Raw genomic sequence first — 56193 nt, 5'->3', positions numbered from 1 at the left:
TGGTGATGATGCGCGGGTGCCGACTGAGCAAGTTACGATATCAGATGGAGAGCCGTTTTGGTATCTTCTTGATCTACCGCTCCATTTGGACTATCTTGCGCGTAACCTTAGCGTCACCCCGTCGGGTGAGATTGAGAGCGTGACCGTGAGTGATGCCCCGCGAAAAAAGGTAAATCTCGATAAAGATCTAGTCGCCATCTTGTGCTGCCCCGACACCAAGCAGGCTGTGGTGCTCGCCGACGAGGGGTTGATTGAAAAGATCAATGGGGCCATCGATCGCGGCCAGCTCAAGAATTATGCACAGAAACCCGTCACTGAGAAACTGGACGCCGGGTTAATTCGCGCGGACAAGAAAATTCTCTATCCGGTGCGGGAAGACATCCCTGTCATGCTCATTGATGAGGGGATCCCGCTCGACCAGGTCAGCTAGCGTCCTCCCGACGTATTCTTTCTCCGTTCCATTCCACCATTGGACCACGTGCACGGGCTGTTATCCCGCGGGCCTGCTCGAAGCTCCGTTCACCGCACAACGACGTTTACGCTGTGGCTGTCTGGCCTAGGGGCTGAGTAGTCCGCTTTCGGGCGTGGCATTTTCAGTTTTGGAACCGGTCGAGGTTCCGCATTGCGCACAAAGATACTCGTAGAGATTCCCGGTGGGGAGCACGAGCAGGAGACGTTGGCGGGTGGGCGTCGCTTGTCGGCAATGCCCGCAATAGAGCAGAGAGGCGTTGAAGGAGTCATACTGATCTGCTTGGCGGGCGGGCTGGGCTGCGGGGGTAGATCGTGGGTGCATGGCTCGAGGCGGCCATCCTGGTGGAGTGGGTTTGTTCGATCGGCCTTGCATCGCTCGTATTCTACTGAGAGAGGGGGGGAAGGTGCAATGTGCGGCGGTGGGCACGCGTTACGTTATGAGCGGCTGGTAGGTTGGTCTTCGCGGGCCTCAGGCTCGTCGGCATTCCTTCCACGAAAAACCCACCACAGGGAGCGAACGACTTGCACCACGACATAGAGGGCAAACCCCGAAATCAGGCCGTATAGCCAGGCCTTGCTCCATGGCCACATGTCCGGAGCATGTAACACGACGGCAAGGGCAATATGGCCTCCCAAGCCGAGGCAGATGGCGAAGATGATCCATTCACGGGCCATAGTCGCCCTCGGAGGAGGCCATAACGAAGAATGAGCCTGGAGACAATCGACAGGCGGTTACACGGAGGTTTTGGCGGATTCGATCTCAGTTGCCGTGATCAGGCTCGACAAATAGTCCGCCACGAAGGTCAGGGCTTCTTCGCGTCCGTCAGCCCGTCGGCCTTTTTCGCGACGTTGTACGGAGAGCTCATGATCCAGGTCTGACTTCACTTCCGTCAACACGCGTTGCAGCGTGGTCGGAGTGATATTGGCGTCCATGTCCTCAAGCTCCTGACAGCGATCCAGGACCCAGTTCAGGCCTTCGATCCGACCGGCGTAATGCTCCTGCTCAGCGGTATCGATCCGGGACATGGTGGTCGCAAACGTCTGGGCTTCGTAGACCAGATTATAAAAACTCGTAACAGCGCGTTGTAACGTGGGATTCATAATGCTCCTTGGCTCATTAAGAGGTTCTCGTGATTATACCTGAGATTAGGGGGGCGACAAGGTATTTTTTTTGTAAGGCAGCGACTTACGTAAACAGGAGGGAATGGAACTCGTTCATGAATCCGTAATACAGCGGAGCAAAGTCCTTCAAACTGTCCGGACTGTTCTCTTTCAGTCGTTTAAAGAAAAAGACCTGGGCACGGGGATCAAGTTGCTCGAGCAGTCGGCTGAGCTGGGCCATCGAGTAACTGCCAGCCGGGACGCTCAGTACGTAGTGCACCAACCGCTCCACGAATTGCTGCTCCACATATTCACTGACCAGCAACCCTTCGGGAATTTTGCCGGACGCGAGATAGTCGTCAAACGGAATGGCTAGTGCTGCAAAGGGAGCCGAGTGCTGCGGGCGGGAGGTCACGCTAGGGTTACCTCGCTGATCATATTGGCGAAATACGACATTACACTCACTGTACTCAAGCCTCTTCAGTCCGTCAAGTGGACAGAAGAAGCAGGCAGCCCTGAGTCGAAAGGCTAAATTTCCAGCGCAGGCCAGGGCGTCTGTTCATGTGGTATCGACGCCCAACGTGGTCCCGCGTAGGTGCCTGATGTCGAATCGACAACGATATTTGTGGCCTCCGGCTTGACAGTCTTTGCATCCGGTAGGTAGAATCCCGCTTCTTCTGACGGGTCGAAGCGGGAATAGCTCAGTGGTAGAGCATCGCCTTGCCAAGGCGAGGGTCGCGGGTTCAAATCCCGTTTCCCGCTCCAACTTTCCTCACCTTCTCAGCGGCATGCTTCCTTACAATATGTTCCTCACCCTATGTTTGCCTCGACGATCGAGAGCCTCAGGGCATCCTGATCCGCCTACCGTTTTCTCGCGCAGTGAAGCACCATGGGATGGGGCTACGGAAGCCTAGCGGTGACCCTCCGTCAGCCCTTTCTGCTGTGCGAAGCGCTGGGTGTCATATGGCCACAGGCGGGGTTAGCGTGATGGTTGTGGCGTGGGCTTTGCGGGGCGACTGAGTGTGCGGAGGCGGCGTAAGTCGTTTTCTGCGGTCGTGATTTCCTCTGCTGACAGTGCTGCCTCCCCGAATCGCACCCGCGCATACAGTCGTGTGACGGAATCGACCATGGGCCAGGCTTCGCTCCATCGTTCACGAATGTGATGAAGAAATTCCCGCGGCGTGGTGCTGGCCGGTTTCACGATCCCCTGCTCCGCGCAACAGTGCACCATGTCGGTGTAGAGCGTGATGACGGTCTGCTGCTGACGAGAGAAACTGTTTTGTGGCGCTGTTTCTTTCCAGTACTGTCGTGCCAGCATGATGCCGATTGACATCGCGCCGAGCGCCAGCACGAGCGTGACGGCATGATGCGGAATGCCGTCCGGGGTCAGAGCGGTCACCACCTGACCAGCAAGGGCTGCACCCTGTGCCGCCAGGGCACTCATTGTTTCGGAGAGCCCCACGCGCACGGCCTCCCCGCTCTCCCGAATACCCTGCACCACCGTGAACTGATCGTGTGCGCTGAAGTGGACGAAGAGCCGATCCCACTGGAGCCGTAGTGAATCCATCGCGCTGCTGGCTGAGTGCCACCAGGTGGGGCCGACTGCGTTCGGGGCGGGCGGCGTGGGATCGATCGTGATCCACCCTGATTGCGGAAAATAGACTTCCACCCAGGCGTGGGCATCTCGTTGTCGCACCGTATAGTAGCCGCCGAATTCGTTCCACTCGGTGGCAAGGAATCCCGTGACCAGTCGTGCTGGAATGCCGACGGTGCGGAGCAGAACCACCATGGCTGTGGCGTAGTGCTCGCAATAGCCGGTTTTTCGGGTCAGCAGAAAATCATCAAGGGGATGGGCTGATTGCAGCGAGGGCACATCCAGGCTGTATCGATAGTTGGTCAGTAAATGAGTATGGACGAGCGAAACGGCCTGCGCGACGGTAGTCGCGGGTTGAGTGATCTGTCGCGCGAGGTCCGTGATCTGGGCATTGATCGCAGGCGTATGAAGGTACTCCTGGAGGATGAAATCCGGATAGACCAGCGCGGCGGCCATCTTTTCCGTCGCGCTTAAGGTGGTGGGCGCGGAGTAGGCGGTGTATTGAATGCGAGTGTGGAGGGGGAACGGCAGGTGGAAGGAACCGGTCAGGTCCGATTGGACTGAGAGAAAATTGCCTTTGACAGTTGTCAGAAGCGGCGCGCCGAAGAGCACCGCCGTGTCGAGTGGCTCGAGGAGAATGTCTTGTCGGACCTGCCGGGTGGTGGCCGGTGGTTTTGTCCCTGGTGTGCGAAGCGAAAAGGTTCCTTCGGGAAGTTCCGTGAGCATCCGCCGGTGCGGCAGACTGTTGCTCCACGATTTCCCGTCGTAGCGGTTGTACGCCACGCCGCGGAGATACAGTGGCTCCTGTTTGAATTCATGGCCGACACGATCAGGCAGTTCCACTCGCATGACGATGCTCGGATCCTGCTTCACCGGTCCGATGACGCCGAGATCGACCTGTTCCGAGAATCCCGTCGTCCGCAGACTTTCTCCCTGATCGTGCTGAAAGAACCCGACCCCGACTCGTGGGATGGAGAAGAAGAACAACAGGGTGAAACCAAACGCGCCGGCAGCCATGGCGTTGGTGGTCCAAAAGAAGCGCAGCGTCAGTCGCGGGAATGGTGTGACAGGTGGTGTTGGTGGAGAGACGTGATCCGGATGACCCGCCTGTTCTTCCTGTTCGTGCATCAAGTGATAGAGAAGGAGGGTCCAGACACCGATGACCAGATAGATGAAGAAGAACGGGGCGTACCAGATCTGAGTCGTCAACGCGGCGGATGCCAGGAGCGCAATGAGGCTGATGGCATAGAGATGCAAAAAATCACGCCGCAGGTCGAGGTTGGAGAGTTTGTTCACCAAGAGTAGTACGAGGAAGTGAATTCCCGCTGGCAGGACTTCCTGAGAAATCAGCAACAGGTCGATCCAAAATCCGGCGAAGGCGAGCAGGAGAAAAATATTCCAGGTGAGGGCGGAGAGCCGGAAGTGGCGCATGGTGTCGGACATCGCGCCGGGGTGCTGAACCCGCAACAGAGCCACCGCAAACGCGGCACCGGCCAGGACCAGAAGCCACGGTGGGAGGGTTATGGCGAGCGTCAGGCTGGCGAAGCCGGCTGCCGCCAGGAGGATTGAACTAAGCCGGAAGGCCTGGTCCAGCAGCATCGAAGAGATCCTTGTGGGTGTGAGGCGTGAGTATCAGGTCTACGGCTCGGAACGCCTCGCCGTGGACGGCATTGCTCCACGCAGAGAGCAAGATCGTCGGGCCCTCTGCTGAGGCCGCCAACGAGAGGGCCATGCCCTGTTGCTCAGCCGCGCTGGTGGTCACCGGACGTCGTTCGCAGAGTGCCAGCGCGTGAAAGAGGCGAAGGGATTCTTCTTCCCCCTCGGCCCAAAGTTCCTGCTGATCGCCGATGAGCAGGCAGAGGCGCACCCCGTCTTTCAGAAAGTGCTCAACCAGGGAGGCGGCAATGGATAGTGCGCGTTCGAAGGTGCGGTCTTCTTCATCCGGGCAGGCTGTGAGCAGTGCGAGCGTGATGGTGTGTTGGTCTTCGGCTTCGGTTTCCTTGATCATCAGTTTGGCGGTTCTGGCTGTGGTAAGCCAGTGGATGGCGCGGGAATCGTCGCCGGGGCGAAACTCTCTCAGGTTGTAGAGAGACGTCCCTGGTCCGCGCCGTGACAACGCCTGCTCCTGTCCGACCGACTGCAACTCCCGCAGTCGCAACGGCGGCAGTGGAATGAGGGCCGGACAAACGATCAGGGTGGCCTCGCAGGGGTAGAAGGCTTTCTTCTGGAACAGCCCGAACGGAAATGGGGTGATCACGCGAATGCCATCGAGGTGGTATGTCCCCCGCCGCTGGATCAGCAGTTGGTACGAGCGCAGCGTTGAGCTTCCTGGTGCGAGGTGAGTGAGGTGAAGGCCGCGATCGGCATCCTGCCCGCCTACGACGTCGAGGACCCGTAGGGACACGCTTGGAATCTGTGTTTTGTGATTGGCGATCCACACGCTCGCGACGGCTGGTTGGTGTACGAACAAGGCGTCCGGCAGGTGGCGATGGAATTCCAGTCGACGGACGCACTGTTCCGATAAGAGCCCGGAGAGCACAATCAGGCTCAACATCATGGCGAGCAAAAGATAGAACAGATTGTTGCCGGTATTGACAGCCGCGATACCCACGGCCAGGGTCAACAAGAGGAAGCGAGTGCCTTCCGTTGTCACGCGGATGGCGCGATGTTGGGACAGGCGATGGAGGGACAGACGAAGAGACTGGAACGCCATGGTGGTGGCCGGTCGCATCGTATGGGGCATGTCCTGGCCGTGGCTCGTCCGGTCCTGTGTTCGGGTGCTGGGCTGCGTCACACGGGAACCGGAATGCTCTCGAGCAGATCGTGAATCACCCCTTCGGCCTGTTCGACGCTTTTCGCCCGCGCGCCTTGGGCACGGCTCAGCATCACTCGATGGGACAGGACGGCCGGAGCGAGTTCCTTGATGTCCTCGGGCAGGCAATATGTTCGGTCTCGGACCAGTGCAAGCGCCTTGGCCGCCTTGGTCAGTGCGAGTGCGCCTCGCGTGCTCACCCCGAGAGACAGCACTTCGGCGTGCCTGGTGGCGTGGACGATTGCCAGCAGGTAATCCATCAGGCTCTCCTCCATCCTGACTTTTTCGACCTGAGCTTGGAGATCCAGAATGTGTTGTGCGGTGAGGACGGGTTGCAGCTCGCTGGCGGGATGCAGCGATTGAGGCCGCTCTAGCACCTTCCGTTCCTCGTCTGGCGTGGGGTAGCCGATGCGCAGGCGCATGAGGAATCGATCCATTTGAGACTCCGGAAGCGGGAACGTGCCGTGATACTCCGCAGGGTTTTGCGTGGCGATGACCATAAATGGCTGGTGCAGCGGGTAGGTTTGGTTGTCCACGGAAATCTGGGCCTCGCTCATCGCTTCCAGCAGACTGCTCTGCGTTTTCGGCGTCGTGCGGTTGATTTCATCAGCCAGCACGATGTGGGCGAACAGGGGGCCGGGGATGAACTCGAACGATTGTTTCTGGCGATTGAAGACGGAAATCCCGACGATGTCGGAGGGCAAGAGGTCGCTGGTGAACTGAATCCGTTTGAAGGAGCAGTCGAGGGAGCGCGCCAAGCTGTGCGCCAAGGTGGTCTTGCCGACGCCGGGCACGTCCTCAATCAGGAGGTGTCCTCGGGCTAACAGACAGACGACCGCGAGTTCAATCACGCGCGACTTGCCCTTGATCACCTGCGCGATATTGTCCTGTAACAGTTTGATAGAGTGAGAAGAATTCACGATGGAGTGTTGGTGACGAGGGTTATCTTCGGCACATGGTGTGTATGTTCGAAGTCTAACAAAGGGTCTGGAGACCGTCAATTTATCCGGCTGTTCGTGCAGTGAAGCAGAGGACGGCGAGGGCAGGCCTTGTGGGCTGTCCTCAGTCGGTCACGTGACGTCGAGCGGTTCGGGTACGAGGCTGAGAAACCAGGGGGGAGTTTCTTCCGCCATCCCTTGGAACTTTCTGGCGGTGCTGCTGGCGGGAATGCCCTCGAATAAGGCACCACGTTGGATCGTCACCTGTCGGAATCGATACGGTGCGGTCTGACTGGTCGATGTGTGCAGCACAGAGGGGAATTGGCTTCGCAATGGTGTGAGGTCGGCCAGCCGGCAAGGCTGCCCTGGTGGGAGGGCGGACAGGCGATCATAGATCTTTCCGAACACGGTCGGTAGATTCTGTGCCGAAAGAATCACATCCGGCGGTCTCATGGCCGGATCATCGACCAACTGGGAGAGAATTTCCCAAAACACCTGAGAATCAACCGCTCCCAGTACGCACAGGGCCCCTCGAGAGGCCATCAACTCCAGCAAGGCGAGCGGGCCGCGGATATCGAATTTCCACGGGGGGAAGAGCAGGCTCCGTCCTCCATGCAGGACCTCGAGTGCCGACTCTTTCCCATGCCGGACCTGCCGGGAATCTCCTTTGGTGCGGCGCAATTCCTCGGTGAGGCAGGCCGGAGAGAGGCGAGTCGGTTCATACGCAAAGGTCGGCGTGGCCGGGGCCCAACAGGTGACGATGAGATAGCGGGTGGCCAGACGTTGGTCTCGTTCCAGCAGGTCCAGTCCAAACATGTCTTGATCGCCGTAGAAGCGAAAGTCCAGATTCGGCGTGGCCCGTAATCGGCTAAGACGAAGCGGATGGGCATGTAGAGGCCCACCGAGTTGCGAGTTCGGGTTCAACCGGTCGAGGCAGTGCAGGATCAGCGGCCTCTGTTGCGCCGCCAGGGATGTTCCATACATGCTGGCGAGTTCTTCCGCAAAGGAGAGATCGCCCGCGCCCAGATCCAGCACCGATGCGGGAACGTGATCCGTGAGCAGCTCAAAGGGGTTGCGGTGTTGTTGCAGGAACGAGTCGATCGCCGCAGGTGCAATGGAGGGGATCGGCCATTTGGCGGGGGAGTTCACCCGCAATCCAAAGAAGACGCAGAGGGCGCGCAGGCCTTTGGTGGCTGGTAACCCGGTGAGCTCTTTGAGTACATCAGTGGAGAATGTGCGATCCGTCGCGCCCTGGTCGGATGTGAAGGCGGCCATGAGGCTGTGTTTGATGTCGTCCGGAACGGTCGAGGCCGCGATGGCCGCGATCAGTTGGTCTCGCGTCGTGGGCCAGGCTGCCGGATGGACCAGGTGACGCGAGGCGTCCCACGCGGTTGGATCGGCGGACCGAGCAGCAGCAATCTGCTTGCGAAACACGGCCGACTGGTGAGGCTCAATAGCCATGACTAGACGAGATGGTGAAGCGCACATCCGGTGTGTGCAGATGCTATGCTGTGAAATGGCGTTGCGCAGAGTATCGAGCCTGTCGTAAAGGAGTCAAGCGAGTCGCGATGACGGACGTGCGATGCGCATGTGAAGGAGGCGTGATGCAGAGATTCGACATGCGTGCATGCACAAGCTGGTTGAAGAGGGGCGAGAGATTCTTCATTCTCGCGGTGCTGCTGCTAAATGTGTGGGGGTGCCAGGCGAAAGGCCCCGCAGTCGTATCCGTGGGGCAGCCGGGGGATGAATGGGCACCCGGGCAGGTGTTGGATGCCAGATCAGGCCGCGCGGTGTCGATGGAGAAGTGGTTGGAGCAATTGGCCGGGTATGACGTCATCTATCTGGGCGAGGAGCATCATAATCGCGCGCATATCGATGCTGCCTTGGTGGTTCTTCGGTCGCTGGCCGATCGTGGGCGGCGGCCTGTGTTGGCGATGGAGATGTTCGGTTGGGACGGGCAGGCGGAGCTCGATCGCTACCTCACGTCGAAAGAGCCATCTCGGGCAGACTTTCTCGAACGCGTCGGCTGGAAGCAGAACTGGGGCGGCGCCTTCGAGGATTACGAACCGCTCGTGCAGTTTGCCCGAGAGCACCAGCTCTCCTTGGTGGCAATGAACCCGCCGAAGCCCCTGATTCGCCAGGTCGTGAAGCAGGGACTCGATCTGGCGAAAGGACAGCCGGAGTGGCGTCAGTGGGGGATGGAGGGAGAGACCATCGTCGATGATTCGGCGTACCGTTCCCGAATCCTGTCACAGCTCCAGGCTTGTCACGGAGGTGGGGCTCCTGAAGATTATCTGACCATGTATCAGGCCTCCATGGTGCGGGATGAGGGGATGGCCAAGACCATCGCTGCAGTGTTCGACAGGATCAGACTTGCTGCGGATCTCTCCCAGGGCCCGGTTGTGAGTTATACCGGTGGGGGGCACGTGCAGTATCGATTGCCAGTCCCGAACCGTGTGGCGCGACGGGAACCTGCCGGACTCAAGCAGGTGACGGTCTACCTGGCAACGTTTGAGCCTGAGCGAGCCGCCGAGCTGTCCGAGTCGATGCTGGAAGGAATCGCGGATTTTGTCTGGTTGACGCCCCCGGGATCTCAAGGCGCTCCCCGGCGGTGCCGATAAGGAGAGTCAGCGATTAGGCTGTAACGAGGCCTTCCGTTTGCCGTGTCTGTTCTCGTCCCCTCCCTTGCGGGGATGGTCGGGAGGACGTGTCTATCGTACACTCAGGTCTCCTCTCGAGCAGGTAGCTATCGGATGGTAACAGCATGGGACTTGGGCGATCGTTCGGGAGGCTGCAAGGCCGATTCAGTGGGATCAATCATGTCACAGGTGACACTATGAGGGGCAAAATTGCATGTTCGGCTGACCGCCTGGGGTTGCTGGAGGCAGCCATGATCAGTTCCGTCGTGGAGCCGAAAGCTTTTCAGATTGGGAAGCAGTACCAGGCAGAACGTCGGGTGCAACTGACGGATGCGTCAGACACCGAATTGACCTCATCGGTCATGGGGAATTCCGGGTTGTACGAACAAACCATTCGCCTGGCCAATGGCAATCTGGAGGCCAAGTGTTCTTGTACCCTGCCCGAACAGCCGATGTGCCGGCATGGTGTGGCGGCGTTGCTGGAGTATCAACGGTGGTCGAACGCGCGCATCGTGCCCAAGGCCAGACCAAGCACGCTTCGCCCACAAGTCGAACCGGCTGCCGCAACGGCCGCGCCTTCGAGCGATGTGAAATTGGGAGAATTGACACAATTCACGGAGTGGATGCAGCGTGTGGTGCAGGCGATTCAAGGTGGCCAACCGGTTCCCGAACAGCCCAATATCCAGCCCGGGCTCGTTTCAACCTGGACGCACATCATTCAACAGTTGGATGAGCGGCGCCGTGAGAGTGAAGTCACCCAGATTCAACTCGACTCAGACGTTCGCAGTCGGGAAGCGACGGTGGCTCGCCTCACTCAGGATCTGGAGGTGTCGGTGAAGGAGGCCAAATCCCTTCAGGCCATCTGCCATGATCTGCAGCGTGAGGTGGAGCAGCAGAAGGCCGTACTCAACAAGACCGCTGATCTCTCACGGCATATTGAGCAGTTCGAAGGGGAGGTCAAGGCTATTGCCACACTCGTGACTGAGAAGGGCCGCCGTCTAGAGGGGTTGTCTGGCACCTGTCGAGACGTGGCGTCAATGCTGAAAGCGCTCGGCAAGGCGTAAAGGCAATCGAGCGAGAATAGTGTGCCTGCCACCAGTGGAGGATCCTCTCAAATCCTTCCGTTTCATACCCCCTTGCGTCATCCCTCTTCCCTTCAGTACAATGCGGGCCTCTTTGGGCAGTCCTTGATTACAAGGGGGAGATCATGAACAAGCTGATAGTGGGAGTCTTGGGCGGAGTCGGGGTCCTTCAGGCAGCGAATGCATTTGCCAATGTCAGCGAGGGGCCGCCGGATTACAGCGGTATCACGGGTCTGTACTACACCCTGATCGCCCTGATCTTGGGCTTCGGCGTATACGACACCTTTTTCAAGAAGAGCTAACCTACTCCTCCTGATGGTTCGGCGTGAAATGTTGCTCTGCTCATTGTGAGCGGGGATGATGTTTCACGCCTTCTTTTTTGTCCCGGCCTTGGCTGCTGCCGGCTTGTTCAGTACTGGCAGCAGACTTTGCAGCACGTTTTCAACGACTATCCGATACCCTTCCGCGGTGGGATGGATGCCATCGGCCTGATTGAGAGATGGTTGTCCCCCAACTCCTTCCAGCAAGAATGGAATCAAGGGAAGCGAATGGACATGGGCCAAGTCCCTGTACATGGCTTCGAACTTGTTCGTGTACTCTTCTCCATAGTTCGGTGGCAGCTTCATTCCGGCAAGAATCACCAGCACCTCCGTCTCTTTGAGTCGCCTGATGATCGCATCCAGATGCGAACGGGTTTCCTGCAGGCTCAAGCCCCGCAATCCGTCGTTCCCGCCTAATTCGAGAATCACCAGATGTGGATTCCCTGCGAGAACCCAGGAGACGCGGCGGAGCCCCCCGGCAGAGGTGTCACCGCTGACCCCGGCGTTGAGCACCAGGTACGGGTATCCTAACGCATCGAGTCGTCTCTGCAACTGTGCAGGGTAGGACTGGTTGGGCGCGACTCCGAGACCGGCCGTCAGGCTATCGCCGAACGCCACAATTTTGGGGCGTGTGCTGGCTGGTGAAGTCGGCGTTGTGACTGCGGGAGGCTGGGGCTGGACCTCTCTGGTCTCAGGTTGCGGCGCCGACCGGGTAGTCGGTGAGGGCGGCGATGTGGGCGCAGTTGATGGATCACATGCTGACAGACCAATGGTGAGCAGCGTTGCGAGGTACGCTGCGCCGAGGCGCCAGATGGCGGGGAAAAGGTCGGAGCGGGTTGTCATGACTACAGTATAATATGAATTTGCTGCTGCCTGAGACCCATCAACCGATGAGAGACCGTATGATTGCCACGCAACATGTGACGATGCAACTCGAGGCCGGGGGACAACTGGTGACAATACTGGATGACGTCACCCTAGATATTCCCGACAAGCAGACGGTCGCGATCGTGGGACCATCCGGGAGCGGGAAATCTACGCTCTTGGGCCTGATCGCGGGGCTCGACCGGCCGACTTCCGGGACGATTTGCCTCAACGGGGTGGACATTACGGGCCTCGGAGAAAAGGCGATGGCTCGTCTGCGCCTTGCCAGTATCGGATATATTTTTCAGTCATTCCATCTGATTCCCACGTTGACGGCCTTGGAGAATGTGTCGATTCCACTCGAACTCGCCGGAGATCCGCGCAGTCGTGAGCGAGCGTGCGAATTGTTGGAGGCCGTCGGCTTGGGGCACCGGATGTCGCACCATCCTGTGCAGTTGTCGGGAGGGGAGCAGCAGCGTGTGGCCGTGGCCCGCGCCTTTGCCTGTCGCCCGCCGATTCTGCTGGCAGATGAACCGACCGGGAACTTGGATTCCTCCACGGGCCGACATGTCATCGAATTGATCATGGCGTTGCACCGCGACGCGGGCACGACGCTGGTCCTGGTCACCCACGATTCGCAGTTGGCTGCCACGCTGGAGCGGGTCATCACCATTCGGGACGGCCGGATTGCCTCCGACCAATTGACGGGCTGCCAGCCGAGCCAGCCTGATTCTCTCTCATGATGCCTTTTTGGCTCATCATGGGCTGGCGGGAATTGCGGTCCGCCTGGCGCCATTTCCTCTATTTCCTGGCCTGTATTGCGCTGGGTGTCGGTGCGGTGGTCGGCGTCTCCCTCTTTTCGGCCAATGTTGAGCGCGCGGTGCTCAAGGAAGCACGGGGGTTGTTGGGAGGAGATCTCGAGATTCGGGCATCCAGACCGCTGGGGGATATCGGTCTCGCCGTGCTCAAGCAGCTCGCGGAGCGCGGAATTCTCAGTACACGCGTGAGTGAATTGGTCGCGATGGTTGCGCGGATCGATCGGGCCAATGGCGCAGCAGACGTGACGCAGTTGGTTGAATTAAAAGCCGTGGAGTCGGGGTATCCGCTCTATGGGGTGGTGAGGACGGCGCCGGATCGCCCGCTCACAGAGTTGCTGCATCCCTCAGGCAATGTCTGTCGCGAGGCCTGTCACGGTGCGGTGGTACAAGATGGGCTCTTGATTCGTTTGGGGTTGGCGGTTGGTGATGCGATCAAGATCGGGGATGTGTCGTTCGTGATCACGGGGGTGATTTACACCGAACCGGATCGTATGGCCAACATGTTCAGCTTGGGGCCGCGCGTGCTGATTTCTCAGGAAGGACTCGCGGCGGCACATTTGATGAAGCTGGGCAGTCGTGTGCGCGAGCGGCATCTCTTGAAACTGCCTGGGACCATGACTCCATCACCGCTGCTGCACGAATTGCGAGGTCGTCTGACCGCAGAGTCCGCACGGGTGTCTTCCTATCGGGATGCGCAACCGCAGCTCAAGCAGTTTCTCGAGCAATTGGCTCGGTATTTGGGACTGGTCGGCCTGACGGCGTTGTTTGTCGGCGGAATCGGTGTGGCCCTGTCGATCCAGGCATTTCTGCGCGAGAAACTGCAATCTATCGCGATTCTCAAGACCGTGGGTGCAGACACGCACACGATCATCGCCTCCTATTTGGGGCAGGCTGTCGGATTGGGTTTCCTGGGCAGTGTGGGGGGCATCGGTATCGGAGTCATGCTGCAATCGATCTTGCCGCAGGCGGTTTCCACACTACTCGCCACCGATGTGTTGCAGCAGATCGAATTTTCTGCGCTGCTCTCCGTTTCCGCGCTGATTCCGATCGCAAAGGGCCTGGCCTTAGGCGTGCTGACCACGTTGCTGTTCAGTGTGTGGCCGTTGCTGACGATCCGTGACATCAAGCCGGCGGCCATTTTCCGCCGCGATGTGGAAGGAGCGCCTATTGGGGCGGTATTGCGCGGCGCATCCTGGTGGAGACGAGCGGCTCGCATGATCACCGCGGATCCCATGCGGGCTGCAACAGCTGCCGGTATCGCGCTGGGGTTGGCGGGACTGTCGGTGTGGCAGGCCGGGTCGTGGGCCATTGGGGGGCTGTTCATTGCCGGGTTGGTGGTTGCTCTGGTGGTGTTGACTGCCGCGGCTCACCTGTTGTTGCTGGGACTGCGCGTGATGCCTGTGCCGCGGGCGTTGTCCGTCAAACAGGCGCTCGGCAATCTTCAACGTCCCGGAGGGCAGGCGCTCGGCGTGATGGTCGCACTCGGCGTCGGGGTGATGGTGATTCTTGCGATCGGATTGCTGGAACATGCGTTGGTGCGGCAGGTGGGAGAGAACCGGCCATCGGATTCGCCGACCTTCTTTTTTATCGACATTCAGCCGGATCAGGCCGCTGCGTTTGCTGAGCTGGTTCATCGACGAACCGGCGATGTCGCGCCGGACTTGACGCCGTTGGTCCGCTCGCGGTTCCATGCCATCGACGGTCGGGTGGTCACCCTGGATCGTGAATCCGAGCAGGAGGAGGCGCCCAATCAGTCACGTGAGGAAAAGCGCAAGAACTGGTATGTGAATCGGGAGTACGTGCTGACCTTTCTGGATGAATTGCCCAAGGAGAACCGGATCGTACGAGGCGCGTGGTGGCGACCGGGGCAAAAGCTTGTGCGACCGCAAGTGTCCGTCGAGGAGGAAGCGGCGAAGAGCCTTGGAATCGATGTCGGTACGCTGGTCGATCTGAACATCCAGGGCACCATCATTCAGGCAGAGGTGAGCAGCATTCGAAAAGTCGAGTGGGGAAATTTTTCGACCAATTTTTATCTGATCATGTCTCCGGGTTCGCTTGATGGTGCGCCGATGACCTACGTGGCCACGGTTCACGTGGCGCCTCGGGACGAGGCGGCGTTTCAGTCGGCAGTGGTCGCGGCGTTTCCCAACGTAACCGCCATCAACATCGGTGAGGTGTTGGGCAGTTTCGCCCGCGTGCTCGATCGTTTGTCGTTGGCTATTCGTGCGGTGGCGGTCTTTTGTCTGTTGGCCGGCGCGCTGGTGATGGCGGCGGCGTTGGCCGCGACACGGTATCGCCGGCTCTATGAGGCGGTCATTCTCAAAGCGCTCGGCGCGACACGCGGGTTGATCGCGCGATCCTTTGCTGCCGAATATGCGCTCCTGGGTTGCGTGGCGGGGACGATCGGTGTCGTCCTCGCCAGTGCGTTTTCGTGGGCCATCCTGCGGTATATCCTGGAATTACCCTGGGCGTTGGAGCCCGAGTTGCTGGGGATCGGGCTGGGGTGCACCATACTCCTCACCCTCTTGGTCGGGTTTCTCAGCACCTACCGGCTTCTCGGGCAGCCTCCGTTGAGCGTGCTACGGCACGAGTGACGAGCGTCGGCTCTCGCCTTCCGGTCAATGCGTCTTGCTTGCCAACACGGTGCGAATCGCCTCGCGGTCACGTTCACCAAAGCGCACGGCAATGTGTAGTTGTTCGAGGTACTGCTGCAGGCTTTTTCCGCCGAGGTCGATCTTGCGTGTGGCAAAAAATTGCCGTACGTCTCGCTCCAGGTCAGGGGTGGAGAGCCCGACAATGCCTCCACACATGCGTCGAAGGCCGCTTTTGGGAAACAGCCGATCCATCCGTTCCCAATTGCGTTTCACGAACTCCCAGGCCTTTTCACGGATGTAGACATTGTGGAGTAGGCTGCTGACGAGGAAGGGCGCATCCTGGGTTCGGACGTCATCGGTGAGTGTCTTGGCCAGTGTTCGCTCCAGCAAAGCGGGCTGTCGAAATGCCGCGAGCGAGAACAGATAGCGGCGTTCCTCTTGCGGGGTGGTCGCTGCACGGACTCGGCCGGCGAAGTCCTCATAACGAGCCTCGTCCCCTGTGAAGGCCAGGATGGAGACCAAGGCGGGAATGACATTAGGGTCGATGGGTCTGGTCTGAGTCTGTAGCTCGCGAAACGCCTCCGCTGCCTGAGCTTGAATGGCCTCATCGCGCCCCAGTGTGCCCAAGGCTCGAATGATATCCCCGCGTAACTCCTTGACCAATTCGCGTTCATCGGCACGGGGTGTCCAGCCCAGGTCGGCAAACGTCGTGGCGAGTCGCTTCCGGACGAGCGCGGCCAGCCGCGGGCGATCGTCTTCCGCCAGCAGCTGATGCATCGTGGAAAACGAACCCAACATGACGGCCCAGACATGCGGATCTCGCTCCCCATGAAAATGTTCGGTGAGGGCGAGGTAGTCTACGGGGGCCACCATCCCCGCAACGGTCGAGGCCCAGGTGTCGTTCAGGAGATTGAATCGCTCGACCGGATCGAGCGTGTGCAAGCCTCGCATCTGTAAGCGGGCCAACAATTCCGCGCTGTAGCGGACGCGGTAAAATCCGTGCCCGCCTTCATTTGCCAGAATCGACGTCCAATCCTGAGGCAACGGGATATGGCTTTCCCGATCGCCCAGTAACAGACGCCTGGTTTCCGTGCCTTGTCCGGTGTCGATGCGCAATTGGATCGGAATCTGCCAGTGTGGCGCAACCGATGGTGACGAGGACGTCGACGTATCTTCGGCGTAGGTGAAGCGATGTTGCCGCAGCGTGAGGGTCGATGATGATTCCACGCTCAGCGAGAGCACGGGATAGCCTGGTGAGAAAATCCACTCGTTCATAAGCGCCGGAACATCGTGCTTTGAGGCCTGTCCCAGCGAAACCCAGAGATCTGTGGTCTCTGCATTGCCATAGGCATGCGCCGTGAGGTAGTGGCGGACTCCATCCCGGAAGACCGTTGGTCCGAGATGTTGTTCCAGCATGCGCAATACCGATGCGCCCTTCTCATAGGTCAACACGTCGAACATGGCCTCGGCTTCTTTGGGCGCGTGCACGGGAAATTCGATCGGCCTGGTGCTGAGCAGCCCGTCCACCGACAAGGCTGCGGCACGGGCGATGCCGAAGGCTGTCCAGCGTTCCCATTCCGGCTTCCAGGCGTCGACGACCAGCATTTCCATGAAGGTCGCAAAGGCTTCGTTGAGCCAGAGCCCGTTCCACCAGGCCATCGTGACCAGGTCTCCAAACCACATGTGGGCATTCTCGTGTGCCACGACGTCGGCGACACGTCCCTGCTCGGCGTGGGTGGCGGTTCGCTGGTCGAGGAGTAAGGCCGTTTCTCGAAAGGTGATCGCGCCCAGATTCTCCATCGCGCCGGAGGCAAAATCCGGAATGGCGATCAGATCGAGTTTGTCGCCAGGATAGGGACTGTCGTAATACTCGGCGAGGAAATTGAGCGAGTAAACGGCGATCTCATGTCCAAAGGCGGTCAGGTGTTGTTTGCCCGGCACGGACCAGAGCCGGACCGGGGTCTGCCGCGCCATGATGGGAGGCGTTGGCACCAGCTGTCCGACGATGAATGCGACCAGATAGGTGGACATCCTGATCGACTCGGCAAACCGGACCACACGCTTCCCGTGTTCTTGCCGATCCTCGATGACGCGGGTATTCGAGATCGCCGTCAGTGAGGGATCGATCACCAATGTGACGGCGAAGACGGCTTTGAATTGCGGCTCATCCCAGCAGGGAAAAGCCCGTCGCGCATCTGTGGCCTCAAACTGTGTGGCGGCCAGGGAATGGACGACGCCTTGGCCGTCCTTGTAGCTGCTGCGATAGAATCCGCGGAGTTTGTCGTTCAAGGTTCCGCGAAAGGTCAGATGCAATGTCCATGTGCCTGCTGGAATCACGTGTGGAAAGGTGATGCGGCATCGCTGGTGCTCGTCGTCCATCTCGACGGCTCCGGCTCTGGGCGATTGGCTCTCAGCGGACACTATGGCGGAGGAGATTTCCAACTCTGTGGCATTGAGTAGGATGTCTGAGGTCGGCTCGATCACCGTCAGGGTAATGGCCTCATGGCCGGTAAAGGTGTGAGCCGTGAGGTCGGGCTCGATGCGCAAGTCGTAGTGAGTCGGCCGGACGTGGGATGGGAGTCGGTAAGGATCCTGTGTGTTCATGGATGGCGTCACCAAGTTAGTCGTGGACTGTCGTGGGTCGTGAGAGGAAGTCGGCGCGCTCCAAGCCCTGTTGGCGAAGAGTAGCCATGAGGCGCCCTGCCAGGTGCCGATCCAGAAGATGGCGTTGGCTGTGGCACGAGCGACCAGCAGTGCTGTGTGTCGGCGTGTAACCGGAGGATCGGGCGATCCATCGGTCATGGTTTCGCGGCATGGGTGACGTCGACGCCCTGTGCATGGCCGACGATCAGGATGCCGGTCCGTCCGATGAACAGCCCGGTTTCAACGATGCCGGGAATTTGATTCAATTCGATTTCCAGCGTGGCCGGGTCGTCGATCTTCGGCATATGGAGATCGAGGATGACATGGCCGGCCTCGGTTTGAAATACGGTGCCGGTGCGTTCGCGCAGCACGGCTTGTCCTCCGGAGGCTTGTTCGATGTTGCGTGCGGTGCTACCCCATCCGAACGGAACCACTTCAATCGGCAGCGGGAAACTTCCCCCGAGTCCCGGCACGAGCTTCGTGTGGTCGACCATGACGACGAATTGCTTCGCAGCTGCGGCCACGATTTTTTCTTTGAGCAACGCCCCGCCGCCACCTTTGACGAGATTCAATTGAGGGTCGACCTGATCGGCGCCGTCAATGGCGATATCGATCATCCAGGCATTGTCGGATTCGATGAGTGGAATGCCGGCTTGTCGTGCGAGGGCGGCCGTGTCGTGGGAGGTCGGGACGGCCTGAATCTTCAGCCCGGCGCGGACGCGCTCCCCAAGCGCCAGAATCAAATGTTTGGACGTCGTCCCAGTACCCAGTCCGACGACCATGCCGTCGCGCACGAATTCGGTTGCCTTGAGGGCAGCTTGCCGCTTTTCAGAATCGAGATCGTATGATGATGTCATGATGCATGTGATGAGGTCAGTTGAGCCGCCATGGAGGCGGCGCCGAGCAGGGCGGTTTTGTCGTTCATCACGACCTGTACCGGAATCTGGGTCATCATCCGTTTGTAACGGCCTTTGTTGGTAAAGCCGCGCATGAACGAACCATCCTGCAGTTTCTTGAGTAATTTGGGGGCGATGCCTCCGGCGACGTAGACGCCGTCCAACGTCAGGGCCTTCAGTGCCAGGTTGCCCGCCTCGGCGCCGTAAATGGTCGCGAATAAATCCAGCGCCTGCGTGGCGATCTCGGCTTGGCCCTTCAGTCCTGCTTCGGCAATTTCAGCGGCCGGGTTGCCGACCTTGATTTTTTCCGCCAGCCAGGTCGGCTCATTTTTCTTGGTGTCACGGAGATAGTCATAAATGGCGTGGAGGCCTGGGCCTGACACGATTCGTTCGTAGCTGACGTGCAGGTAACTGCCGCGGAGATGCCGCAGCAATTCAATCTCCGTGTCGCTGTTGGGCGCAAAGTCCGTGTGCCCGCCTTCGGAGGGCACGGGACGATAGCGGGTCCCGTCCCAGTACAGAATACATTCACCGAGGCCGGTGCCGGCTGCGATCAGCGCCAGGGCTTGTTTCTTTTTGGGCGGCGTACCGGCATTCAGGGCGACGATTTCATCCGGTGTGAGGAGAAGGATGCCATGGGCGGTTGCTTCGAGATCATTGAGGAGTCGTACCTGGGGAATGGCGAATCGCTCGGCGAGGGAAGCTCCCTCGATGACCCAAGGAAGATTCGTGGTGCGGCACCGGTTGTCGATGACCGGGCCCGCTACGCCGAAGCATGCGGCCGTGACTCGAATCGGTTCGGGGCCGTTCTCAACGGCGCTTGTCTCGGTGTCTGGAGTCGCGCCATCTGACTCTTGTTCCTGCTCTCCCTCGGACATGGGCGAGGCCAGTGGCGTGCTCAGGAATTCTTCGACGATGTCTTCTAAGGTTGTATAGTCCGCACTATGAAAACTATCTTCACGGATCGGCTCGACACGTCCGCTGGTCCATTCATAGAGAGCCAAATTCGTTTTCGTGCCGCCGATATCGCCTGCCAGAATCATGGATCCTCTCGCGATGTCAAATGTTGTGGAGCTATGGTCAATTCCGATGCTGCGGCGCGATCTAGGTACCACAACAGCCGCCCGTGTTCAGGCCGAACCAGTGCGGCTGGATAGGGGCTGGGATCGTCGGCGCTTCTTTCCAAAATGCGCTGGACGACGACGGCCTTATTTCGCCCGGCGATCAGAAACAGTACCACACTCGCATGATTGATCACACCTAGGGTGATGGTGATGCGTGAGCGAGTCCCCTGCGGAGCGTAACCCGGAACCACCCAACGGATCGTGTCGGTCACCGCAGGAGTGTCGGGGAACAGCGAGGCGGTGTGGCCATCATCGCCCATTCCCAGGAGGATCAGGTCCAGAACCGGCCATTGTCCTGTGACAGGAGCGGCTATGCGACGCAGCGTCCTTTCGTAGTCGATCGCGGCAGACTCCGGCGGGTCCTCACCCCGCATGCGATGGATCAAGGAGGAGGGAATGTGCAAGGGGTGAAAGAGCATGGCCTGGGCGAGGCCAAAGTTACTCTCGGCATGTGTGGGCGGCACGCCGCGTTCGTCTCCGAAGAAGAAATGGACCTTGCGCCAGTCTAAGTGTTGCGCAATGTGTGGACGTGTAAGGGCGGCATAGAGAGCCTTCGGCGTTGAGCCGCCGGACAGCGCCACCAGGAATCGGTTACGTTCGGCAATCGCCTGCTGCCCCAGTTGTACGAAGAGGTCTGCCGCGGCCACCACGAGGTCCTGCGCATCTGCGAAGGTATGCAGCTCAGGCCTGGATGACATCTCAGCGACGGGCTCGACGTGCTGAGGCGGTCCGCCTGGTTGGGGCGGGTTTCCGGCGGGCTGTTGCGGCTGGAGCGAGTCGTGTGACCAGGCGACGTATGGTGCGCACGGGATCGGTACCAAGGCTGATCCTGACCGCAGGGCGCTGATGGCTATGCAGCGACTGAAGATCACCGAGTGCCTGGGCGAGAGCGAGAGTGCCGAATGTATAGGGCTGTTCCGGAACCGAAAGATCCGGCTTCATGGCGTCCACGAGCTCAAGAAAGAGTCCGCTGTTGGGGCCACCCTTGTGCAGTTGCCCGGTGGAGTGTAGGTAGCGAGGGCCGTATCCGGCTGTCGTGGCCAGGTGATATCTGGTCATGATCGCCTTACGCAGAGCGCGCAGTGCGGCATCAAGTTTGAGGCTTGGCGTCGTATAGGCGAGAATCGCAACGTACCGATTGGGCGCAGCCTGCGTCAGCAGCTGGGCGAGGGCCTGCGGCGGGGGCGGCGTCGGCAACGCGGGGAGTCGCCCTTGGGTCTCAACCTCCTTGAGCACACGGGCGGTGTTGTCTTTACTTTCTTGAACATTCGGCTGATCAAATGGATGAATGCCGAGCACGTGTCCTGCGACAGCAGTGGCGAATTCCCAGCGGAAGAATTCAGCGCCCAGATCGTATCGATCACTCAAGTGCAGTCGGAAGACTGGGTGCCCGGCGTTTTGGAGTGCGGCGAGGCCTCGATCCAACGAGGCATTCCGGTCGCCCTTGAGGCGAAGACTGATAAACAATCGATCGGCTCCATAGGCAGACGGGGGAGCGAGGGGCTCTCCTGCTACGGGTATGAGTCCTGTCCCTTCTTTGCCGGTGCTTTCCGCTAGCAATTGCTCCACCCACAGGCCGAACGACTGCAGTGTCGGCGAAGTGAGGAGGGTGACTTTGTCGCGACCGGCTTTGACCATGGCGGCCATCATGCCCCCCAGTGCTGCCCCGGGATTGTCCTTTGGTGTGGAGGTGCGCCGACACGCTTCGCGCATCGCGAGCGCTCGGTTCAGGAGTTTTTCAACATTGAGTCCCAGCAGTGCCGCAGGAACGAGGCCGAAATAGGAGAGGACTGAGTAGCGCCCGCCGATGTCCGGTTGATTGGTGAAGGTACGCCAAAATCCGCGCTCCTGCGCGAGTCGTTCCAGGCCGGTTCCGGGATCCGTGATCGCGACAAACTGGGCTCCTCCCCGATGACCCTTGGTGCGGTGTACGAGGTTCCAGAAGTGGGCGAAGAGCGACATCACTTCGATCGTACCGCCTGATTTGCTGGCGACAAGGAACAGCGTTCTCGCCGGCTGGATCGTCGCGGTCACTTGCCGGACCCAACCAGGTACGGTGGAATCCAGCACCCAGAGTCGCGGGGCGCCCTTGGAGGAACCAAAGGTGCAGCGCAAGACCTCAGGGCCGAGGCTGCTCCCGCCCATCCCAAGCAGGACCACGTCGGTGATACGAGCTTCTCGGGATGCTTGCGCAAAGGCTCGCAGATCGGAGACCCCGTCCTGCATGTGATCGAGAACCGTCAACCAACCAAGTCGGTTTTCGATTTCTCTGGAGGTCGGTTTCCACACCCTGTGGTCGCGGGTCCAGATACGTTCGATGACATGGTTGCCGCCCAGCTCGTCAAGTGTTCGGGCGATGGCCTGGTCGGTCGGTAGCGATGATGTGTCGGGGCGGATCGGCATAACACGCTCTCTTCCATGGGGTGGAGGAACGACAATGCGCGTCGGCTGTTCCGTATCTTAGGTTCGGGAAAGTAAAAAGGCAAACGCGTTGATGCCGATGCCGGGGAGGAGAAGGGATGGGTACGTGTGAGAGCGAATGCCGTCGACTTGAGTGGGGGGAGCTGTTGTGGAGGCTAGGTTTCTTCTTCCTGATCGCCCAGGTCGGCCAGTACGAGGGAGACGGAGTTGTGTGATTCCAAGGCCCCAACAATATTCACGGGTGTGCCCACAGCCACCTGAGCGAACAGTACGGCGATCTGGGGGTTGTCCAGGACGATGCTGCCGTACGGCTGATCGGTGATGCCTTGGGCAATGCCGTGAAGCTGAATGAGTCCGGGCATCTGTCGATTCTTGGGAATCAGTCCCGCTTGTTGTGCCTCTTCAAATCGGCGTCGGTCTTCAGCGTTCGGATAATCGAGAATCAACGCACGAAAGTAGGGCGTTTGCCCAGGCCCGCGTTTTCGCTGGATGCGATATTCGCCCTCAGGCGTCGCGCCATCTCCATAATATTGTTTTGCGCGGATGCCTTTCGAGCCTAGGCGGATCGGGTAGGTCAGGACTTTCCGTCCGCTCTTGTAGACCGTGAGCACGCGGTCGGCTTTGCTGATGACGATCGCATGCGCGCGATTTTTGCGCGACCAGTCGATGGTGCGCCGTGCAGATTCCCGCCAGGCGGCGATCAGGTCGTCGTCCGCATAACGACCTAATTCATTGGTCAGCAGGGCCGTTTGTTTGAACAGGTTTTGGCTTGCGCGTTCAGAGGCTTGATTGGCGTAGTCGAATTGTCCTTGCTCAAGATAATGGCGTGCTTGCTTGACGAGCAGTTCGGTTTCGAGGGGATGTTCACCAAGCACCACACGACTGCCGATGTCTCCGACCTTCGTGTTCAGGAGCCGCAGTCGTTGCTCGACTTTGGCCAGCTTTGCTTCTGCTGCGGTGCGTTGTGCCTGGAGGCGGCTATTGACCTCGGCGACGAGATGAGTCCCTTCGGCCTGAAGGGCTTCCAGCTCCGTTTCCAACTCATTGTCTTCCCAAGGCCAGCGAACGATATTCTCCTCCGACTCGATGCGGCCTCTCAGCGCGATCCATTGACGAGAGAACTTCGAGTAGGCTTCGGGTGTGAGGTCTGCGGCTCGCAGTGTGAAGAGATCACGGTCGATGCTTTCGACCGCTTCGACCAACTCTTCGGGAACGGTTTCGACGCATCCGCCCACACTCATCGACAGGGAGCCGATGAGGGCCATGCGTAACACAATTCTGCGGATGTTGCGTGTATGGTTCATGCTCAATGTATTCTAACGTGCGGGGGCCGCCCCTGCGAGTTCTTCGCGTCTTTTGACGCGTGGGTTGCGGATAACGATCCGCCAGGACCTCTTCGGGAGCGCTGGTTCTTCCTTATCAGCTTCTTGAACCACACCTATGTGCGTGCGACGATATGCTCCCCCGCTCATGAAGACGCAATGTGAGTGCCAGAGAGTCATGTCACGACTTGGTCTTGCAATTGTCTTGTGGAACAATTGGTTAGCGCCAAACGACTGATCCGACACTTGGTGAGTGCTGTGGCATCTTTGTCAGGGGAGGGCAAGAGTGCCTCAAGAGTTTCATGGGTGATTGGAATCTCCTTCGCTTGGTTGCCGGGGTGACACTTCTACGATTCAGGCCATGCCTCCTCCGGGTGTCGAAGGCCGGGGACCCCGCATCGATTGACACCCTCTCGTCTCACCCCTATAATGCGGCCTCTTCATTGAAAGTTGATTTCTCCAGAAGGAGTCCGTCATGTCGTTCACTTTTAAGCAGCCCTCGAATCTCAAGCGCAAGCGGGAACATGGATTTCGGAAGCGCATGAGCACCAAGAACGGCCGAAAAGTCATCGCTCGTCGTCGAGCCAAAGGCCGCGCTCGTCTCACCGTCTGATTCTTTCCTGCCGCTCGGCTATCTGCATGTAAGCACACATCCAGGTGGTGAGCCCTCGACCTGGGGTGGGCACTGCCGTCTTAACCTGGTTGTCGTAGGTCAATGGGGCAACGTGCGATCTCTGGTCTGCCAGGGCTCGCGGCCAGGTAACCAGCGGGCAGGTTTGTAATGGCGGTAGGACAAATGTCTGTGCCGTTTTTCTTGAAGCGTAGCCGGGAGATCCAGCACATCAAGAAAAATGGTCGGCGTGTCACAACGGGACTGTTCAATCTCCAAATTTGTCCGGGCATGACCCAGGATGCCATGATGGGGATTGTGATCGGTCGACGGTTCGGGACGGCGGTGCGCCGGAATCGTGCGAAGCGCCTGTTTCGCGAACTAGGTCGTGCGGCTCGGCCAGTGTTAGTGCCGGGGAATGCATTTCTAGTGTTTCCGAAACGTGAGTGCCTGAATCTGTCGTTTGTAGAATTGCAAAGCCTATGGCGAGCCACATTGCAAAGACAGCGGTTAGCCCGTTTTGGGGAACCCTCGCGCTGAGGCGCGTGTGTCTCATACTCCTGACGATCTACCGTGCCTGTATTTCGCCGCTGCTTGGGCCGGCCTGCCGTTTCTATCCGACTTGTTCCGTGTATGCGCAGGACGCCATCGAGCGGCATGGTGTACTCAAAGGAGGGGTGATGGCCGTTCGACGGCTGTTAAAATGTCATCCTTTCCATCCCGGCGGTGTTGATCCTGTAAGGTAACCGTCGTGGCACCAACACTTCATCCGCTACTCACTGTCTAAACCTTCATGGAAAAACGAGTCGTTATTTTCCTTATCGTGTCCCTGGCCGTCATTATCGGCTACGACTACTTGCTGAAGGGCATGGGCTTGTTGCCGCCGTCTGAGCCGGTGCAAGTGGCCACCACAGGTAGTTCCACCACAGCCAACGGTAAGCCTTCCGCATCGGGGAGTGATGCCACCAACAGTGCCGGTGCTGCCGGAACGACGTCTCCTCCCGCCACTGCGACGCCTGCTTCACACGATCTCCCGACAGGCGCGGTCAAGGATGAGGAGCAAACGGTCGAGGTGGACACGGAACTGTTTCGCGCCAAGTTCAGTAATCGTGGCGCAGTCCTAAAATCTTGGGAACTGAAGCGATACACGACCGCGACTGAGCAGGGGGCCGTGCCGGTGCAGCTCGTGTATGGAGGGGGGCGATTCAAGGGGCCGCTCAGCCTTGTCACCGGCGATCAGGCGCTCACGAGCGATCTTGGCGCGGCGGTGTACCACGTCACTCAGGACGTTTCCCATCTCGACAGTGCCCATCCGGTCGGTCACCTCACATTTCGGTATCACGACACGCAACGTAATCTGCAGGTCGAAAAAGAACTGACGTTCCACCACGGCTCCTATGTTGTGGACATTGCGGTCAGGACTCAAGGCATCACGACTCCGCTGGATGTGACGCTTGGAACCAACTTCGGCATTGTGGAGTGGGGGGAAGGATTTATCGGGCTCATGGGCTCGGCGTCCTCCGTCGATGACAAGGTGTTGAAGGAGACCCCTGATGGTGAGGCCGAGCGCAAGGGCGAGGTGAAATGGTCGGCCATTCAGGATAAGTATTTCTTGAGTGTGCTCATGCCGCAGAAGGCCGCGTCGGCTCTGGCAAAGAAAGAGGGAGACAAGCTGGTGTCGGCCGGCGTTCGATTCCCCGCGCCTGCGAACGGATCCGCCCTGACCATGCAATTGTATGCCGGGCCTAAGGAGTATGACATCCTCAAGGCGTTGAATGTCGGACTGGAAGATACGATTGATTTCGGCTGGTTTGTGTTCGGAAGCTGGGCGCTGGTTAAGGCGGTCGCCAAGCCGATTTTTTACGTGCTGCGTTTCCTGTACGAGTTTACGCACAACTATGGCGTCACGATCATTCTGCTGACCATGCTCATCAAGCTCATGTTCGTGCCGCTGCAGTACAAGAGCTACAAGTCGATGAAGCAGATGCAGGTCATTCAGCCGAAAGTCCAGGCGATCCAGACTAAATTCAAGGATGATCGTGATCGACTCAACAAGGAACTGATCAAGCTCTACAAGGATCACCGGGTGAATCCGGTCGGCGGGTGCTTGCCGATGGTGCTGCAGATGCCGGTGTTTGTCGCGCTGTTCAACATTCTTTATATGACCATCGACCTTCGTCAGGCTCCGTTTATGCTTTGGATCAAGGATCTGTCCGTACAGGACCCGTTCTATGTGTTGCCGATCATCATGGGTGCGACCATGGTCATCCAGCAGAAGATCACGCCGACCACCATGGATCCGACGCAAGCGAAGATCATGCTGTTCTTGCCGGTGTTCATGACGTTTTTGTTCGTGAATTTTCCTGCGGGGTTGGTGCTGTATTGGCTCACGAACAATACGCTGACGATCACCCAGCAGGTTGTCACGGAGCGTCTGTTCGGTAAAAAATGGCAAGTCCCGGCGGCGGATGGCGAAGCTGCCGGTGGAGACGGGTCGAAAGAGCAGAAGCAGAACGGCAGGCGCCAAAAAGGCCAGTCCGAATAACTCCACCCCACTGGGTGCGTCATGCATGGCGCGCTGGACGATACCATCTGTGCCATCGCCACCCCGCCTGGTGAAGGGGGCATCGGCGTGATTCGCGTGAGCGGCCAGCATGCGCTTGATGTCGCCGCCCAAGTTGTCCTTCCTCGCTCCGGCAAACCCCTTTCTGAGTTGGTGTCTCACAAGCTCACGGTTGCGGATGTCCGCTCTCCTGCGCGTGCTCAGGATGTGCCGCAGGGAGAAGAGCTTCCGGTACGTTCTCTCCTGGATGAGGCGTTGGTGGTTGTGATGAAGCGCCCGCATTCCTATACGGGGGAAGATGTCGTTGAGGTGCAGTGCCACGGTGGTCCTGTGGTGCTCGACCAGCTCTGTCGATGGTTGCTTGCTGCCGGAGCCAGGCTTGCAGAGCCAGGGGAATTTACCAAACGCGCATTTCTCAACGGCAAGCTCGATCTTGCCCAAGCCGAGGCCGTGCTTGATACCATTCGCGCCAAGACTGCGCGCAGCTTGACCGTGGCCCAGGCACAGCGCCGAGGCATGTTGTCTCGCGAAGTGGAGCAGATCCGTTCCGAATTGGTGACCGCCTTGGCCCACATCGAAGCCGCGCTCGATTTCGGGGACGAAGATATTGCGTTTGTGCGGAAGGATGAACTGCTTCGGCTTTTGGAGACCACGCACCTCAAACTTCGCCGCCTGGTTGAGTCCGGGAAGGACGGTCGCATCTGGAGGGAAGGGGCCGTGGTTGTGATCCTCGGTCGCCCCAATGTGGGGAAGTCCAGTTTGCTGAATGCGTTGCTGCGTAGTGATCGGGCCATCGTCACTCCCATTCCGGGCACAACGCGGGACGTACTCGAGGAACTCGTCAGCATTGATGGGATTCCGGTGCGACTGATCGATACGGCAGGTATCCGTCTGACTCACGATCCGGTGGAGGCCGAAGGAATTCGTCGCAGCAGGCTTGCATGGGCGGATGCCGACTTGGCATTGATTCTCCTGGACGGGTCTGAGCCGCTTTCCCAAGAGGACTCGTCGCTGTTATCCAGCGACCAAGCTGTCCATTCGATCCTGGTCGTCAATAAGTGTGATCTGCCCCGCAAATTGTCGCCGACGCACCTCGAGGGTGCCTGTCCTGGCCACAGTGACATTGTTGATATTTCCGCCACCACGCAGATGGGGTTGGATGCATTGCGTGGAGCGATCCGCAAGCGTGTGCTGACTGGTGGTGTGGAATCGCCTGATGGCGTCATGGTGACTAATCTTCGGCACGCCGATGCTTGCCAGCGTGCATTGCTCGGGGTGGAACAGGCTCAGCATTCGGTAGCGGCGGACCGTGCGGGTGAATTGATCGCTCTCGATCTTCGCATTGCGGCCGATGCGCTCGGCGAAATTACCGGTACCATCACGACGGACGAGATTCTCGAACGCATCTTCTCTGAGTTTTGTATCGGAAAATGAAGGGATGTCCCGAATGAGTGAGCGGTACGACGTCATAGTGGTCGGAGGCGGTCATGCAGGGTGTGAAGCCGCGTTGGCCGCCGCGCGCATGGGAGTCCGCACGTTGTTGCTGACCATGGACCCCGACCGGATTGCGCAGATGTCCTGCAATCCCGCCATCGGCGGCATTGCGAAGGGGCACCTCGTGAAAGAGATCGATGCCTTGGGCGGCGAGATGGGGCGGAATACCGATCGGGCGGGCATTCAGTTTCGCATGATCAACACGAGTAAGGGGCCGGCGGTTCGTGCGTTAAGGGCGCAGTGCGATAAGAAGGTGTACCGGCAGGTCATGCAGGATACCCTGAAGGCGCAGCCAGGCCTGACCATCATGGGCGGGACAGTTGATCGGGTGCTGACTCGTGCCGGTTCCGTCACCGGCATCATCACCGATGCAGGGAGCCACCTCGAAACCGAGGCAGTCGTGCTCACCTCCGGTACGTTTTTGAAGGGGTTGATCCATATCGGCCTGAACCATTTCCCCGCCGGACGCGCCGGAGAATCGTCAGCGGAACGCCTGTCCGACTGCATGCGCGATTTTGGGTTTGAGGTTGGGCGTCTGAAGACCGGAACCCCACCTCGGCTCGATCGCGATTCCATCGATTTTTCTGTCATGGAACTGCAGCCGGGTGATGAACCGCCACCTCCATTCTCGTATCGTACTACGGAGATTCCTTTACGGCAAGTCCCGTGTCATCTGACGCATACGAATTCTCAAACGCATGATATTATTGCTAAAAATGTCGATAGATCGCCGTTATTCAGCGGAGTGATTGAATCGGTGGGGCCACGATACTGCCCATCCATTGAAGATAAGGTCATTCGATTCGCCGACAAAGATCGCCATCAGATTTTCATTGAGCCTGAGGGCTTGGAGACGAACGAATTTTATCCGAACGGTATTTCAACCAGTCTGCCGGTTGATGTGCAGGCAGCTATTTTGATGACTATTCCCGGGTTGGAGCAGGCGAAGATATTGAAGCCTGGCTATGCCGTCGAATACGACTACTTTCCCCCGCGCCAACTGCACAGCACGCTGGAAACCAAACTCGTGGCGGGACTGTACCACGCTGGCCAAATCAACGGGACATCCGGTTATGAGGAAGCGGGGGCTCAAGGTATCATGGCCGGCATCAACGCAGCATTGAAGCTCCGTGGGAATGAGCCACTCGTTCTCGATCGATCGCAGGCCTATATTGGCGTCCTGATTGACGATCTGATTACCAAGGATGCCAGGGAGCCTTATCGCATGTTTACGTCTCGGGCTGAGTATCGACTCCTGCTTCGTCATGACAATGCGGACCTGCGCCTCATGGAAATCGGCCACCGTATTGGGCTGATTCCAGCGGCGATTTGCGAAAGGCTTGTGGCGAAGCGCGAACTCATCGAGCGCGAGGTTCGGCGGCTCAGGGAGACAAGGCCGAGGCTTACGCCAGAGGTGAAGCGTCTACTCGAAGGGGGGGGAATAGGGACGGTTTCGCCGACGCAGTCGCTAGCCGAGGTGCTTCGGCGCCAAGACATCACCTATCAACAGGTTGCCTCTGTCTTCGGTGGGGCAGATATCTGTGATCCAGAGGTCGTAGAAGCCATTCAACTCGAGGTGAAGTATGAAGGGTATATCAAGCGACAGCTTCAGCAGATTCAGCGATCGCAAAAGTTTGAGCAGCGAGCCATACCGTCTGAGTTCGACTATGACGGCGTTTCCGGGTTTTCTAGTGAAGTGAGGGAGAAGTTCAGGCGTGTCAGGCCATCTACGGTCGGACAAGCCTCCCGCATCTCAGGCGTGACGCCGGCTGCCATTTCGCTCCTTCTCGTGGCGCTTGAACGCTGGCGGCGTCAGCCTGCCATGGGCGAATAGGCCGATCGCCGTCATTGTCACTGTCTTTCTGAATTTTCCTGCTCATGCCGGCAGCTTTACCTTGACCCCTGTGAGCTATTTCGCGTAATTGTTCCACGTGGAACAGGATGCAACTCAGTTCGAGGCCTCTCTTCGATCATTTGCCGCTCAGCTCACACTTCCCCTTCCTGGGTCGTCAATTTCGCAATTCCTTCGCTATTTGAGTGAGCTGAAAACCTGGAATCGGGCCATTAATCTCACCGCCATTGAGCAGGATGAGGAGATTGTGGTGAAGCATTTCATTGACTCGATTGTTGGCGCGAAAGTGATTGATAGTAATGGAAAAAAGTGCGTGCTAGATATCGGTGCCGGGGCTGGATTCCCTTCCTTGCCACTGAAATTTGTTCGGCCTGATCTGGCGATGGTATTGCTTGAGCCAAGCGAGAAGAGGAGCTCGTTTTTGCGGTACATGATTGGATCGCTTGATTTGCAGAACATGACGGTCATCACTGCCAAATTGGAAGGCTATGTGAAGAGGCAGGATTCGGTTCAGGCATTTGATTATATTGTGGTTCGGGCCTTGAAAGTGGATGGATGGGGGGCGGCGCTCGCGGAGTTGCTCAAGCCCGGTGGGAAGGTGATTTTGTACCGAGCCGAACGGGTTGGTGGAGGCGTTAGTCTCGGCAACCTTGCTTTGCTTAAAGAACTCGAGTATGAGCTTCCATCTGGGTACGGGCATCGAGTGTTGTCGGTATTTGCTAAGTGAGTGGATGTTCCACGTGGAACATCACGGTTGAAATGTGGCTATGTTCTAGCGGATTGGGGGCGAGATGGCTCGAATCATTGCGGTTGCAAATCAAAAAGGTGGAGTTGGAAAAACAACCACCTCCGTGAATCTCGCTGCAGCCCTGGCAATTGAAGGGGGATCTGTGTTGCTGGTGGACATTGATCCGCAAGGAAATGCCACCAGCGGACTTGGCGTCGATGCTATGGCGCTGGGAAAGACGATCTACAATGCCTTGATTGTGAAGGAAAGTATCGCGTCTCTGACCATGAATACTGCGGTAAATGGGTTGTCCTTGGTTCCTGCCAACTCACACCTTGCCGGCGCTGAGGTCGAACTCGTGAACATTGAGGGGCGAGAGCAGCGCCTGAAGGAAGCCTTGGCGGAAGTTGCCGATCGGTATGACACCATTCTGTTGGATTGCCCGCCAGCGCTTGGACTCTTGACGATCAATGCGATGGTGGCGGCCCATTCAGTCTTGATTCCCGTGCAATGTGAGTATTACGCCATGGAAGGTTTGGGGCGACTCATGGAGAGCATACAGCGCCTGAGACAGTCCCTTAATCCCGGTCTTGAGATTGAGGGCATTGTGCTCACCATGTACGACGCACGGAATTCGCTGGCGCGCCAAGTGGTCGAGCAGATTCGTGGGCACTTTGGTGAAAGCGTGTATCAAACCATGATCCCTCGTAATGTGACACTCGCTGAGGCTCCCAGTTATGGGCGCCCCGCGTTGCTTTACAACATGGCATCCTCCGGTGCCCAGGCCTATCTTTCCCTAGCTAAGGAGTTTGTGACCCATGGAGAAAAAAGCCCTCGGTAGAGGTCTCGATGCGCTCTTGCCGAGCGGTCGAATAACCACGGATCCTGAGCGCGGCGACGTGCAGGAACTGCGCTTGGAAGCCATTGTTCCCAACCGGTTTCAGCCACGGCAGCAGTTCTCCGAGGTGGAGCTGGCTGAACTGACGGCTTCACTCAAGCAAAACGGCTTGCTGCAACCGATTCTGGTGCGACGCAAGGGGGACGGCATATATGAGCTCATTGCCGGAGAGAGACGCCTGAGAGCCGCTAAGTTGGCTGGAATACAGAAGATTCCAGCTCTTGTTCGAAACGTGTCCGATCAAGAGTCGATGGTGCTCGCCTTGGTGGAAAACCTGCAGCGGGATGACCTGAATCCCATGGAAACCGCGCGGGCCTATCAGCGCATGGTGAACGAGTTCGGACTCACCCAGGAGGCCATCGCGCAGAAAGTTGCCTGCGATCGTTCGTCTGTGGCGAACATGTTGCGGTTGACCTCGTTGCCTCCTGAAGTACAGCAGATGATTGAGGCGGATCAATTGTCTGCAGGGCATGCGAAAGTGATTTTGGGGTTGATGACGCCGGCTGCGCAAGTGAGTCTGGCCACGCAGATTGTCAGCGAGCAATTGTCGGTACGCGACGCGGAGCGGTTGGTGCAGGGCCATGCGGAAGCGAAGAAGGCAGGGAAGCGACCCGTTCGGGCACCCTTGCGATCGGATCTCGAGGAGCGGCTGCAAAAACGCCTGGGAACCAGGGTTGATGTGCAGCGGGGACGTCGCGGCGGAAAAATCGTCATCCATTATTTTTCTCCGGAAGAATTGGACGGGCTGGTGGAGCGGTTGCTTGAGTAATGGCCGGCACATTTTCGGGGCGATTTTCTCTGTTTGACCGGAGTAGAATGCCGTCAGAACGTTGCTGATGTCGCTAATCGGCTAGTAGATGTTCCCGGTCAATGGTCGGAGCATCGTCATTTGTTTGTGGAGGTAGGGTATGTGGATTAAGGACAAGCCAGAGGGAAAGCGTCAAGCGGGACAAAGTGAGGGAATGGAGATGGACAATTTGGAAGCCGCGGTACCACGTGAAGGAAGCGAAGAAATCAATGCCTTTGTCGGGAAGGGCGTGAGCTTTAAGGGAGTCATTTCTTATAACGGCACGGTGCGTATCGATGGCAATTTGGATGGAGAAATTCATACGGAAGGCGTGCTGTTGGTCGGGGAAGATGCCGTGTTGACGGCGAAGATCACAGCCGGGACGGTGGTATGCAAGGGGAAGATCACCGGCGATATCAGCGCGCGTGAAAAGGTAAAGTTGCGGGCTCCTGCCGTGGTCAATGCGGGCGTGAAGGCTCCGTTGCTGGCGATGGAAGAAGGGGTGGTCTTCAACGGGACTCTGGAGATGAGCCAGACGGGAACGCGTGAGCCTCAGGGGACGACACGTGGGCAAGGTGTGAAACTGGTGAACGGCTAGGTCGGTTCACCGCCGAGTTCGTCCAGGCAGAGTGGGCCTTGCGCGCAGGAAGCGGGCAGGGTGAGTTTTTTTTAGTCCGCGCCACGGCCGGTCGCCGCTGTGGGGTACGTCAAGGAGGACGCTGATGTGGGGTGAGACCAAAAAGCAGTCCGTCGCGGAAGTTGACAAGTTCACCTTTCTCGGGAAGGGCACCAGTTTTAAGGGTATCGTGACGTTTGATGGCACGGTTCGGATCGATGGGCGTGTAGAGGGAGAGGTTCACACGGGCGGAGCGGTGATCGTCGGCGAAAGTGCCGTGATCAAGGGTGTGATTGCCGCCGGCTCGGTTGAAATCAGTGGGCGGGTGAAGGGCTCCGTCACTGCATCCCAAAAAGTCGAGATTCAAAAGCCGGGCATTCTCATCGGCGACATCCAGAGCCCAGTGGTGGTCATCGAAGAAGGGGCTCATTTCCACGGCATGAGCAACATGGGGGCGGAGAAGTGGGTGGAGGATGACGTGTCGGAGTTCGGTGCGCCGCAAGACCCCGGAGTGCGTGACCTGGTGGCCCATCGGGGCAAGGTGAAGACGCAAGAGCCGTAAGTAATCATCCCGATATCCTCTCGATCGAAATTATGAAGCGCCAAAGTGTGCTGCTAGGTATGAGCGGCGGAGTGGACAGCTCCGTCGCTGCCGCGTTGCTCGTGCGGCAAGGCTACGACGTGCACGGGGTCACCCTCCAGGTCTGGGAGCACGAAGACGAGGCGATTGCGGTATCAAAGCGCTGGGAAGAGCGGGGGTGCTGCAAAATCGGCATTGCGAAATTTGTGGCGCAGCGTCTACGTATTCCATATGAAGTGGTCGATCGGCGCGACGTCTTTCAGCGCGGCGTCATCGACGATTTCGTGGCCGGGTATGCGTCTGGCATCACGCCGAACCCCTGTGTCCGGTGCAATGAGCGTGTGAAATTGCACTCCCTCTACGCCCTGGCCCAGGAGCGTGGCATAGACTATGTGGCCACAGGACATTATGCGCGAGTGGGCCACGCCGAGGGGGTGTGGTCGTTGCATCGGGCGCTCGACGCGCGCAAGGACCAGAGCTACTTTCTCTATCGCATGAATGCGGCCTGGCTGCCGAAGGTCTTGTTCCCTGTCGGGCACATGCAGAAGCAGCAGGTCTGGCAGGAAGCCGAAGCGCTGGGGCTGCCGGTCGAAGAGCTCAAGGAGAGTCAGGAAATCTGTTTCGTCAGCCATGGGGACTATCGCACCTTTCTGGAGAAAGAGCGCCCCGAACTGAAGCAGCCAGGGTCGTTCGTGGGGGTCGATGGCCAAGTGCTCGGTCGACATGAAGGCATTGCCTTCTACACGCCGGGGCAACGTCGCGGACTCGGTGTTGCGGTGGGGCAGCGGTTGTATGTGCAAAAGGTCGTGCCGGAGTCGGCTCAGGTTGTCCTGTGTGCCGAGGAGCAGCTTGTCCAGTCGCAATGTGTGATCGGTGATCTGAGGGTCTTCGATGAGGCCGTTGGGGTTCACCCGGTGGAAGCGGAAGTGAAGATTCGGTATGCCTCTCCGCCCTCAACGGCGACGCTTCTCCCTTCTGGCGAAGGACGCCTACTGGCTCAATTTCATCAGCCGCAGCGAGCATTGAGCCCCGGACAGTCCGCCGTATTTTATGCCGGCGATCGGGTTCTCGGGGGGGGAATCATTCAGCGGTCCGAGGCCGCAGATCTTCTTCCTGCATAGAAGGTGTGGCGGCGACAATGGTTTGTCTCACCAGGTTTTGCTAAGCGGTCGGTGTATCACATCTGGGGCCTTGCTCCTTGTGAAGTGCCCTTCCTCCTTGACAGTACCAGCGTTTGAATGCTAACTTGGCGCGCTTTTTGTCGTGCCCACCGCACGCAAGCTTCCCGTTTGATCAAAACACGGTTAACCGTAGCGGATAGGTATTGTGATTAAGACAGCCGTCGCACGTCGATACGCAAAGGCTCTGTTCGAACTTCTTGACACTCCCAGCATCGAGTCGGCCCGAGCCGGATTGAATGGTTTGGGGGAGGCGTTCACGCAATCAGCCGCCCTGCGGCACGCGATTGCCTCACCCGTGTTTCCGGAAGCCACCAAGCTCGCCGTGCTGATTGAATTGGCTACTCAGTGTGGATGTCCGCCGGTGGTCAAGCGGTTCCTCGATCAGTTGGTGAAAAAAAATCGCGTCAGTTTCCTGCCCGATATCGCCGAGGCCTTTGCCAAGCTGGTGGATGAATCCAAAGGGACCCAGCAAGTGCTCGTGTCCTCCGCAACCGCCTTGCCCGCGACGGAGCAGGATCGGATTACCGCCCGACTGCGCGATGTCCTGCGGCGCGATGTCGATGTCACTTTCCATACAGAACCTGAACATGTCGCCGGCCTCCATATCCGCCTGGGCAGCACCGTCGTAGACAGCACGGTCCGGGGCCGACTGAGCGCCATGCAGCGAGTGTTGACCAAGGAGTAGCCATGCAGATCAAGGCAGAAGAGATCAGCTCCATTATCAAAGAGAAGATCAAGGGCTTCGATCAACAGGTCGATGTCAGCCAGACCGGGTCCGTCATTCAGGTCGGCGACGGTATCGCGAAAGTCTACGGCCTCGATGGCGCGATGGCCGGAGAAATGCTCGAATTCCCGGGCGGGCTGTACGGCATCGCCTTGAACCTCGAGGAAGACAATGTCGGTGCCGTGTTGATGGGCGACGATGTCGGCATCAAAGAAGGCGATCCAGTCAAGCGCACGGGCCGCATTGCGGAAATCCCCGTGGGCGAAGCGCTGGTCGGACGCGTGGTCAACGCCATCGGACAGCCGATCGACGGCAAGGGACCGATCAACTCGCAACATTCTTCACGTATTGAGGTGGTGGCGCCGGGCGTGAACACCAGACAATCCGTGCGAGAACCGTTGCAGACGGGCATCAAGGCGATCGATGCCATGATTCCTATCGGTCGAGGACAGCGCGAATTGATCATCGGCGACCGCCAGACCGGAAAGACCGCGATCGCCGTCGATACGATCATCAACCAGAAGGGCCTAGGTGTCTTCTGTATCTATGTCGCCGTCGGCCAGAAACGGTCAACCGTGGCCCGCGTGGTGAAGACGCTCGAAGAAAATCACGCCATGGAATACAGCATGGTCGTGGCCGCGACGGCCAGCGATCCTGCCCCGATGCAGTTCCTGGCCCCGTTTGCGGGCGCCGCGATCGGTGAGTATTTCCGTGACAACGGCAAGCATGCGTTGATCGTCTATGATGATTTGTCGAAGCACGCGGTCGCCTATCGGCAGTTGTCCTTGTTGCTCCGTCGCCCGCCTGGCCGTGAGGCCTATCCCGGCGACGTGTTCTATCTGCACTCTCGTCTTTTGGAGCGGGCGGCAAAATTGAGCGATAAATTGGGCGGTGGGAGCTTAACGGCCCTTCCGATCATCGAGACCCAGGCCGGCGACGTCTCGGCGTATATTCCGACCAACGTCATCTCCATTACTGATGGGCAGATCTACCTGGGCAGCGATTTGTTCTATTCAGGTATCCGTCCGGCAATTAACGTCGGTCTCTCCGTGTCTCGCGTCGGTGGGTCTGCCCAGATTAAGACTATGAAGCAGGTGGCTGGTACTCTCCGGCTTGATCTTGCGCAGTATCGTGAAATGGCGGCCTTTTCCCAGTTCGGCAGTGAACTCGACAAGGCCACGCAAATGCAGTTGGCCCGCGGTGTCCGCATGGTGGAACTGCTCAAGCAGGGACAATATAAGCCCATGCCGGTTGCCGATCAGGTGTTGTCGATTTATGCCGGCGTCAATGGATTCCTGGACGACGTGCCCGTGGACAAGGTGTTGCAGTTCGAAGCGGACCTGCTTCATTACGTCGCGCAAAATCACCAGGACATGCGCAAAGATATCGCCACGGTCGGCAAGATCGACGACAAGGTGGGGGGCAAGCTAAAAGAAATCATCGCCACCTTCAAACAGAAAATGGGCTACGGATTAAAATAGCCACCACGCGTTGCCGTTCAGCCTCGAGCTGAGGGCGTGACGCTAGGGGCTGAGAGCGTACACGAATGCCGAGCTTACAATCTCTGCGGCGAAAAATCGCCGCCTTTAAGAATACGCAGAAAATTACCAAAGCCATGAAGATGGTTGCGGCCGCGAAGCTCAAGCGTTCGCAAGATCGTATTCTGGCTGCGCGACCCTATGCGCACAAGATGCGCGGGGTGCTCAGCAATCTGAGCCAACGTGTGAATCGTACCTCCCATCCGTTACTCCAAAAGCGAGAAGGGAAGAAAATCGAAATCCTCGTCGTCACGAGCGATCGCGGTCTCTGCGGTGGGTTCAACGGCAACATCGTCAGAAAGAGCGCCGAGTTTGTCCGGCAATGCGAGTCGCAAGGGTTGTCGGTCAATCTCAGCCTGATCGGACGAAAGGGCCGTGATTATTTCCGCCGGCGGTCCTGGCCCATCAGGCAGGAGTGGACCGGGATTTTCGATAAATTGAGTTTTGAGCATGCCATCGATATCGGTGGAGACCTGACCGAAAACTTTGTGAAGGGCACCTTCGACGAGCTCTATGTCGTGTACAACGAGTTCAAGTCAGCCATTCAACAACGCGTGATCGTCGAAAAGTTATTCCCTATCGACGCGGCTGCTGAGTTCGGCACTGCGCCAAACGGGCCGGAGCAGACTTCGACCGGTGGCAGCTACTTGTACGAGCCGGATGAGGCTGAATTGCTGAACGCCTTGGTGCCGAAGCACTTTCAAATTCAGACGTACCGTATTTTGTTGGAGTCGGCGGCCGCAGAGCATGGCGCACGGATGGCGGCGATGGACGGCGCGACCCGGAATGCGGGTCAGCTGATCAAGAAAGTCACCTTGTATTACAACAAGACCCGCCAGGCGGCCATCACCAAAGAACTCATGGATATCGTGGGTGGCGCAGAGGCCCTGAAATAAAATCTGGACTGAGGAATGCTGCACGACGGTAAGCTACCGGGTGCATCAGTGACGACAAGAGGAGCGTTATGAGCACAGGAAAAGTCATTCAAGTCATCGGCCCCGTGGTCGACGTGGAGTTTCCTCCCGGTCAACTGCCGAACATCTACAACGCGCTGAAGGTGACGCAAGAAGAAAATAAGGCGGCCGGAAAGCCGGCGGTGCGGATCACCCTCGAAGTCGCCTCTCACCTCGGAGAGAATCGCGTCCGCGGCATTGCGATGTCGACGACGGATGGTCTTACGCGCGGGATGGACGTGACGGATACCGGTGCGCCGATCGCCGTACCCGTTGGACGGGAAACGTTGGGACGACTGATCAACGTGCTTGGCGAACCAGTCGATGAAAAAGGTCCGATCAAGACGAACAAAACGTATCCAATCCATCGTCCAGCCCCGAGATTGGAAGATCAGGACACGAAGACAGAAGTCTTGGAAACCGGCATCAAGGTCGTCGATTTGTTGGAACCCTACAGTAAGGGTGGAAAAGTCGGGCTCTTCGGCGGCGCCGGAGTCGGCAAGACCGTCATCATCATGGAGCTCATCAACAACATCGCGCTCCACCATGGTGGATTCTCAGTGTTCGCGGGCGTCGGAGAGCGGACGCGTGAAGGTAACGACCTCTGGCACGAAATGCAGGAGTCCAAAGTCATTGATCCCGATGACCATACCAAGTCCAAAGCAGCTTTGGTGTATGGGCAGATGAACGAGCCGCCGGGCGCGCGCCTCCGCGTCGCATTGACCGGCTTGGCCGTGGCGGAATTCTTCCGGGACGAAGAAAATCAGGACGTGTTGTTGTTCGTGGATAACATCTTCCGGTTTACCCAGGCCGGATCCGAGGTCTCTGCGTTGCTCGGCCGCATGCCGTCCGCGGTGGGGTATCAACCGAACCTATCCACTGAAATGGGTGCGCTCCAAGAGCGGATTACCTCGACGAAAAAAGGATCCATTACGTCGGTGCAAGCCATTTATGTCCCTGCAGACGACTTGACCGACCCGGCGCCGGCTACCGCGTTTGCCCACTTGGACGCCACCACCGTGTTGTCGCGCCAATTGGCTGAGTTGGGAATCTATCCGGCTGTCGATCCCCTCGATTCGACTTCACGTATTCTCGATCCTCAGGTGATCGGTGAAGAGCATTACAAAGTCGCGCGCGGTGTACAATCCGTGTTGCAGCGGTACAAAGATTTGCAGGACATCATTGCCATTTTGGGCATGGATGAATTGTCGGAAGACGACAAGATGGTCGTGGCCCGGGCAAGAAAAATTCAACGGTTCCTGTCGCAGCCGTTCCACGTCGCCGAAGCCTTCACCGGTGCACCGGGTAAGTACGTGAAACTCAAGGATACGGTCCGCAGCTTCAAGGAGATCCTCGAGGGCAAGTACGATCATCTGCCCGAACAGGCCTTCTACATGGTCGGCCCAATCGAAGAAGCGGTCGCGAAGGCAGAAAAGATGGGCGTCAAGGTCTAGCAGCCAGATGCCCTTGTGCTCGCAGACCGCGCACGCTTAGAAGGTGCTCGGCCGATGCGCGCACGGCAGGGCATCCTGACCGCTAGCCCTTTTGCTAGAGAGCAGGAAAAGAACGATGGCAGGAAAGATTCTGTTAGAAGTCGTGACGCCGGAAAAATTGCTCCTGAGCCAGGAGGTCGATGAAGTCATCGCTCCCGGCAGTGAGGGCGAGTTCGGTGTCCTTCCGGGACATTGCCACCTCCTGTCCAGTCTGCGCATCGGCGAGCTGCGTTATAAGTCACACGATGTCTGGCACTACATGTCGATCTTGTGGGGCTATGCCGAAGTCACACCTGCCAAAGTCACCGTCATGGCCGAAATTGCCGAGAAGGCTGAGGATATCGATGTTGGTCGCGCACAGCAGGCCGTGGAAAAGGCCGAACAGCGCCTCCAGGCAGGAGGCCTCCCTTCAGAGGTCAAAGAAGCGCAGATCAGTCTCGAAAAAGCCCGTCTTCGAAAGAAGATCGCCGACCGTGCTCGAAAAGCCGGCCACGCGTAAGGGGGCGCTCTCTCGACCTCCCGTCAGTGGATTTCTTCGCGCCCGTTCATTCGGCGCCAATGTGCTCCACGCCAATCTCTTCCACTCCTGCGTTGGACTCATCATTCTTCTCCTGGCCTCGGCGTGCGCCGCGCCTCCAATACAGACTCGACCGATTCAGGCTGAGGCGACATGGTTCGTGAGGTTGGATTCTGTTGTCCCCTCTGAGCGCCCCTCAGTGCAGTACCAACATCCAGCTCACTGGAATGAGCAGGACCTGTTTGCCATTCTCAGCAGGCTGTTTCTCGAACAGCGCGTTGGCATGATGGACGAACCGAAGCCGGTGCGCGATGTCTTTTCAGTCGAAGATCTGCAGCAGATCCTGCCGAGCGTGACGGCAGCGTTCCAACAGGCCTTACCGCATGAATGGGTGGCCTTCGCGGTCATCCGGAAAGGCGGCATCGAAGACAGCCTGGTCACGTCAGGCGGCCTCTTTCAGGAGGCGCATCGACTTCATATTGTCATTGCGAATCATCGAACCCCTCTCACGAAACACTCACCAGAGCTCGCGAAGATCCAGAGTAATCCCCTGTATTCAGTCCATGGAAGCGGCGGTGTCCTGAACATTGAACCAAGACGATATGTCCTGGCGATGAAAGCCAACTGGTCCGGGGGGCACCGAGCCTCGGCGAACGAAATGATCTTGGACTACGACGGATATCTGGCCCATCTCCGCTTGACGGACCGATCACCAGTGACACAGCAAGCCCCGTATCCCGGCCAACCTGGCGAGACTCGCCCAGTTCAACCGAACGGATCATCCCTAAGCGACGATACTTTGTCAGACCCATCAACCATGATTTCCCGACTTGAACGGGAGATTCAGCAACTCAAAGGCCAACTTGCCGACAAGGAACGACAAGTCGAACAACTCAAGCGGGACACTCCTGGTTCGCCCCAGGAACGCCTAGCACCCGCGCGTTGACGGACGTCGTAGGGACGTCACAAGATCGCGCCATTTCCAGCCAGGCGCAGGACTTCGGTTGAAGCGCAATGCCGTGAGGCTATCGCGCGGCATCGCCAGGGCTTGATACGTATGCAGACCGAATTCATCATCTCTGCCGGGGAACGACCGAAACGATTGGACCTATTTCTGGTTCATCGTGAACCAAAGTTGTCGCGCGCGGCCTTACAGCGAATGATCGAAGCCGGGTGGGTGCGCATCAACCATCGAGTCGCCAAACCAAGTCGGAAACTTCAGCCGGGTGACATCGTCCACCTCGACACCCCGCAGCCGGCGCCCATGTTGTTCAACGGGCAGACGCAAGCGCTGGACATTCTCTTCGAAGATGCTGCCTGCTTGGTCGTCAACAAACCAGCCGGGATTGTGTCTCACCCAGGCCCCGGGCATTGGAACGACACATTGCTCAACGCCTTACTCCACCATGCGAACACGTCCGGCAGCGTAGACCACATCGGCGTTGTCCATCGACTCGATAAGGACACCTCTGGGGTCCTCGTGGTTGCCAAAACCAAGGCGGCTCATCGGCGCCTGTCGGAACAATTCGAGTGCCACAGCGTGAACAGGGAATATGAAGCGCTCGTCCATGGAGTACCGCACCCGGCGGTAGGCCTGATTGACAAGGCCATTGGTCCTGAGACAGGCAGACCGACACGGACGTCGACGCGCACCCTGCGTCCGAAACCCGCCACCACCGCATACAGGGTTGAGGAGATCTTTGGAGGAGTGGCTTCGCATCTCGTGCTGATGCCTCGTACAGGCAGGACCCATCAAATTCGAGCGCATCTTGAGACGATCGGACACTCGATTCTCGGCGACCGCCTCTACAGCGAAGGTCAGTGCCGCACGATGGACGGCCCACAGGTCTCCAGGGTGATGTTGCATGCGAGGAGGCTCGGATTTCGACATCCAGAACATCACACCTATTGTGAATTCACTGTGGCGGCACCGGAAGATTTCCAATCCACCAGTCACCTGCTCCGTCGTTGAAAGCTCCATCAATCCCACACGTGAGACGGAGAAGGGCTACCGCGCATGTATGGCGGCAAGTCCTTGGCATCCGTATGAGGATGGGTATGCTTCGCCACATGATCACTCTCTTCGAAACCCTCTTATGACCGTCAGTCACACGTCAAAATGGTGCAGGCTGGCCTGGCCCTCCCGGGGTTCTGCTTATCGGGCGCGCATTGTGTCAGGCAATATCTGAAGTACGTCCAGGGCCTTCACTATCAAATGGGGTGTTGAACGGCAATTCAATCTGGGCCACGAAGCCAACGCGCCGGCATGATTCTCATCGATGATCCTGCTCTTGAGGGCCGCTTTGCTCACGGTGGTCGCGCGCTGTGAATGGAGGGTCGGAGGCAAAGACAGACGACACTGGGCCGGACTTGCCGAGATCTTTTATTATCTTTCCCTCGACGAAGCCGCGCAGATTCACGAAATGTTCAAGCTCTTCGAGGGCCTGCATCCCACAGGCCATGTTTATTACTCCTAGACCATCGTTGGCTGTCTGGCAGTCACTACCGTAGGCGTTCTGTATCTCAGCTTCTTGGCGCGTCTGCCTGTAAGGAGCAGGTGGATATTCGTATTGACAGGCACGCTTTATGTCGAGAGCGTTAGGCGTAGAGATGGTGGAGTCCCGTTATCAGTATGTCCACGGAGCCTGGTCATCCCTGCCCTCAGCGCCTCGCCTCTCCACTTCAACGCAATTCGGCGAAGGCTGTGGCTGGACCCGGCACTGTATGAACTCGGCGCTGAGAGGGCAGTCATTACGAAAGAAAGAGGTGTATGTCACTACAGCGAGAGGCTTGAAATGTCGCGGTCCAAGTGCCGACGCTGGAGGAGAAAGAAGGGAAAACGTCCGAAGGCGAGATGACACCCCACCAGATAACAAGACTGCTGCGATCCGACCGGTAGTTCGGTCGTCCATCGCACTTCAAAGAGACTCGTCTCTCGCTGTGGCTGCAGGGCGGGATTGTGGAGTGTAAGGAGTTGCCCATCAAGGGCCTTTTGGTCCAGCAGCAGGAGGATGCCCTCGGAGCTAATGTTTAACGAGTGCGCCTTGCCCGAGATGAGCGGTGTCTCCTGCCGTCGTTCTCGCAGCAACCCGTACAGGCATGGGGTCTTGACCGAAAATCGTGCGTCGATGCGACGTTCGCGCTGGGCGACCGGTTCAGGCGAAGGCCTGTGGTTGTCCACAGGTGGCACGCGCACCTGTAATTTCGAGCCAAAAGAATTCTGGAGCGATCTGAGAATTCTGTGGATGAAATCTGAGTTCATCGCGAGGGCTTGCTCCAACTCATGTATGACTTCGAACCTGCGAGATATAGAAAGCAATTCGAATGCCCATGAGACGCTGAATAGATACGTCGCTAACCACCTGATTTTAGTTCATGCGGAGAGGGCCATCCTGGAAGAGCCTATGAGAATGCACTTGGACGTGGCGTCAAAATTTCGGCTGGACTGTCAGAATTGAACAAGACTGGGCTGGGTCATGATGATGCACGCGTGCTACTCATGAGTGAATATCATGTGGATGAGATGTGGATGATCTGTGTGGCACATGTGTAGAAGCGGTGGACTAGTTCGGCATCTTGTTTTTGCCGAGCCCCTGTGTCAGCCTACGCACGCCGTGAGGTCAGCCATCCTTCAAGCAGTTAGCATGTGATGAGAGTACGTACGACTCCGGTTGAGATCGTGGTGACCGGAGGTGAGTCGTCAAAACGGATCGACGTCTTTCTCGCCAATCGTGATCCAACGTTTTCCCGCTCGGCATTGCAGCGACTGATCGGGGAGGGCCGGATACAGATCAATGGCCGGCCCGTGCGGCCGAGTCAAAAGATCAAGCCGGGTGACCGGATCAGGATGGAAGTGCCTCGTCCTGAATCACTCGATCTCCAACCAGAGGCGATTCCCTTTGAGATTCTATACGAGGACGCCGATCTGTTAGTGTTGAATAAACCGGCAGGTCTGGTCGTGCATCCGGCGCCGGGGAATTGGTCGGGCACGCTCGTGAACGCGCTATTGCATCACTTTGCGACAGCGGGCGTCACGCCTTCGCATGTGGGTGGAAAGGAGCGACCGGGTTTGGTCCATCGCCTGGACAAAGAAACTTCCGGTGTGATGGTCATTGCCAAGACCGACCAGTCGCATCGCGCCTTGGCGGCCCAGTTTAAACAGCATACGATCACCCGGGTGTATGAGGCGTTGATATGGGGCAGGCCGAAGAAGGGACACGGGGTGATTGAACTCGCCATCGGCCGGGACACGAAAGAGCGAAAAAAGTTTTCAGCCCGGACAACCAAACCGAAAGCCTCGGCGACCGAGTATCAGATCGAGGCACGGTATGGAAAGCTTGCGGCGCATGTGCGTCTCACCCCGAGGACGGGGCGTACCCATCAATTGCGGGTGCACCTCACGTCAATCGACCACCCCATCCTTGGCGATAAAACCTATGGAGGGGCTAAAGTGATGGCGGTCGCGGGTATTCCGGTTCCCCGAGTGATGCTGCATGCCCGCACGTTGGGCTTCATACATCCAACCGGTGGTGAGTATCATCAGTTCGACGTGCCGTTCCCACACGATATGGAGCAGGTCCGAGACCTGCTCCACGCCGCGACCGCGGCCGAGGTCATGTCTGGAGCGTGAGCGAGGCTCAGTGTGCGGGATGTGCGCTGTGCCGTTGGGGGTATTCAGGAAAGGACTATCATGGAAACCAGTGCAGTGCTTGATCGGATCGGTGAGCTGATTGCGCAACTCAAAGGGTATGCCTCCAAGTTACCGACGGTCGTGCATCTCGCCTCCGTGCCGACCGGTGTCAAACCCAAACCGGAAGCCGTCGAGGCGTTCGAGCAGGCGCTCTTGCGATTTCGGGAGCAAAGCGGGCGTTCCCCATTCAGGGGGCTGCAGGACTATCTGATGGAATCACTCGAAGCCTTCGAGGTGGGCAATGTGCTAGGCGCCGTCCAGCCGCTGATGGCCGTTCTGGATCATCTGGAGCGAATGCAGCGGGACAAGGAAATTAAAATGGCCCCGCCGGAGGAGAAGCGGATGGGGGAGTACCGTAGCGCGTTGGTCAAAATCCTCCCTGGCAGTCAGCCGGAGCTTGAGGGGGCGGGGCGGGGAATGTAGGCACAGTGTACCCCTTGCTCAGGGAGTGGCGCAGGGCGTCGCCCGACCGTACGTCCGCGAGGAGTGGTGCGGAGGGCCTAATGTCCCATCTTCGGTCCGGCAGCATTCGCACCGGCGGTGACCAATTGAAACCGGACGGTGGCGCTACAGTGCGGACACTTGGCACGGACCGTCTCTTCATCGATGACTTCGTAATGGTCTTGTTTGAGCCACATCAATTGAAAACACTTTGGACAGCTTCGTACTTGCGTTCCCATGGTCTTCCCCTTACACTACAGTGAATAGACACCCCGCGCGTGGAGGGATTAATTTAGTACAAGATGCCTTCTGCTCTCAAGACCGGCCAACGACCCATCACATTTTCTGATCGCAACGATTTCGACGCGGCACAACTGATCCAATTATACCGGCAGGCACCCTGGGCCAAGGACCGTGCGCTTGAACAGGCGCGGGCCATGCTGGCACACACAGATCTTGTCATTACGGCATGGGATGGGGCCAGGCTGGTCGGCTTTGGGCGCGTGTTGACCGACTATGTGTTTCGGGCGTCCATCTGGGATGTGATTGTCGACCGCGACTATCAAGGTCAGAAGATCGGGACCGAAATCGTCCGCCGCATCCTCGATCACCCGACGCTGCAGCAGGTTGAATTGTTCTGGCTGTGCACGCGCCGACCGGGATTCTATGAGCGGCTTGGCTTCAGTGCCAAGGAACAGACCGGCATGGTGTGGTCGCGCAAGCATCCTGGTTCTCAAGCCTGATTCGCTCTCGCCAAGTCATCACGTTCCGATCACATTCGACCTGCATCACGAGGGGGCGCCTCAGAGTCAGGTCTACCCAGCGACGGTTATTCCTGATGCACGCGATGCAGTCGCTTCGGGGAGCAACAGACCGCCAGGAAAAAGAGGGTCGTGGCGAGCAGGACGATGGACGGCCCCGAGGGCAAATCGAACATGTAGGACAGCAGGACGCCCGTGACCGAACAGAACACGCCGATCAGCATGGAGTAGAGCGTCATCTGCGTCAGGCTGTGGGTGAGCTGGTAAGCCGTCGACGCGGGAATCAGAATCATGGCAAACACCAGAATGGCGCCGACGGTTTTGAGCGCAATCACCACGGTCAGTGCGACCAGGGTCAGGAGGAGGTAAAAAATCTGGCGAGCGGGGACGCCCGAGGCTGCCGCCATTTCCTGATCGAATGCGATGAAGTACAGTTCTTTTGAGAGCAGCAGGATGGTTCCCAAGACCCCCACACTTAACCCGCCGATCGTCAGCAGTTCCTCCTTCGTGACGGACAGCACACTGCCGAACAGATATCCGTAGACTTCTGGATTGTAGGTCTTCATCAAGCCCAGAAACAGAATGGCCAGCGCCATGGTGGCGGTGTAGAGGATGCCGATCGAGACATCCAGTTTCATGCGGCCTTTTTCCTCGACCCATCCGGTGATCCAGACCGTGGCCAGTCCGAAGGCGATCGCGAGGCTCAGGGGGGGGAGCCCCAAGAGATAGGCGAGCGTGACCCCGGCAAAGGCGGCGTGCGCCGTCCCGGCACCGGCAAAGGCCAGTCCACGCAGCACCACGAATACGCCGATGACGGAACAGACCGATCCGACCAGTGCGGCGGCAAGCAGGGAGCGTTGCATGAAATCGTAGGTGAGCAGTTCGAGCATCGTGTTCGTCAGTGATGGGACATGTGCCGGAGTGGCAACAGAAGGCACCTCGAGATCGAGCGAGTCGTATGCCGTCCCGGCTCAGCCCTCACGAGAATCCTCAATGATGATGGTGGTAATCCTCCACGATCACAAAGTCCTTGTCGGTGATGACCAGTTCCTTTCCATAGACCTGGCTGAGGATATCGGGTTGTAGCACCTCATGCGGTGGGCCGGCCGCGAACAATCTGGTTTTGAGCAGCACCAATCGATCGACTCGCGAGCGAATCATGTTGATGTCGTGCGTGATCATCAGAATCGTCAGTTTCAATTGTTGATGGAGCTGCTGGATCAGTTCCACCACACTGTGTTGTGCCGTCAGGTCCAGGCCGGTGGTGGGCTCATCCAGAAGCAAAATGCGGGGCTGCTGCGCCAGCGCCCGCGCGATGAAGACGCGTTGCTGTTGCCCGCCCGACAGCGCTCCGAGTGCCGAGTCCCGGTGGTGGTCCATGCCGACTTGTGCGAGCGCCTGCCGGGCGATGTCACGGTCCTTGCCTGAGGGGCGTCGAAAGAGGCCGAGTGCGCCGTAGCGTCCCATCATCACGGCTTCCAGGACGGTGACCGGAAAATTGCGATCGAGCATGCCCTTTTGCGGAAGATAGCCGATGAGGGCGCGGTGATGGCAGCGGAGCTCCTCGCACGCACAGTCGAGGACTCGGAGGGTCCCGCTCAATGGCGCCATGAGCCCGAGCACGGCGCGGCACAGCGTGGTTTTTCCCGATCCGTTGGGCCCGATCACTCCGACAAATTCGGATTCAGGAATCGTGAGCGAAATGTCCTCCAGCGCGATGGTGCCGGGAAATCCGAAGGTGGCGTGGTCGAAGCGAATAATGGGGTGGGTCATGCGCGGGTCGTTCGATGAAGCTGCTGGATCGTCAGTCGATGTCCGGTTGGGCGCGGCGGTTACGTCTGTTTCAGGGCACTGGCCAATTGGAGCACATTATAGCGCAGCATGTCGAGGTAGGTCTCGGTGCCCGGCACGCCCCCGGGGAGGGTGGTCAAGACGGCGATCTGTGCCCCAGTTTCCCGTGCGAGGAGCTGCGGAACCTTCTGGTTCAACTGCACCTCGGAGATGATGACTCGAATGTGGTCACGCCGAATGGTTTCGATGAGCGCTTGTAGGTGTCGCGCGGACGGTTCACCTCCGGGTTGCGTGAGGATGGTCCCCGCGATGCGTAGTTCATAGCGACGGGCGAAATAGGGCCAAGCCGGGTGATGGACGATGACGGCGCGATTCGGCAGCTGCTGCAAGAGACCCAACGTCTCATCCTGGACGCGTGTGAGCGATTGGAGATACGTCGTGGTATTCGCCCGGTAGTCTGCGGCATGAGTCGGGTCTGCTGCGGCCATGGCATTGGAAATATGCTGCACCATCGTCGCGGCTGAAGATGGATCGAGCCACACATGGGGATTCCCGGCCGTATGCGCATGTCCATGCGCCTCTTCGGCTGATTCGGGTTGGTCATGAATCAATGGAATGTCTTTGGATGTCGTGATCACTTGGAGCGAGGCATTGCCCGCATTCTTGACCAACGACGAGACCCAGACCTCGAGTCCCGCACCGACTTCGAACAGGAGGGTCGCCTTCCGGACCGCCACCAGATCGCTGGGCTTGGGCGAATAGGTGTGCTCACTTTCGTAGCCCGTCATGAGGGAGACGACGCGCACGTGCGTGCCACCGACCTGTTGCACCCAGTCCTTCAACACCGGAAGGGTCACGACGACGTTGAGGGGTTCGGCTGCGGCAGCCACCGAAACCGAAACGGAAGTGGTCCAGTGAAATGGTGCAGCGAGGGCGATGAACAGGACACAGAGAATCAGACGAGACATCCGGCGGACGGTAACACCCGACCTCCGCAAAGTCAACGCGCGGCCTCATGTTAGATGCGCCGCTTGACCCCTTGCCTGCTTTCTATTAGCGTAGCGCACCGAAGACGAGGTCGAGGCGTGTGTCCGGTTGGCGGGAGGAGCGCAAGATGAAGGTGGTCGGGCTCATGTCCGGGACATCGGCCGACGGCGTCGACGCCGCGTTGGTGGATATCGTTCGGCGGGGCGAAACATTGCGGATCACCCCGCTGGCGTTCACGTCGGCTCCCTATCCGCCTGCGTTGCAGCAACGGGTGGTGGAGCTCTCCCTGCAGGGGCAAGTGGCGGAGATCTGCCATATGAATGCCTATCTGGGAGAGCTGTTCGCAAAAGCGGCCCTTCGTGTGATTCGCAAGGCGAAGTATCGGCCGGCCGATATCGATGCGATCGGATCGCACGGACAAACGATTCACCATTTGCCGAAGGGGATTCGCGAGTCGGGAGTGGGCCTGGTCCGTTCGACGCTGCAGATCGGCGAGCCGGCCGTCATTGCGGAACGCACGGGCATCACCACGGTGGCGAATTTCAGGCCCCGTGATCTGGCGGCGGGGGGCGAAGGCGCGCCCCTGGTTCCTTATGCTCATGCGGTGGCGTTCCGCCATCCTCGCCGAAGTCGGGTGGTGGTGAATATCGGTGGGATCAGCAACATCACGTATCTCCCTGCGGGAGCGCGAGTGCACGAGTTGCGCGCGTTTGACACGGGGCCCGGCAACATGGTGCTGGATGCGATTATGCGGGCTGCGACACGGGGGGGGCGGTCTTACGATGTCGGGGGGCGACTGGCGCGGCGAGGGATGGTCAATCAGGGCTTGCTCAGGGAACTCATGGCGCATCCCTTTCTGGTACGGCGGCCGCCGAAGTCGACCGGGAGAGAAGAATTTGGTGCCCCGTTTGTTCAGGCGCTGATTGCCAGGCAGCACAAGACGCGGTTGTCCCTTGAGGATCTGCTGGCGACCTGCGCGGCTTGGACGGCTGAGGCGATCGGTTCCTGTCGGCGGTGGATCTCGGGTGAGATCGATGATGTGATCGTCGGTGGGGGTGGGGTCTACAACCGCGCCATCATGGACGCGCTTCGCGAGGTGTTCGCGCCGGCGCCGGTGTTGACGTTCGACGACTGCGGGTGGAGCAGCAAGGCGTTCGAGGCGACGGCGTTTGCCCTGCTCGCACACGACATGCTGCTTGGGCACTGCACGAATGTTCCTGGGGTGACGGGCGCACGCCATCCGGTGGTGCTTGGCACCGTCGTGCCCGGCGGCGCAGGTATGCGGATCATGCAGGCAGGGTCTCTCCGTTGATCTGAACGGGCTGCGATGGAATTACTGTATCCAATTTTAGGAATCGGCGCGCTGGTCTTTCTGGGAAGTCTGGCATGGGAGACATTCGGTCGTCGGCGGGCGTCCGATGTGCCGGTGGGGGGCTCTTCGTCGGGGATGTCGTTTGCCGCCAAGCCGTTGCTGACGGATCAGGAAGTGCAGCTCTACAACTTACTGCGAATGGCGGTGGAAGATCGGTATCTGCTGTTCACCCAGATCCCTCTTTGGAGCATCCTGGATTTGCGGACGCCGTCAGGTACGCCGCCGGCCAAGACGTTGCGAGAACTCGCGCTCACACGCGCGACATTTGTGCTGGTACATCCGGGGAGTCGGTTGGTTGAGAAGGTGGTGCAAGTGAATCCCCCGGTGTCGGAAGATGCCCCGGAGGCCGCCGACGAGTCGTTGTTCGACGGGGCGCTCCGGGCCGCCGGGATCCAACTCGTACGACTGAGCCCGCTGCATACGTACACCGTGCCTGGGCTCGTCACCGTGTTGGATCTTGCCGACCCCGATTGAGGTCGCCGGATCGCCGCAGTCACTGCGTCGCCGGAAGCGACGGAGCCCTCGCCGCTCTGCTCAACTCGGCTCGGTGGCGATCGGTTCGCCCTTTGCGGCCTCGGCGTCCAGCGCCTTACGCGCGACGTCGGCTTCGGGGCTGTCGGGATACTGGCCCGTGACGCGTTCATACATCATCTGCGCTTTTTCGCGATCGCCTTGCTTCGTGTAGATCTGTCCGATCTTCAGCGTTGAGGCGGCGAGTTTCTGGCTCATTGGGTAGTCGGAGATGAGCTTAAAGAACGACGCCAACGCGTCGTTGTGTCGGCCCATGCGGTACTGGCATTCACCCATCCAATATTGCGCATTGGCCGAGAGTGAGGACTGCCCATGCAGTTCGAGGAAGAAGCGAAAGCCGGCGAGCGCTGCGGGATAGTCCCTGTGTCGAAACTCCTCCATGACGCGATCGTAAAGGCGATGTGCGGCGTCCGGGGGCTGAGGGGTGGCCGCGAACAGATTGGGTGCGGGTGTGAGGATGGCGAATAACAACATTGTTGCAGCGATGCCTCGGACTGAACCGGTGGTGAATCGAGCCATGGTCATGGGATTCCCTCTTTCTTCCCTGGTGAATCGGGGCTGGTTCCGGCTGCGCGTCGTGCCTCGTCCCTATGGAAGAATTGCACCAGCTCGATGAGTCAGGGAAATCTGCTGTGAAATTGGCTGGTTCCCCGGTGAGCAGAACTGGACGACTCAGCTTGGCACGGAACATTCGGTGCGGAAAGTAGGCAGGAGTGTACGGAAACTGCCGGCGGCGAGCGTGCCACGAGCTCGGCTTGACAGATCCCGGATGCTCAGTTGTTATCGGTTAGCATTCTTCCGGTGCGGCTGTTCCGCCACTTCGCGGTAAGGCCGGCAGGCGTGTGCGGCACAGGTGTGTATGGAAAGACCCTACGAACCAGGTTCCACGGGAGTTCGGAACGAGCCCATTCATGACCCGCCTCCCAATCCGAAGGGCGGGCGGACGCTGATCGTCGATGCTCGCGACCCTCACGCATACATTCGGCCGAGCGCGGCGCTGAAGGAGGCCGAAGAGACCGATCAGATTTTCATCCGTCCCGGTGTGTACGAGGACAAAGTGTTCGTGGCCGACCGGCCTGTGCTGCTCATCGGCGCCGGGCGTGACCATGTCCAGATCTACAGCCGCCGCGGAGGACCGTTGTATTTACAGCGAGTCCCCAGCGGACTGATTACGGGGATCACGTTTCGGTACGTGGGGAGCGATCAGCATTCGGCGATGAATCTGCTGGACTCTGTGTGCACGGTGACGCAATGTCGGGCGACCGAAGGCGTGTTGTCGGGCGTCGTGATTTATGGTCCGGAAGCCCGCGCGACGTTTGTCGACAACGAAGTCTGTTACAACCGGGAATCCGGCATCTTTGTCTTTGCCGGTGCTCAGCCGCGCGTGGCAGGCAATCAGTGCTTCGGAAACCATCATTTCGGGCTGGCGGTGCGAGATCCGGGAAGCCATCCGGAATGTGTGCGTAATGTGTGCCATGCCAACATGCTCAGCGGCATCCTCCTATTTCATCACGCAGAGGCGCTGTTGTTGAGCAATACCTGTCGTGACAATCAGCACTGGGGACTCGTCATGACGCCGGATACGCATCCGACGCCTTCGCACGAGGAGTTGGTGACGGCGAATGTATTTTTGCCTAATCCCCGCGGATCGCTCGTGGTGACGGAGCAGCCCCTCGCCGATATCGGGCGGTAGGGCGGAGGAGTCTGTGGTGCGTGGCGGGAAGCGGGGGCTACGTCTACGAGAGGGAAGCGGGTGTGCTCGATGGTGAGCGCCCGGCTGGTGCATGAAAATGAAACCGTCCCCCGCCTTGCTGCTTGGCGGCATACATGGCCTTATCCGCATGCCTGAGCAGTTCGTCGATGTTGTCGTCATCGGCCGGGTATAGCGTGATGCCGATGCTCACGCCGATCGAGATGCGATGGGGCCCGATCTGAAACGGAGTGCCGATCGATTCCACGATCCGTTTCGCGACGACCAGGACATCCTCTTCGCCTGAAATGCCTTCCAGGATCGCGGTGAACTCATCGCCGCCCATGCGGGCGACGGTATCGACTTCGCGGACGGATTCCAGCAATCGCGCCGCGACCTCTTTCAGCAGCTGATCCCCGACATCGTGGCCGAGTGTGTCATTGACGCCCTTGAAGCGATCGAGGTCGAGCAGCATGATTGCGAGAGGTTGATCCTTTCGTTTGCTGCGCGCCATCGCGTGGATGAGGCGGTCACGAAACAGGGGGCGGTTGATCAATCCAGTGAGTTGATCGTGTTGTGCCAGATACGTCAGACGCTCCTGCGCTTTCTTGCGTTCGATCGCATACAGAATCGAACGCGCAAGAAACTCCGTTCCACCATCCCCCTTGACCAGGTAATCCTGCGCACCGTGCTGCAGGGCTTGCAGCGCCAACGGATGGTCATCGTGTCCGCTGAGGACGACGACCGGCACGTCGGGACTCGTGGCCAACACCTGGGTGACCGTGCTGAGACCATGGGTGTCGGGAAGCGAAAGATCAAGAAGGACAGCGTCGAACCGGCCACGACTCAGCTTGGCGAGCCCATCCGACAGCATGGAGGCATGGGTGATCTCGAACTGATTGAGGGACCATTCGGCCAGAAGATCTTGCGTGAGTTGAGCATCGACCGCGTTGTCTTCGACCAGCAGCAGTTTGATCATGAGGCGGTGCCCATACCCCGGCAGAATGCGAACACGGTGGTCCTGCCGGGAGTGACGCAGGGTTCTGTGGCCAGGGGGGTGATTCGTATGCAGAGGCAAGTCGTCATCGTAGGTGGAGGCTGTCTTGCCGGCACGTGGGATGGCTGCTCTGGTTGCGCACTCCATCTTGGTGGTGACTGAGCTGAGGCGATTCTAGCACGTCGGTTTCAACGTTCAAACAAGAGCCTGTTTCCGCGTGGCGGTTCTCATTCGGCCAATCTATGAGGCAGGCCCGGTCTCGCTCGTCAACAGGAGAAGGTTTGCGCTCCGCAACGGATAGCAATGAGCGAACGGCCAAAATTCGGCGGCGCTGTGACCAAAAATCGCTCGTTTCGTTGGCCCGTCCGTCCCGAGGCTGTCCAGAGGGATAGGTGCTAACCGTTTGAAGTGCATGGGGCTGGGCGCTTTTGTACACCATGCGACGGTGGCACAAGATCTGCGGGTGTAAGGATGGTTTGCGAGATACGCGAGACCCTGCACTCTATGCGGCGGGAGAAATGGGAGGGAGTATGGCCCATGAACGATGTGTCCGGAACAAGCTGGACTCCACGTTTCCTGAAGATCGCGAAGCCGGAGAGCGGACCGCTCTTGTCTGGGCCCTTCCTCTGGCGATTGCGAGTGCGCTGGTCGTTGGAGAGTCGGCGTCTGCAGAGAGTGACATGTATGGATATGTCGGTGCGAACGGCCTATTTGAAATGACAAATGTTCCCACCGATCAGCGGTTTCGTCCGGCTGATCCCCAGGCGCGCCGATTGGCACATCGGGTATCGGTGAAAGAAGTGGAAGACGCGGTCGAACGATATGCCTGGCAGTTCCAGTTGCACCCCGCCCTGCTGCTAGCCGTAATCAAGGCTGAGTCGGACTTCAATCCCACGGTGATTTCGCGCGCGGGTGCGGTGGGGCTGATGCAATTGATTCCTGAAACGGCGATTCGCCACGGGGTGCACAATCTGTATGATACCGGCGACAACATTCGCGGCGGCGCGCGGCACCTGCGCTATTTGTTGGATCGGTTTAATGGCAACGTACGGCTGGCGGTGGCCGCGTACAATGCGGGTGAACGACGAGTCGAGCGATATCGTGCGATTCCGCCCTATCAAGAAACCCGCGACTATGTGCGAAAGGTGATGATCTATTACAAAGAGTTTCGCGGCGATTATCAAGCCACTCCTGGGAAGGCGGTGTTGCTGGCCATGCACCACAAGCCGTTGCAGTTGGAGCCACGGCCGCTCACTCTGGCGGTGCGCCACTCACGGCTTGGGGCCGGGAAGTAGCGCGGTCCGATCTCGCAGCCTGTCTTCTGTGACGATCTCAAGAAGCCTACACGAGAAAGAGGCTGAGCGTTCGTATGGCCGGTACCGTGCACACAGGGGACACCGGCGTCGATCTGTGAGGTGTGTCGTGGAAGACGTTACTGCAGATCATTGGGAGGGAGGGCGTTCAGAATGAGTGCCTCCGGCGTCGTACAGAGATCTCAGACCACCGTATCCAGCGCGGTATGGCTGTATGCGTGCGCCGCGAACGCCTCTCGCTCCACAAGATACGGATTGAGCCGGGAACGTGTTTCGCTGATGTAGCGTGACGAATGGGAGAAGAGCCCATGTCGCAAGGCGTCACCGGGCAAGGTGTCCGCATGATAGTGGTAGATGCCGTAAGGATCTGGATGGGCCTGAAGGAATTCTTCTAATCGCTACGCAGAACCCTAAAGCGTCGTGACGTCTCTCTCCGGTCCAAATTGTGTACTCTTATCGCCCGAAGCCCACAGGCCGTGATGGCCATCCTTCGTTGCCTGATTCAAGGCCTGCTCAAGCAGACCTAACATTCGATCGGCGTTGAATCGCCCCTCTATGAGATGAGTGTTATCAGAGGACAGCACGAGACTGCCTTTCGCAATCTCTCGTGCGACATCGATCGCCTACGGCGAGGAGCGAGGGATGCACGCTGGCCACTCTGGGCGGAGCATCGAGATACGGACAGCGATAGTTCTCAGTCAGTTTTGTCGTATGACCACGGACATTCCCGGCAGATGCGGCGTGGGAGAGCCCTTATGGGTCATGCATTGGTGCCGAGGAAGTGGTGGTATGCCATCTCGGGGTACTTGGGCTGACGAAAGCCATTCAATGCCAGGTGAGCCCTCTTGTCCGGAACGCAAGTCAGTCCAGATTAGGTTTCTCGTGCACGCAGTGGATGCTGGTGTGGGGCGTTTGCCGAGATTTTATGCATGCTGCGGATGCGTGGAGATCTTCAATCGCGTTCCGGCAGGAGTGTAGTGCTCCCTTGAAATCAAGCCACCTGCGTGAGTTGTTGCGTCCGATATTGGATCGGGCTCCGATAGCCCAAGGCCTGATGCGGGCGCTCCTGGTTGTACCACTGCATCCACTCTCGAATGACGCGTCGCGCGTCCTCGAACGTCCGAAACACGTGCTGCCCGACACACTCTTCTTTGAGACTGCGGAAGAACCGTTCGATAATCCCATTTTGTTCCGGCGTATACGGCGTGATGAACTCCTGCGTCAGCCGATAGTCCCGGCAGGCTTGCCGAAACCGTCGACTCTGGAAGATCAGACCATTGTCACTCCGCAGCACCGGCGCCCCCACGGGCCGCAGCGTCCCAAACCGGGCCAGGCAGGCGGCTTCCACGGCGCGCTCGGCCTCCTTCGCCCGACTCCGCAAGGCGAACTCGTACCCAATCACTTCCCGATCATGACAATCGATCACCGCCGCCAGATGGGCCCAGCCG

56 protein-coding genes, 1 tRNA gene and 1 pseudogene (1 of these 58 only partly in view) are annotated in these 56193 nt (G+C 58.7%); 34 read left to right on the top strand and 24 right to left on the bottom strand.

Features of this window, described 5'->3' with window-relative positions; genetic code table 11:
* Positions 1-430, top strand: partial view of a hypothetical protein gene (locus JNL86_13080; protein MBL8043841.1) — the 3' portion only. It extends 38 nt beyond the left edge of the window; the window shows 430 of its 468 coding nt (coding positions 39-468); the start codon falls outside the window, past its left edge; the stop codon is at positions 428-430.
* Between the two features lie 126 nt (positions 431-556).
* On the opposite strand, the gene JNL86_13075 is transcribed toward JNL86_13080, so the two are convergent.
* The 4 genes from JNL86_13075 to JNL86_13060 all read right to left on the bottom strand — a co-directional run bounded on the left by JNL86_13075 (position 557) and on the right by JNL86_13060 (position 1987).
* A complete protein-coding gene (locus JNL86_13075; protein ID MBL8043840.1) occupies positions 557-793 on the bottom strand; it encodes a hypothetical protein in 237 nt (78 codons plus the stop codon).
* 113 nt (positions 794-906) lie between these two features.
* Positions 907-1146, bottom strand: a complete 240-nt coding sequence (locus tag JNL86_13070; GenBank protein ID MBL8043839.1) for a hypothetical protein — start codon at positions 1144-1146, stop codon at positions 907-909.
* 57 nt (positions 1147-1203) lie between these two features.
* On the bottom strand, positions 1204-1572 hold the full coding sequence (locus JNL86_13065) for a hypothetical protein (GenBank protein MBL8043838.1): 369 nt from the start codon (positions 1570-1572) through the stop codon (positions 1204-1206).
* An 85-nt stretch (positions 1573-1657) separates the two neighbouring features.
* The gene (locus JNL86_13060; protein MBL8043837.1) at positions 1658-1987 is read right to left on the bottom strand and encodes a hypothetical protein; all 330 of its coding nucleotides are present in this window, start codon (positions 1985-1987) and stop codon (positions 1658-1660) included.
* A 275-nt stretch (positions 1988-2262) separates the two neighbouring features.
* Between JNL86_13060 and JNL86_13055 the strand changes: the two genes are divergently transcribed.
* A tRNA-Gly gene (locus JNL86_13055) sits at positions 2263-2337 on the top strand.
* 214 nt (positions 2338-2551) lie between these two features.
* Here JNL86_13055 and JNL86_13050 read toward each other — a convergent pair.
* From JNL86_13050 to JNL86_13035, 4 genes are all read right to left on the bottom strand, one after another.
* A complete protein-coding gene (locus JNL86_13050; protein ID MBL8043836.1) occupies positions 2552-4765 on the bottom strand; it encodes a DUF3488 domain-containing protein in 2214 nt (737 codons plus the stop codon).
* Entirely contained in the window at positions 4737-5909 is a 1173-nt protein-coding gene (locus tag JNL86_13045; protein MBL8043835.1) for a DUF58 domain-containing protein, read from the bottom strand. Before JNL86_13045 ends, JNL86_13050 begins: the two co-directional genes overlap by 29 nt.
* 47 nt (positions 5910-5956) lie before the next feature.
* Positions 5957-6898: a MoxR family ATPase gene (locus JNL86_13040; protein MBL8043834.1), complete on the bottom strand. Its 942-nt coding sequence runs from the start codon at positions 6896-6898 to the stop codon at positions 5957-5959.
* A 150-nt stretch (positions 6899-7048) separates the two neighbouring features.
* Positions 7049-8377: a hypothetical protein gene (locus tag JNL86_13035; protein MBL8043833.1), complete on the bottom strand. Its 1329-nt coding sequence runs from the start codon at positions 8375-8377 to the stop codon at positions 7049-7051.
* Positions 8378-8520: 143 nt separating this feature from the next.
* Between JNL86_13035 and JNL86_13030 the strand changes: the two genes are divergently transcribed.
* From JNL86_13030 to JNL86_13020, 3 genes are all read left to right on the top strand, one after another.
* Entirely contained in the window at positions 8521-9537 is a 1017-nt protein-coding gene (locus tag JNL86_13030) for a ChaN family lipoprotein (protein MBL8043832.1), read from the top strand.
* 269 nt (positions 9538-9806) lie between these two features.
* Complete coding sequence (locus tag JNL86_13025) at positions 9807-10619, top strand: hypothetical protein (protein ID MBL8043831.1); 813 nt, start codon at positions 9807-9809, stop codon at positions 10617-10619.
* Between the two features lie 143 nt (positions 10620-10762).
* Positions 10763-10939 carry a hypothetical protein gene (locus JNL86_13020; GenBank protein ID MBL8043830.1) on the top strand — a complete coding sequence of 59 codons (177 nt, stop codon included), beginning with the start codon at positions 10763-10765 and terminating at the stop codon, positions 10937-10939.
* Between the two features lie 63 nt (positions 10940-11002).
* Here JNL86_13020 and JNL86_13015 read toward each other — a convergent pair.
* Positions 11003-11587: pseudogene (locus JNL86_13015) on the bottom strand (arylesterase).
* A gap of 260 nt (positions 11588-11847) precedes the next feature.
* Here JNL86_13015 and JNL86_13010 point away from each other — a divergent pair.
* Together JNL86_13010 and JNL86_13005 are read left to right on the top strand one after the other, a co-directional pair.
* A complete protein-coding gene (locus JNL86_13010) occupies positions 11848-12564 on the top strand; it encodes an ABC transporter ATP-binding protein (GenBank protein ID MBL8043829.1) in 717 nt (238 codons plus the stop codon).
* The gene (locus JNL86_13005) at positions 12561-15233 is read left to right on the top strand and encodes an FtsX-like permease family protein (GenBank protein MBL8043828.1); all 2673 of its coding nucleotides are present in this window, start codon (positions 12561-12563) and stop codon (positions 15231-15233) included. Before JNL86_13010 ends, JNL86_13005 begins: the two co-directional genes overlap by 4 nt.
* A gap of 24 nt (positions 15234-15257) precedes the next feature.
* On the opposite strand, the gene JNL86_13000 is transcribed toward JNL86_13005, so the two are convergent.
* The 6 genes from JNL86_13000 to JNL86_12975 all read right to left on the bottom strand — a co-directional run bounded on the left by JNL86_13000 (position 15258) and on the right by JNL86_12975 (position 23621).
* A complete protein-coding gene (locus JNL86_13000; GenBank protein MBL8043827.1) occupies positions 15258-17837 on the bottom strand; it encodes a M1 family metallopeptidase in 2580 nt (859 codons plus the stop codon).
* A 194-nt stretch (positions 17838-18031) separates the two neighbouring features.
* Positions 18032-18733 (bottom strand): ribose-5-phosphate isomerase RpiA, encoded by a 702-nt coding sequence (gene rpiA / locus JNL86_12995; GenBank protein ID MBL8043826.1) that lies wholly within the window; start codon positions 18731-18733, stop codon positions 18032-18034.
* Positions 18730-19815, bottom strand: a complete 1086-nt coding sequence (gene glk, locus JNL86_12990) for a glucokinase (protein ID MBL8043825.1) — start codon at positions 19813-19815, stop codon at positions 18730-18732. The genes rpiA and glk overlap by 4 nt, the downstream gene beginning before the upstream one ends.
* Positions 19812-20594 carry a 6-phosphogluconolactonase gene (pgl, locus tag JNL86_12985; protein MBL8043824.1) on the bottom strand — a complete coding sequence of 261 codons (783 nt, stop codon included), beginning with the start codon at positions 20592-20594 and terminating at the stop codon, positions 19812-19814. Before pgl ends, glk begins: the two co-directional genes overlap by 4 nt.
* 1 nt (position 20595) lies before the next feature.
* On the bottom strand, positions 20596-22299 hold the full coding sequence (locus tag JNL86_12980) for a glucose-6-phosphate isomerase (GenBank protein MBL8043823.1): 1704 nt from the start codon (positions 22297-22299) through the stop codon (positions 20596-20598).
* A gap of 173 nt (positions 22300-22472) precedes the next feature.
* Positions 22473-23621: a L,D-transpeptidase gene (locus tag JNL86_12975; protein MBL8043822.1), complete on the bottom strand. Its 1149-nt coding sequence runs from the start codon at positions 23619-23621 to the stop codon at positions 22473-22475.
* Positions 23622-24114: 493 nt separating this feature from the next.
* Between JNL86_12975 and rpmH the strand changes: the two genes are divergently transcribed.
* From rpmH to JNL86_12875, 20 genes are all read left to right on the top strand, one after another.
* Positions 24115-24252, top strand: coding sequence for a 50S ribosomal protein L34 (gene rpmH, locus JNL86_12970; GenBank protein ID MBL8043821.1), 138 nt, complete (start codon positions 24115-24117; stop codon positions 24250-24252).
* 168 nt (positions 24253-24420) lie between these two features.
* Positions 24421-24789 (top strand): ribonuclease P protein component, encoded by a 369-nt coding sequence (rnpA, locus tag JNL86_12965; protein ID MBL8043820.1) that lies wholly within the window; start codon positions 24421-24423, stop codon positions 24787-24789.
* On the top strand, positions 24732-24995 hold the full coding sequence (gene yidD / locus JNL86_12960) for a membrane protein insertion efficiency factor YidD (GenBank protein ID MBL8043819.1): 264 nt from the start codon (positions 24732-24734) through the stop codon (positions 24993-24995). The genes rnpA and yidD overlap by 58 nt, the downstream gene beginning before the upstream one ends.
* A gap of 47 nt (positions 24996-25042) precedes the next feature.
* Positions 25043-26794 (top strand): membrane protein insertase YidC, encoded by a 1752-nt coding sequence (gene yidC / locus JNL86_12955; GenBank protein ID MBL8043818.1) that lies wholly within the window; start codon positions 25043-25045, stop codon positions 26792-26794.
* 21 nt (positions 26795-26815) lie between these two features.
* Positions 26816-28246 (top strand): tRNA uridine-5-carboxymethylaminomethyl(34) synthesis GTPase MnmE, encoded by a 1431-nt coding sequence (gene mnmE, locus JNL86_12950; GenBank protein MBL8043817.1) that lies wholly within the window; start codon positions 26816-26818, stop codon positions 28244-28246.
* Between the two features lie 13 nt (positions 28247-28259).
* On the top strand, positions 28260-30140 hold the full coding sequence (gene mnmG, locus JNL86_12945; protein ID MBL8043816.1) for a tRNA uridine-5-carboxymethylaminomethyl(34) synthesis enzyme MnmG: 1881 nt from the start codon (positions 28260-28262) through the stop codon (positions 30138-30140).
* A 97-nt stretch (positions 30141-30237) separates the two neighbouring features.
* Entirely contained in the window at positions 30238-30885 is a 648-nt protein-coding gene (rsmG, locus tag JNL86_12940) for a 16S rRNA (guanine(527)-N(7))-methyltransferase RsmG (protein ID MBL8043815.1), read from the top strand.
* Positions 30886-30949: 64 nt separating this feature from the next.
* Entirely contained in the window at positions 30950-31726 is a 777-nt protein-coding gene (locus JNL86_12935) for a ParA family protein (protein ID MBL8043814.1), read from the top strand.
* Entirely contained in the window at positions 31704-32552 is an 849-nt protein-coding gene (locus tag JNL86_12930) for a ParB/RepB/Spo0J family partition protein (protein MBL8043813.1), read from the top strand. The genes JNL86_12935 and JNL86_12930 overlap by 23 nt, the downstream gene beginning before the upstream one ends.
* Positions 32553-32691: 139 nt before the next feature.
* Positions 32692-33168, top strand: coding sequence for a polymer-forming cytoskeletal protein (locus tag JNL86_12925; GenBank protein ID MBL8043812.1), 477 nt, complete (start codon positions 32692-32694; stop codon positions 33166-33168).
* A gap of 124 nt (positions 33169-33292) precedes the next feature.
* A complete protein-coding gene (locus JNL86_12920; GenBank protein MBL8043811.1) occupies positions 33293-33748 on the top strand; it encodes a polymer-forming cytoskeletal protein in 456 nt (151 codons plus the stop codon).
* Between the two features lie 32 nt (positions 33749-33780).
* A complete protein-coding gene (mnmA, locus tag JNL86_12915; GenBank protein ID MBL8043810.1) occupies positions 33781-34887 on the top strand; it encodes a tRNA 2-thiouridine(34) synthase MnmA in 1107 nt (368 codons plus the stop codon).
* 205 nt (positions 34888-35092) lie between these two features.
* Positions 35093-35632 (top strand): ATP synthase F1 subunit delta, encoded by a 540-nt coding sequence (atpH, locus tag JNL86_12910; GenBank protein MBL8043809.1) that lies wholly within the window; start codon positions 35093-35095, stop codon positions 35630-35632.
* 2 nt (positions 35633-35634) lie between these two features.
* Positions 35635-37152 (top strand): F0F1 ATP synthase subunit alpha, encoded by a 1518-nt coding sequence (locus JNL86_12905; GenBank protein MBL8043808.1) that lies wholly within the window; start codon positions 35635-35637, stop codon positions 37150-37152.
* Between the two features lie 65 nt (positions 37153-37217).
* Positions 37218-38105 carry an ATP synthase F1 subunit gamma gene (gene atpG, locus JNL86_12900; protein ID MBL8043807.1) on the top strand — a complete coding sequence of 296 codons (888 nt, stop codon included), beginning with the start codon at positions 37218-37220 and terminating at the stop codon, positions 38103-38105.
* A gap of 68 nt (positions 38106-38173) precedes the next feature.
* Complete coding sequence (gene atpD, locus JNL86_12895) at positions 38174-39616, top strand: F0F1 ATP synthase subunit beta (protein MBL8043806.1); 1443 nt, start codon at positions 38174-38176, stop codon at positions 39614-39616.
* 115 nt (positions 39617-39731) lie between these two features.
* Positions 39732-40154, top strand: a complete 423-nt coding sequence (locus tag JNL86_12890) for a F0F1 ATP synthase subunit epsilon (protein ID MBL8043805.1) — start codon at positions 39732-39734, stop codon at positions 40152-40154.
* Positions 40129-41118 (top strand): hypothetical protein, encoded by a 990-nt coding sequence (locus JNL86_12885; protein ID MBL8043804.1) that lies wholly within the window; start codon positions 40129-40131, stop codon positions 41116-41118. The genes JNL86_12890 and JNL86_12885 overlap by 26 nt, the downstream gene beginning before the upstream one ends.
* A gap of 111 nt (positions 41119-41229) precedes the next feature.
* On the top strand, positions 41230-42144 hold the full coding sequence (locus tag JNL86_12880) for an RluA family pseudouridine synthase (GenBank protein ID MBL8043803.1): 915 nt from the start codon (positions 41230-41232) through the stop codon (positions 42142-42144).
* 307 nt (positions 42145-42451) lie between these two features.
* A complete protein-coding gene (locus JNL86_12875; protein ID MBL8043802.1) occupies positions 42452-42649 on the top strand; it encodes a hypothetical protein in 198 nt (65 codons plus the stop codon).
* A gap of 299 nt (positions 42650-42948) precedes the next feature.
* Here the strand turns inward: JNL86_12875 and JNL86_12870 are convergent, their stop codons facing one another.
* Entirely contained in the window at positions 42949-43353 is a 405-nt protein-coding gene (locus JNL86_12870; protein ID MBL8043801.1) for a hypothetical protein, read from the bottom strand.
* 465 nt (positions 43354-43818) lie between these two features.
* Between JNL86_12870 and JNL86_12865 the strand changes: the two genes are divergently transcribed.
* Together JNL86_12865 and JNL86_12860 are read left to right on the top strand one after the other, a co-directional pair.
* Positions 43819-44802, top strand: coding sequence for an RluA family pseudouridine synthase (locus JNL86_12865; GenBank protein ID MBL8043800.1), 984 nt, complete (start codon positions 43819-43821; stop codon positions 44800-44802).
* Positions 44803-44862: 60 nt separating this feature from the next.
* Entirely contained in the window at positions 44863-45285 is a 423-nt protein-coding gene (locus JNL86_12860; protein MBL8043799.1) for a hypothetical protein, read from the top strand.
* Positions 45286-45362: 77 nt separating this feature from the next.
* On the opposite strand, the gene JNL86_12855 is transcribed toward JNL86_12860, so the two are convergent.
* Entirely contained in the window at positions 45363-45542 is a 180-nt protein-coding gene (locus tag JNL86_12855) for a hypothetical protein (GenBank protein ID MBL8043798.1), read from the bottom strand.
* Positions 45543-45605: 63 nt separating this feature from the next.
* Between JNL86_12855 and JNL86_12850 the strand changes: the two genes are divergently transcribed.
* On the top strand, positions 45606-46046 hold the full coding sequence (locus JNL86_12850) for a GNAT family N-acetyltransferase (protein ID MBL8043797.1): 441 nt from the start codon (positions 45606-45608) through the stop codon (positions 46044-46046).
* A gap of 86 nt (positions 46047-46132) precedes the next feature.
* On the opposite strand, the gene JNL86_12845 is transcribed toward JNL86_12850, so the two are convergent.
* From JNL86_12845 to JNL86_12835, 3 genes are all read right to left on the bottom strand, one after another.
* Positions 46133-46954: a metal ABC transporter permease gene (locus JNL86_12845; protein ID MBL8043796.1), complete on the bottom strand. Its 822-nt coding sequence runs from the start codon at positions 46952-46954 to the stop codon at positions 46133-46135.
* Positions 46955-47054: 100 nt separating this feature from the next.
* Positions 47055-47837, bottom strand: a complete 783-nt coding sequence (locus JNL86_12840) for a metal ABC transporter ATP-binding protein (protein MBL8043795.1) — start codon at positions 47835-47837, stop codon at positions 47055-47057.
* 59 nt (positions 47838-47896) lie between these two features.
* On the bottom strand, positions 47897-48823 hold the full coding sequence (locus JNL86_12835) for a zinc ABC transporter substrate-binding protein (GenBank protein MBL8043794.1): 927 nt from the start codon (positions 48821-48823) through the stop codon (positions 47897-47899).
* 146 nt (positions 48824-48969) lie between these two features.
* Between JNL86_12835 and JNL86_12830 the strand changes: the two genes are divergently transcribed.
* Together JNL86_12830 and JNL86_12825 are read left to right on the top strand one after the other, a co-directional pair.
* Positions 48970-50154, top strand: coding sequence for an anhydro-N-acetylmuramic acid kinase (locus JNL86_12830; GenBank protein ID MBL8043793.1), 1185 nt, complete (start codon positions 48970-48972; stop codon positions 50152-50154).
* 15 nt (positions 50155-50169) lie between these two features.
* Complete coding sequence (locus tag JNL86_12825; protein ID MBL8043792.1) at positions 50170-50688, top strand: DUF2726 domain-containing protein; 519 nt, start codon at positions 50170-50172, stop codon at positions 50686-50688.
* Between the two features lie 60 nt (positions 50689-50748).
* On the opposite strand, the gene ybgF is transcribed toward JNL86_12825, so the two are convergent.
* On the bottom strand, positions 50749-51270 hold the full coding sequence (gene ybgF, locus JNL86_12820; protein ID MBL8043791.1) for a tol-pal system protein YbgF: 522 nt from the start codon (positions 51268-51270) through the stop codon (positions 50749-50751).
* Between the two features lie 334 nt (positions 51271-51604).
* Here ybgF and JNL86_12815 point away from each other — a divergent pair, with 334 nt between their 5' ends.
* On the top strand, positions 51605-52438 hold the full coding sequence (locus JNL86_12815) for a right-handed parallel beta-helix repeat-containing protein (GenBank protein ID MBL8043790.1): 834 nt from the start codon (positions 51605-51607) through the stop codon (positions 52436-52438).
* Positions 52439-52481: 43 nt separating this feature from the next.
* Here the strand turns inward: JNL86_12815 and JNL86_12810 are convergent, their stop codons facing one another.
* Positions 52482-53414 (bottom strand): GGDEF domain-containing response regulator, encoded by a 933-nt coding sequence (locus tag JNL86_12810; protein MBL8043789.1) that lies wholly within the window; start codon positions 53412-53414, stop codon positions 52482-52484.
* Positions 53415-53962: 548 nt separating this feature from the next.
* Here JNL86_12810 and JNL86_12805 point away from each other — a divergent pair.
* Positions 53963-54727, top strand: a complete 765-nt coding sequence (locus JNL86_12805) for a transglycosylase SLT domain-containing protein (protein ID MBL8043788.1) — start codon at positions 53963-53965, stop codon at positions 54725-54727.
* A 428-nt stretch (positions 54728-55155) separates the two neighbouring features.
* On the opposite strand, the gene JNL86_12800 is transcribed toward JNL86_12805, so the two are convergent.
* Both JNL86_12800 and JNL86_12795 read right to left on the bottom strand, forming a co-directional pair.
* Positions 55156-55329, bottom strand: coding sequence for a hypothetical protein (locus JNL86_12800; GenBank protein MBL8043787.1), 174 nt, complete (start codon positions 55327-55329; stop codon positions 55156-55158).
* A gap of 407 nt (positions 55330-55736) precedes the next feature.
* A partial coding sequence (locus JNL86_12795) for a transposase family protein (protein MBL8043786.1) occupies positions 55737-56193 on the bottom strand: 457 nt, incomplete at its 5' end.

This window comes from Nitrospira sp. (assembly GCA_016788885.1).
Taxonomy (GTDB): domain Bacteria; phylum Nitrospirota; class Nitrospiria; order Nitrospirales; family Nitrospiraceae; genus Nitrospira_A.
The sequence above is the reverse complement of the archived record's forward strand: the minus strand, read 5'-3'. Positions and strand labels throughout refer to the sequence as shown.

Coding starts and splice junctions, on each gene's coding strand:
- JNL86_13075 (MBL8043840.1), bottom strand. CDS start 793: ATGCACCCACGATCTACCCCCGCAGCCCAGCCCGCCCGCCAAGCAGAT.
- JNL86_13070 (MBL8043839.1), bottom strand. CDS start 1,146: ATGGCCCGTGAATGGATCATCTTCGCCATCTGCCTCGGCTTGGGAGGC.
- JNL86_13065 (MBL8043838.1), bottom strand. CDS start 1,572: ATGAATCCCACGTTACAACGCGCTGTTACGAGTTTTTATAATCTGGTC.
- JNL86_13050 (MBL8043836.1), bottom strand. CDS start 4,765: ATGCTGCTGGACCAGGCCTTCCGGCTTAGTTCAATCCTCCTGGCGGCA.
- JNL86_13045 (MBL8043835.1), bottom strand. CDS start 5,909: ATGCCCCATACGATGCGACCGGCCACCACCATGGCGTTCCAGTCTCTT.
- JNL86_13035 (MBL8043833.1), bottom strand. CDS start 8,377: ATGGCTATTGAGCCTCACCAGTCGGCCGTGTTTCGCAAGCAGATTGCT.
- JNL86_13030 (MBL8043832.1), top strand. CDS start 8,521: ATGCAGAGATTCGACATGCGTGCATGCACAAGCTGGTTGAAGAGGGGC.
- JNL86_13025 (MBL8043831.1), top strand. CDS start 9,807: ATGATCAGTTCCGTCGTGGAGCCGAAAGCTTTTCAGATTGGGAAGCAG.
- JNL86_13020 (MBL8043830.1), top strand. CDS start 10,763: ATGAACAAGCTGATAGTGGGAGTCTTGGGCGGAGTCGGGGTCCTTCAG.
- JNL86_13010 (MBL8043829.1), top strand. CDS start 11,848: ATGAGAGACCGTATGATTGCCACGCAACATGTGACGATGCAACTCGAG.
- JNL86_13005 (MBL8043828.1), top strand. CDS start 12,561: ATGATGCCTTTTTGGCTCATCATGGGCTGGCGGGAATTGCGGTCCGCC.
- JNL86_13000 (MBL8043827.1), bottom strand. CDS start 17,837: ATGAACACACAGGATCCTTACCGACTCCCATCCCACGTCCGGCCGACT.
- rpiA (MBL8043826.1), bottom strand. CDS start 18,733: ATGACATCATCATACGATCTCGATTCTGAAAAGCGGCAAGCTGCCCTC.
- glk (MBL8043825.1), bottom strand. CDS start 19,815: ATGATTCTGGCAGGCGATATCGGCGGCACGAAAACGAATTTGGCTCTC.
- pgl (MBL8043824.1), bottom strand. CDS start 20,594: ATGTCATCCAGGCCTGAGCTGCATACCTTCGCAGATGCGCAGGACCTC.
- JNL86_12980 (MBL8043823.1), bottom strand. CDS start 22,299: ATGCCGATCCGCCCCGACACATCATCGCTACCGACCGACCAGGCCATC.
- JNL86_12975 (MBL8043822.1), bottom strand. CDS start 23,621: ATGAACCATACACGCAACATCCGCAGAATTGTGTTACGCATGGCCCTC.
- rpmH (MBL8043821.1), top strand. CDS start 24,115: ATGTCGTTCACTTTTAAGCAGCCCTCGAATCTCAAGCGCAAGCGGGAA.
- rnpA (MBL8043820.1), top strand. CDS start 24,421: ATGGCGGTAGGACAAATGTCTGTGCCGTTTTTCTTGAAGCGTAGCCGG.
- yidD (MBL8043819.1), top strand. CDS start 24,732: ATGGCGAGCCACATTGCAAAGACAGCGGTTAGCCCGTTTTGGGGAACC.
- yidC (MBL8043818.1), top strand. CDS start 25,043: ATGGAAAAACGAGTCGTTATTTTCCTTATCGTGTCCCTGGCCGTCATT.
- mnmE (MBL8043817.1), top strand. CDS start 26,816: ATGCATGGCGCGCTGGACGATACCATCTGTGCCATCGCCACCCCGCCT.
- mnmG (MBL8043816.1), top strand. CDS start 28,260: ATGAGTGAGCGGTACGACGTCATAGTGGTCGGAGGCGGTCATGCAGGG.
- JNL86_12935 (MBL8043814.1), top strand. CDS start 30,950: ATGGCTCGAATCATTGCGGTTGCAAATCAAAAAGGTGGAGTTGGAAAA.
- JNL86_12930 (MBL8043813.1), top strand. CDS start 31,704: ATGGAGAAAAAAGCCCTCGGTAGAGGTCTCGATGCGCTCTTGCCGAGC.
- JNL86_12925 (MBL8043812.1), top strand. CDS start 32,692: ATGTGGATTAAGGACAAGCCAGAGGGAAAGCGTCAAGCGGGACAAAGT.
- JNL86_12920 (MBL8043811.1), top strand. CDS start 33,293: ATGTGGGGTGAGACCAAAAAGCAGTCCGTCGCGGAAGTTGACAAGTTC.
- mnmA (MBL8043810.1), top strand. CDS start 33,781: ATGAAGCGCCAAAGTGTGCTGCTAGGTATGAGCGGCGGAGTGGACAGC.
- JNL86_12905 (MBL8043808.1), top strand. CDS start 35,635: ATGCAGATCAAGGCAGAAGAGATCAGCTCCATTATCAAAGAGAAGATC.
- atpG (MBL8043807.1), top strand. CDS start 37,218: ATGCCGAGCTTACAATCTCTGCGGCGAAAAATCGCCGCCTTTAAGAAT.
- atpD (MBL8043806.1), top strand. CDS start 38,174: ATGAGCACAGGAAAAGTCATTCAAGTCATCGGCCCCGTGGTCGACGTG.
- JNL86_12890 (MBL8043805.1), top strand. CDS start 39,732: ATGGCAGGAAAGATTCTGTTAGAAGTCGTGACGCCGGAAAAATTGCTC.
- JNL86_12880 (MBL8043803.1), top strand. CDS start 41,230: ATGCAGACCGAATTCATCATCTCTGCCGGGGAACGACCGAAACGATTG.
- JNL86_12875 (MBL8043802.1), top strand. CDS start 42,452: ATGATCCTGCTCTTGAGGGCCGCTTTGCTCACGGTGGTCGCGCGCTGT.
- JNL86_12860 (MBL8043799.1), top strand. CDS start 44,863: ATGGAAACCAGTGCAGTGCTTGATCGGATCGGTGAGCTGATTGCGCAA.
- JNL86_12855 (MBL8043798.1), bottom strand. CDS start 45,542: ATGGGAACGCAAGTACGAAGCTGTCCAAAGTGTTTTCAATTGATGTGG.
- JNL86_12850 (MBL8043797.1), top strand. CDS start 45,606: ATGCCTTCTGCTCTCAAGACCGGCCAACGACCCATCACATTTTCTGAT.
- JNL86_12845 (MBL8043796.1), bottom strand. CDS start 46,954: ATGCTCGAACTGCTCACCTACGATTTCATGCAACGCTCCCTGCTTGCC.
- JNL86_12840 (MBL8043795.1), bottom strand. CDS start 47,837: ATGACCCACCCCATTATTCGCTTCGACCACGCCACCTTCGGATTTCCC.
- JNL86_12835 (MBL8043794.1), bottom strand. CDS start 48,823: ATGTCTCGTCTGATTCTCTGTGTCCTGTTCATCGCCCTCGCTGCACCA.
- JNL86_12830 (MBL8043793.1), top strand. CDS start 48,970: ATGAAGGTGGTCGGGCTCATGTCCGGGACATCGGCCGACGGCGTCGAC.
- JNL86_12825 (MBL8043792.1), top strand. CDS start 50,170: ATGGAATTACTGTATCCAATTTTAGGAATCGGCGCGCTGGTCTTTCTG.
- ybgF (MBL8043791.1), bottom strand. CDS start 51,270: ATGACCATGGCTCGATTCACCACCGGTTCAGTCCGAGGCATCGCTGCA.
- JNL86_12815 (MBL8043790.1), top strand. CDS start 51,605: ATGGAAAGACCCTACGAACCAGGTTCCACGGGAGTTCGGAACGAGCCC.
- JNL86_12810 (MBL8043789.1), bottom strand. CDS start 53,414: ATGATCAAACTGCTGCTGGTCGAAGACAACGCGGTCGATGCTCAACTC.
- JNL86_12805 (MBL8043788.1), top strand. CDS start 53,963: ATGGCCCATGAACGATGTGTCCGGAACAAGCTGGACTCCACGTTTCCT.